Origin of the sequence: Novosphingobium naphthalenivorans NBRC 102051, from assembly GCF_001590985.1 — a bacterium.
Classification (GTDB): Bacteria; Pseudomonadota; Alphaproteobacteria; order Sphingomonadales; family Sphingomonadaceae; genus Novosphingobium; species Novosphingobium naphthalenivorans.
This window is the reverse complement of the sequence record NZ_BCTX01000026.1, coordinates 1-57,671: the sequence shown is the minus strand read 5'-3', so window position 1 is coordinate 57,671 and position 57,671 is coordinate 1. Positions and strand designations below refer to the sequence as shown.

Sequence of the window (57,671 nt, the reverse complement as noted above, 5' to 3'; positions counted from 1 at the left end):
ATCAGCTGGATCTGGTGGAAGAACATCAGCGGCAGGATCACCGCACCCACTTGCGCCGGGGCGAACAGCACTCCGGCCAGCGGCACGCCGGTCGCCAGGCTTTTTTTCGAACCGCAGAACAGCAGCACGATGCGATCCTCGCGCGAGAAGCCCATGGCCTTGCCGATCAGCGAAGACGAGACCATCACGACCGCCAGGATCGCCAGCGAAATCACCGCGATCAGCCCGAGTTCGCCCAGCGTGACGCGGCTCCACAGCCCTTCGAGCACGGCGGCGCCGAAAGCGGTATAGACCACCAGCAGGATCGAACCGCGATCGACATAGCCCAGCACTTTCTTGTTCCGGTGCACGAAACCGCCGATCCACGGGCGCAGGAAATGGCCGGCCAGGAACGGCAGCAGCAGCTGCGTGGCGATCGCGATCACCGGATCTGTGGAGAACCCGCCCCCCTGCTTGCCGGTAATCAGTAGCGCGGTCAGCAGCGGCGTCACGAAAATGCCGGCGAGGTTCGAGAACGAGGCGCTGCACACCGCCGCCGCGACATTGCCCCCGGCAATCGCGGTGAATGCGATCGAGGACTGCACGGTGGACGGCAGCAGGGTGAGGAACAGCACGCCCATCGTCAGTGTGGGATCGAGGCCGGGAATCGCCTGCACGCCCAGGCCGAGCAGCGGGAACAGCACGAAGGTGAGCGACATCGTCGTCAGGTGCAGCTTCCATGCCTTGGCACCGCCAATGATGGCCTCGCGCGAAAGTTTCGCGCCATGCAGGAAGAACAGCAGGGCAATGCCGACATCGGCAAGGCCGCCGGCTATGCCGGCCCAGACACCCCGCGCGGGCAGCACCGAGGCCAGGCCCACCGTGCTGACCAGCAGCAGCAGGTAAGGATCGATGTTGAGCCGCGCGAGCAGGCGGTTCGGACTGAAGCCGGTCATGTGAGAAGATACTTTGCCATGGAAGGCCCCTGTTAGCCTGAACCTGCGTTCAGGCAACAGTCCTGTAACGCCCGGAAACTTGATTTCGCCAGTTTCGGGCAAACCACATCAGATATCTGCACGACCTCCGCTCACCCTGAACTTGTCAAAGGGGGGTGGAGCACACGCCGTGCAAGCGCCCTTCGACAGGCTCAGGACAAGCGGGGTTTGAGTGGAACCGAACGAGTTCCAATCAGAGCCATTTGTGATCGCGATACCACTGCGCGGTGGCCTTGAGCCCCTCGCGCGTGGCGATCCGCGGCTGCCAGAGCGATGCCGGCACGCCCGCGTCCGGTGAGACGACCCAGTCGGGATGGCTGAGGTAGCCTGCCCGGTCCATGGTCATCCTGGCCTTGGTTCCCCGGAAAAAGCGATCCACTTTCGCGGCCGTTTCCAGAGACTTGCGCGAAAGGCCGAGCACTTTGGGCCGCCGTCCCATGGCCCAGCCGATCGCGCGGGCCATTTCATAGTGATCCCAGCCCTGCGGCTTGCCGTCATCCGGCTCGAACGTGCGGCCCGAAATCCCCTGTCCGCCGCGGACCAGCGCCACCAGCAGCCGCGCCAGATCCTCGACATGGATCATCGAGGCCCTCCCTTCGGCCGGCGTCGGGATCACGCCCCAGCGGGCAGCGCGGAACAGCTCGAACATTTCCCGGTCACGCGGACCGTAGATCGCCGGCGGGCGCACGATGGTCCAGTCGAGCGGGCTGGCCTTGACCAGCTTTTCCGCCCGCGCCTTGGATGCGCCATAAGTGGAAAGCTCCGGCTCGCGCGCGGAAAGCGAGGACACATGGACGAAACGCGGGATCCCCCCGGCCACGGCAGTCTCGATCAGGTTGAGCGTGCCGGTGACGTTACCCGCCTCGAACCCGGCGGCATCGGGCGCATTGACCACGCCGGCCACGTGGATCGTCGCCTCCGCCCCGCGCGTGAGATCGGACAGCGAGGCGCTGTCGCCCAGCTCGCCGCGCACCCATTGCACGTTCGCCCGCTCCGGCTGCTCGCGCCGGGTCAGCGCCCGCACGCTGTAACCGGCGTTCACCGCTTCATCGAGCACGGCCTGCCCGACAAACCCCGTCGCGCCGGTCAGCGCGATCACCGGCTGGCCCGTCCCGGTCACTTGAGCACCATCTGGTCACGGTGGACCACGGCCGAACGCGGCGCGTAGCCAAGCACTTCGGCCTGCTCGCTGGAATGCAGCCCGGTGATCGCCGCGCATTCGGCCGCGTCGTACTCGGACAGGCCATGCGCCAGCACCTGGCCCTTGCCATCGACGATCGCGACCGGATCGCCGCGCTCGAACACGCCTTCCACTTCGGTGATGCCCTTGGCCAGCAGGCTGGAGCCGCGCTGCAGGGCCGAAGCAGCCCCGGCATCAATGACGAGGCTGCCCTTCAGCCGCAGCCGCCCGCCCAACCAGGCCTTGCGCGCACTCGCCTTGCGGCCCTTGCGCTCCTTGGGCAGGAACAGCGTGCCGATACCCTCCCCGGTGACACGCGCCATCGGCCGCTCATACTGGCCATTGCCGATGACAAGGCAGATGCCTGCCAGCTCGGCGATCCCGGCCGCCTGCAGCTTCGAGATCATGCCGCCCGAGCCCATGCCCGAATTCGAATCCGCGCTGGCCATCGCCTTGACCTCGGCCGTCACCCCTTCGACCACCGGGATCATCTGCGCGCCCGGTTCCTTCGGGTGGCGGTCGTAGAGGCCATCGATGTCGGACAGCAGCAGCACCGCGCTCGCCTGCGCCGCCTGCGCCACGCGCGCGGCGAGCCGGTCGTTGTCGCCGAAACGGATTTCCTGCGTGGCGACCGAATCGTTCTCGTTGATGACCGGCACCGCGCCGGCATCGAGCAGCCGGGTGATCGTGGCGGTGACGTTGAGATAGCGCCGCCGGTCTTCCAGATCCTCCAGCGTGAGCAACATCTGCGCGGCGGTAAGGCCATGGCTGCCGAGCAGTTCCGCCCAGAGCCCGGACAGCGCGATCTGGCCCACGGCGGCGGCCGCCTGCGCGTCGGCCAGCGATCCGCGCCCGCCCTTGTCGAGCCCCAGCGTCGCCGCGCCCAGCGCGATCGCGCCCGAGGAAACGACGATGACCTGCTGCCCGCGCCCGCGCGCCTCGGCGATCTCGGCGACAAGGCCCGTCAGCCAGGCGCGCCGCACGCCCTCCTTGCCCACCAGCAGCGCCGAGCCGACCTTGATTACAAGGAGCGGGCACTGGGCTTTGTCGGCGAGATCGGAGAGAGCAGCGATAGGCATGGGCGGCCAGCCTCTAGGAGAATTCCCGCGCGGGGGGAAGCGGTTCCCTGCGCGGCCAGTCGCGGCGGGGCACCGGGTCGGCGGAGATGGCAGCTTGCCTGAGCGCCGCGCTAATGTTAGGAGATGCTTATGAACGCGAAGACCCGCACCCTCAAGCAACAAATCCGTCGCTTCCCGGCGGTGTCGGTGCGCGCGTTCGTTTCAGGGAGCCGGTAAGCCCGCCCCTTTCGAGCGCAAGCTCATCAACCCCGCCCGATCGGCGGGGTTTTTCATGCCGGTTGGGCTTTTTCATTCAGGACAACAGGCATGACTCTTTCCGACGATTCTTCCATCGAACACCTCGCCCTGCGCTTCATCGACAGAAGCCTGCCCCGGGCAGAATGGACCCACGAAGCCCACTGGGCAGCCGCGCTGTGGCTGGCCCGGCACCGCCCGGAACTGACCGCGCCGGATGCGATGCGCGACCTTATCATGGGCTTCAACGAGGCGACCGGCACGGTGAACTCCGACAGCAGCGGCTATCACCACACCATCACGCTGGCCTCGATGCGGGCGACCGCGCATCACCTCCACGCGCATCCGGCGGACGCACCGCTGCATGACGTGCTGGCGAGCCTGATGGCCTCTCCGCACGGGCATCCCGACTGGCTGCTCGACTGCTGGAGCCGGGAAACGCTGTTCAGCCCCGAAGCCCGGCGCGACTGGGTGGCGCCGGACATTGCCCCGCTGCCGTTCTAGGCCGGCGGAAGCCTCCCACCTGCACTCGCCCCGAGTGTGTCGAGGGACCGCGCATCGCGCCCCGTCGGCAGGCTCGGGGAGAGACCTGCCATTCACCAAGCCGCGAGCATCAAGCAAAACCCGGCAGACGCGATAAGGACGCCGCCCACCCTGGCCGTGCGCATACCATTGGCCTCGCCGGCTCGCAGCCCCTTTAGGCCGATTGCAATGCCGGCACCATGCAGCAGCGCCGTCGCGGTAACGAAACCCAGGACATAGGGCATTGCGGCCGCGCGTTGGGGAATTTCCGTTCCGTGGGCATAGCCATGAAACACCGCGAACAGGCCGACCAGCATCATCGCCGCCGGCACAGTCCAATGCCGGTGCATGACAAGGGCCAGGCCAAAGACGGCCACGGACAGCGCAATTGCGGGTTCCACGAAAGGCAGGGGCAGGCCCGCCACCCCCATGACCCCGCCTGCGACCATGAGAGTCAGAAAGGAAAGCGGCACCGCCCACAGCGCGCGGCCACCCAGACTGGCCGCGAAGAGGCCAACGGCAATCATGGCAAGCAGATGGTCCAGGCCGCTCAGGGGATGCAGAAACCCGCTCGCGAAATGAACATGCGGCCCACTTCCAGCGTGGGCCCATGCGGCTGAGGGCATGAGCAGGAGCCCTGCCGCCAAGCCCAGGCTTTTCATCAACATGGTGCAGACACGGGGCATGATACGCATCTCACTTTCGCTTTCGATGGAGGGACGAAGAGGATCATAGACAAGATCGGCTTCAGATCGAAGTCATGCGTGATCGCTTCCGCTGAATTCCCGCTGCCAACTCCGCCCGGACAGAGGGCAGTGGCCATCCAACGTTCCTGCGAAGGGCGGCTTCCAGGGTTTCAGTTGGATCCACTTGCATTGCGGACATTTCGAAATCCTCCCCCATTGGGGAGGTGGCAGACACGAAGTGGCTGACGGAGGGGGTGCGTTCAAACGCAACGCCAGTGTGTATGCAAGCCCCCTCCACCACCCTGCGGGCGGTTCCCCTCCCCCTATGGGGGAGGATTTCATCAAAGCCCTAACACCCACGCCATGACGAATGACCGCGCTGGCGGCGCCCAGCCCGCGCACTGGCGGCAGCCACGGCCGCCGTCAGATCAAAGCGGCGACCAGGGCTTCTCGTCGGCTTCTTCCTGTTCGCCTTCGGGGCGTTCGGTCACGGTCGCGGCGGGGAGGTATTCGATCACCGCATCGAGCAGCTTCGACATGCCCTTGCCGGTCGCGCCGGAGATCGGGAACACTTCGTCGGCCCCCGCCTTGAGCAGTTCCTTCGCATAGGCCGCCGCCAGCTCGTCGTCGACGAGATCGATCTTGTTGAGCGCGACAAGGCGCGGCTTGTCTTCCAGGCCGCCGCCATAGGCCTCCAGCTCTTCCTCGACAACCTGCATCGCCTCGACCGGATCGGTGCTGGAAATGTCGATGAGGTGGACCAGCACGCGGCAGCGCTCGATGTGGCCGAGGAAGCGGTCGCCGATGCCCGCTCCGTCGGCCGCGCCCTCGATCAGGCCGGGGATGTCGGCCAGCACGAATTCGCGGTTCTTGTGATGCACCACGCCGAGCTGCGGGCGCAGCGTGGTGAAGGCGTAGTCGCCCACCTTGGCCTTGGTGTTCGAGAGCTTGTTGATGAAAGTGGACTTGCCCGCGTTGGGCATCCCGACGAGCCCCACGTCCGCCAGCAGCTTCAGCCGCAGCCAGACCCACATTTCCTCGGCCGGGATGCCCGGCTGGTGCTGGCGCGGGGCGCGGTTGGTGCTGGTCTTGTAACTGGCATTGCCGCGCCCGCCCATGCCGCCTTCGAGCAGGGTCACGCGCTGGCCCGCTTCGGTCAGGTCGGCCAGCACGGTCTCGCCGTCCTCGTCCGAGATGATCTGGGTGCCGACGGGAACCTTGATGACAAGGTCCTTGCCCGCCGCGCCATTGCGGTTCTTGCCCATGCCGTGGCCGCCGCGCGGGGCCTTGAAGTGCTGGGTGTAGCGGAAGTCGATCAGGGTATTGAGCCCCGCCGTCGCCTCGAACACGACATCGCCGCCCTTGCCGCCGTTGCCGCCGTCGGGGCCACCGTACTCGACGTATTTCTCGCGCCGGAAGCTTACCGCGCCCGGCCCGCCCGCGCCTGAGCGGATGTAGATTTTGGCCTGATCGAGAAAATGCATAAAGTCTTATCCGGCGGAATTGCAAACCTGTCGAGTGCGGCGATGCCTGACCGCCGGGTGGGGGGCGTGGGCTGGTGCCGCAAGCGTTTGGCATTCGCCAAAGGCGCACCAATCTAAAACGCGAACGGCCGCAACAATGTGCGGCCGGTCAGCATAACTATCAATACCTGGTGGAGCCGAGGGGGATCGAACCCCTGACCTCGTCATTGCGAACGACGCGCTCTCCCAGCTGAGCTACGGCCCCGTTCCAGTATTGCCCGCGTGTCTCTCGACGCCCGGGAGGCGCCCCCTTAGCGAAGACCTCTCCGCCATGAAAGAGCAAAAATGCGCCGCGCGAAAGATTTCGCGCGGCATCGGCCGGTAACTACTGCGTGAAAGTCTGCGAACCGGCAGCCTGCTGGCTCGCCTGCTGCTCAAAATCCGGGCGCACGGTGATCAGCCCGCTGCTGCCATAGCGGGCCTGCCATGCGGCCAGATCCGCCTTGTACTTCTCGTAACTGTCGAAGAAGGCCTTGAACGGCGCTTCCATCTTGGCGAGGCCAGTGAAGGAATACGTGTTGAACTGGCTGGCATCGACCGTTGCCAGTTCCGTGGTCAGCTCCATCGCCGTCTGGCAGAAGTTGGCCTTGACCGGAGGCAGCGCGAAGAAGTTGTAGACCTGGGTCTGGTACGATTCCCGCGCCACGGTAGCCGCGCGCCCCTTGTGCTGGGTGCGGAAGCTGGCGTCGATTTCCCGGTTCGCGGCGGCGAGCGGCTTGGCATAGACGCCCAGGAAGCGCTTGTAGCCCGCAAGGATCGGCGCATATTCCGGCTCGACGCAATTGAGCGCGGCCACATTGTAGGCCGAGCGCAAGTTCCACACCGCCTGCGAGGTGGAAATCCCGCTGTTGACCGTGTGCCGGCTGCCATCGGCATCCACCGGCGGAACGGGCATATCCAGAGGCGCGCCCATCGGCGGCACCGGCATCGGCGGAATGACCACGACCGGGGGCGGCGGAGGCGGCGGCGGTGCCGGCGTGGGCGCGCAGCCCGAAAGCGCTGCAACCGTCAGAACGATCGCCGAACCCGCCAGAAGCGGGAGCCTGCGACCAAGGCCTTTGAACTTGCGGTAATCCACCCAATCACACTCCATCACGCACCCCGATATCTAGCGATTGTGCGCGTCAAAGAAAATGCCCGGTGCGACGAAACGCACCGGGCATCCCTATCAGTCGAATCCGGACTGTGGATTATCGCGCCAAACGCGCGAACACGGCCCGTTTCTGCTCAGTTGCGGTTACCCAGGAAGCTCAGCAGGAACTGGAACATGTTGATGAAGTCCAGATAGAGGCTGAGCGCACCAAGCACCACGGCCTTGCCGACGAACTCGGTGCCGCGCAGGTGGTAGTACTGGTTCTTGAGCATCTGCGTGTCGTAGGCGGTGAGGCCAGCGAAGATCAGCACGCCCAGAACCGAGATCACCAGCTGCAGCACGGTCGAGCCGACGAACAGGTTGATCAGCATCGCCACCAGAATGCCGACGAGGCCCATAATCAGGAACGTGCCGAAGCCCGACAGATCCTTCTTCGTGGTATAGCCATAGAGGCTCAGGCCCGCGAAAGCCGCGGCCGTGGCGAAGAAAGTCGTCGCGATCGAGCTCGCGGTGAAGACCAGGAAGATCGTCGAGAGCGAGAGGCCCATGACCACGCAGAAGCCCCAGTAGAGCATCTTGAGCGTCGATTCCTGGAAGCGGTTGGCACCGCCGCTGATCGCGAAGACGAAACCGAGCGGAGCCAGCATCACCAGCCAGCGCAACGGCGAGGCGATCATCTGCATGGCCATGCCCGAATTCGCGAAGAGCATCGCCACGACACCCGACAGCAGGACGCCGGAAGCCATGTAATTGTAGATCGACAGCATGTGCCGCCGCAGGCCCATGTCATAGGTGGCCCGGCCAGCCGCACGTCCGTCAAGGCTGGGCGACGCACCGAAGCCCTGACGGGGCTGGGGGTCGTTCCAATTCGCCATTTCAAACTCCCTTTCGCGGGGCGCTTTCGCACAATGCGATCCCCGGACAAGGGCAATATCGGGCCGCAACCCTAAAGATTCAAGAAAAACCGGCTCCGCCCAATTGTGACAAATTGTACAAGGCCTGTTAGATTTGTCCTGCAGGGCCCAGCCCCGAACTCAGCCCCGAGTTCAGACCTTGCGGGCCTCCGCCGCCATTTCGGCATTGCGGTCGCGCGAAGCGGCCATGGCCTCGGCGACGATCCGCGCCAGCGCCTGATCGCGGTCGAGCACGTTCATGCCCGCGCGGGTCGAACCGCCGGGGCTGGCCACCTTGTCGGCCAGCTCGCCGGGCGAGAACGCGGACGAAGCGGCCAGTTGCGCCGATCCTTCCACCATCGCCAGCGCCAGCCGCTGCGACTGCCCTTCGTCAAGCCCCAGCGCCACGGCGCCGGCAGCCAGGGAATCGATGAAACGGTACACGAACGCCGGGCCGCAGCCGGCCAGCGCGGTAACGGCATCGAACAGCGATTCGTCCGCCAGCCATTCCGGCGTGCCGAGATGCGCCATCATCGCCGTGACCGAAGCCCGCCCGACTTCATCCAGCCCGCGCGCATCGAGCGCAATCGGCGACTTGCCGATCGCCGCGGCAAGGTTGGGCATGATCCGCACGACAGCGCCCGCATGGGGGAAGCGCGCTGCGAGACTGTCGAACTCGACGCCGGCCAGGATCGAGAACAGCACGGTTTCGCGCCCGACCAGCGCGGACACCGCCGGGGCGACATCGTCCAGCCCTTGCGGCTTGACCCCCAGCATGACGGCATCGAAGCGGCCATCGGGCAAGTCGCGACGCAGGGTCACGCCCTCGGGAACCTCGCTGCGATGCGGATCGACGACGGTGAAGCGCGAGGCGGGAATACCGCCCGCCAGCCAGCCGGTAAGCATGGCGCCGGCCATATTGCCGCAGCCGACGAGGAGAATGTTCTGAAAGCGGTCCATGCGCGCCCGCTTAGGCGAGCGCGCGCGTGCTGCCAAGGGGCCCTCTGGACCGGGGACGCGTCAGGCTTCCCCGGCCGCGTCCACCAGCGCCGCGGCCAGAGCCTCGGCCGGAGTCTTGTCGCCCCAGAGGATGAACTGGAACACCGGATAGAAGCGGTCGCACTCCTCGATTGCGGCTTCCACCACCATCTGCGCCTGCCCAGGGCCGAGCAGCCCGTCCTCGCCGAGCATCAGCCCGTGGCGGTAAAGCACCACGCCGTTGTTCGACCAGACATCGAAGTGCCCCAGCCACACCTGCTCGTTGATCATCGCCAGCGCTTCATACATCGCCGCGCGCTTGCCATCGGCAATGCGGATATCGGGCAGGCACAGCAGTTGCAGCACCCGGTCTTCCGCGCGCCAGACCGCCTGGAACTGATAGGTCGCCCAGGCCCCCTTCACTTCCGCCGAGATTTCATCCTCGCTGGAATATTCGAAGGGCCAGTCGCGCGCTTCGAACAGCGACGCGAGCATCTCCACCGGAGCCGCCTCATCGTCGCGATCGATATCGTCCTGAACCGTCCTCATAAATACCGACACAAACCCTCCGCGTTACAAGCGCATGGATGCTTTGCATGGGCGGTGGAGCACAATGCGGCAGACGCGATCGGCTGCGTAAAACTGCACAAGTCTGTTTACAGCGTGTGGATAAGACTAACCACGGATTAACAGCGGTTCCGGATCTCGACGGAAAATTGCCTTCTGCCGGAGCCGCCGGAATCAGTTGACCGGCAGCACGTCGACCACTTGCCCCGCCGGGCTGGTCCACGGCAGCACGCCCTCGAACCCGGCCTTCTTGAGATCGGCGATGAATTCGTTGGCGGCCTTCTGCGTCTCGAATGGCCCGGCCAGAATCCGGTTCGTGCGACCCATCTCGCTGACATAGGCCTTGCGCCCCTTGAACAGCGCGGGCTCCTGCTTCGCATAACGCCGCCAGTCGAAGGCGATCGCCTTCTTGTCGCGCCCGACGCCGATCTGCACCCAGATGCGGCTGGGATGCGCGGGCGGTGCCGGTTTCTTCGGCTTCGGCTTTTCCTCGACCTTGGGCTCAGGCTTCGGTTCGGGCCGGGCCGGTTCGATCTTGCGGATATCCACCGCGCCGGAGGTGGGGCCCGCCTGCATCCCCGGCTTGCCCAGATCGGCAAAAGCCGCGGCCAGCGACGGGAGCGGCGCCGGTTCGGCCGGCTTTGGCGCAGGCGTCGGCGCTGCAGGTGCAGGTGCAGCGGGCGCTGCCGGCGTCCGGGTGGCAGGCAGGCCAGCCAGATCGAAGCCCGGCGCAGGCGTCTTGGCAACCGTGCTCGTGGCCGTGTTCGTGGCCGTTCGCGGGGGCTGCGCCGGAGTCGGATTGCGGGCCGGAAGTGCAGCGGGAGCCGCAGACGATACCTTGCGTTCCGGCGGCGGTGCCGCAGCCGCGACGGGCATCGGCCTGCGCTCGGCCAGTGGCGGCAGCTCCCCGGTGCTTTCGATCGCGGGCTTCGGCTCGGGCGGCGGCGTCCGGTCGGGATCGGCCGCTGCGATAGCGGTTTTCACCGGCTTGCGGCGCTCCGCTCCAGCCTCTGCCTTGGCGGACCGGGTCTTGCCTGATGTACTCTTGACCGTCTTCGCGCTCTTGCGCCCGCGGTCGAGCGGCTCGCCCTTGGGCACGAGGGCGGAATCCGCCGAGGCCACGCGCGGCGGCGCATAAGCGGCAATGCGCGGATCGTCCTGACCGATTTCGGACGCGCGGGGAAAGCGGCCGAGATTGGCGGCAGCGGCCTGCTGCGCGCGGGTCAGGCGCGGCATGTAACGCATGTAGGGCGCCACGCTCTCCGCCAGCTTCGGTGGCAGGATGGTCTCGGTAATGTCCACGGCCTGCTTGGTGTCGCCGGCAATCGCCAGGGTAAAGGCGCGCGCGCGCCAGCCCGGCTTGTCCTGCTTGCGCAGCAGCGGCATCAGCGTCGCCTCGGCGGTTTTCTGATCGCCGCCGATCGCCTGGCTGATCGCAAGGCGCATCCGCACCTCGTCACTGCCGTTCGCCTGCATGGCCATCGCGTAGTAGCGCTGCGCGGTCGCGTTGTCGCCGACGAGATCGTAGGCCAGGCCGCGATCGTCCGCGATCTCCGCCGGCGAGGCCCCGGCCTTTTCCGCCTCCGCGAAGTAGGGAAGCGCCTTCACCGGATCGCCGCTCAAGACGTAAGTCCGCGCCAGCCCCGCCTTTACGCGGGCACTGTTCGGCGTAATCTCGTCCGCGCGGCGGTAGAAACCGGCCGCCGCATCCAGATCGCCCAGACTGCGCGCGGCATCGCCGGCATCGACAAGAGCTGCGGGATCCCGCGAATTGCGGCCCAGCCGGGTCAGCGCGTCACTGAGCCGCTCCGTATTCGGATTGGGAAGCGCCTGCACCACCGGCTGCGAAACCACGGGCGCGCTCTGCGCGAGCGCCCCGGCAGACCAGATGGCAGACGCGCCAACAGCCGCGCCCGCCAGTAACCGCAAAACAACTTCCACCCGCAAGATCCGAGACACCCTTGCCAGACAACAGCCGAAGCCCGGCTGCAAGCGCTCTATGCGAACCGCCCGATGAACCCCGGACGAACACGGCGGATGCGGGGAAACGGCCCGTCTCCCCTTTCGCGCGATCCGCCGCGCGGCCGTTCAGCCGCTTACTGGTTGTTCTGCCTGCCGAGGAAGCGCGGGATGCTGATCGAACCGCTGTCGTCCTGCTCCTCCTCGGGCGCCTGCTCGCTGGCAGTCGCACGGGGACGGGAAAGACTGGTCATGCGCTCGAACAGCGTGCTTCCGCCAGCGGCCGGGCGCGGACGCTGCGACAGATCTTCGGACTGCGGGCTGGCGGGAACGGCCTGCCCGCCGTCGAGCAGCAATTCGTCCTGACGGCCCGGAGGCGGAGCGAAAGGCGGCGGCGGAGCTTCTTCCGCGGCTCCGAGGTCAAGCGGCTGGCTGCGCGATCCGCCCATCCCCGAAAGGCTGGCGTAGTTGCCAGAAGCGGTATCATCCCCGTCCTCGCCGCCTTCGATCTCTTCGCTGGCGCCGAGTTCGAGTTCAGCCGAAGGTTCGTAAGCCTCCGGCACGAAAGCGGCAGCCGGCGCCGGCTCGGGCGCGCTGTAAGGCGCGGGCTGCGGAGCCGGGGGCGGCGTTTCGGCGACAGGCTGCGGCGCGGGCGCCTGCTGCATTGCCGCCTGCACGGGCGGACGCACCGGACCGCGCGAGGCACCGAGGTTGAGCGGGCGCGAAGCCTCTTCCGCCATCTCGGCGGTCTGCTCGATACCAGTGGCGACCACGGAGACGCGGATTTTGCCCTGCAGGTCCGGATTGAAAGCCGAACCCCAGATGATGTTGGCGTCATTGTCGACCAGCTCGCGAATGTGGTTCGCGGCTTCGTCCACTTCGAGCAGCTTCATGTCGTCGCCGCCGATGATCGAGATGATCACGCCCTTGGCGCCCTGCATCGACACGCCGTCGAGCAGCGGGTTGGCAATGGCGCGTTCGGCCGCTTCCAGCGCGCGGTTCGGACCTTCGCCCTCACCCGTGCCCATCATCGCCTTGCCCATCTCGCCCATGACCGAGCGCACGTCGGCAAAGTCGAGGTTGATGAGGCCCGGCATGACCATGAGGTCGGTGATCGAGCGAACGCCCTGCTGCAACACTTCGTCCGCGAGCTGGAAAGCCTCCTTGAAGGTGGTCTCCGCCTTGGCGACAAGGAACAGGTTCTGGTTCGGAATGACGATCAGCGTATCGACGTGCTTCTGCAGCTCTTCGATACCCGAATCCGCCGAACGCATACGGCGCGTGCCTTCGAACAGGAACGGCTTGGTCACGACACCGACCGTCAGCACGCCCTTTTCACGCGCGGCCTGCGCAATGATCGGCGCGGCGCCGGTGCCGGTGCCGCCGCCCATGCCGGCCGCGATGAAGACCATGTGCACGCCGTCCAGCAGGCGGTCGATCTCTTCCAGTGTCTCTTCAGCGGCAGCGCGGCCGACTTCGGGCCGCGAACCGGCGCCGAGACCCTGGGTGATATCCGGCCCGAGCTGCACGCGGGTTTCGGCGATGGAATTGTTCAGCGCCTGCGCGTCGGTATTGGCGACGACGAAATCGACGCCTTCGATCTGCGCTTCGATCATGTTGGCGATCGCGTTGCCGCCAGCACCACCCACACCGATCACGACAATCCGGGGGCGAAGTTCGTCGATCGCCGGCGGTCCGATATTAATGCTCATCCTGCTCTCCTGGCACTCGCGCGCGGGAAGAAAATACTTTGACTAGTCTGATTGCACGCTTCGACTCTTCGAAGCAAAGCATGGTAAACCTTTGTCCACAGCGAAACCGCCAGTTCAGGGCATTTTCCGCCGCCCGGCCTACCCCGTGCACGGCTGATCCTTCCGCCCTGTGCAACAACCCGCCCAGGTCAGAAATATTCCTTGAGCGCGTGATAGACGCGCCCGGCCATTCCCAAGCCGCTCAGCTTCACGGTCCGCTGCGAGCGGCGCCCCATCGAGCGGATGTCGACGGGATCGGCCGCAGCATACAGCACCAGCCCCGCCAGTGTCGAGAAGCCCGGTTTCACGTGGGCTTCGGCAAGCCCGGAAAGATGCGGCACGCGGCCGACGCGGACCGGCTTGCCGATGGCGGCCTGGGCATAGTCGGCCAGTCCCACCAATTCCGCTCCGCCGCCGGTGAACACCACCTGCTGGCCGCGCTGACCATTGAAACGCATCGTCTTGAGCGCCTTGTTGACCTCTTCCATGATCACGCCGAGCTGGCCGGTGATGACACCGATCAGTTCCGCGCGCGGAATCCGGTTCTTGTCATCGGCGTGGCGCGCCCGCGGGCCGCTGTCGTCCTCGCCCGGAGCATAGACCGGGATCATCTCGCGATGATCGTGCGGGCTGGTGATCGCCGATCCGTTGACGCACTTGAGCCGCTCGGCCTGGAACCGGCGGATGCCGAAAGCCGAAGCGACGGCATCGGTGATGTCCGCCGAGCCCATCGGGATGGCCACCATGTCCTTGAGCATCCCCTGCCCATAGATCGCGACATTGGTCACTTCGGCGCCGAATTCGACCAGCGCGACACCCAGATCGCGTTCCTCGGGCGAGAGGCAGGCCTGCCCCGCCGCAATCGGCGAGGCGACGACCGCCTCGACTTCAAGATGGGCGCTCTGCACCGCCTCGGTAAGATTGCGGATCGGCGCGCCGTCGGCCAGCATCACGTGGATATCCACGCCCAGCCGCTCGGCATGAAGCCCCTTGGGATTGGACACGCCATGCGCCCCGTCGAGCCGGTACTGCGCGGGCTGCGCGTGGAGCACCATGCGCCCGTCGGGCCGGATCACGTCGCGCGCCGAAACGAGCAGGTGGTCGATATCCTCCTGCTCGATGCGGCGCCCGCCGATCTCGGCGTCGAACTGGTCGATGCGGCTGGCGAGCCCGGCCCCGGAACACCCGATCCAGACCTTCTGCACGGCGGCATCGGCCATCTTCTCGGCCCGGTCGATGGCATCGCGCACAGCATAAGTGGCAGCGGCAATATCGGTGACATAGCCGCGCTTGATGCCCTGGCTGGCACGGTGGCCCGACCCCAGCACGACCATGTCGCCCATCTCGTTGATCCCGGCGACGATCGCGGAAATGCGGAACGAGCCGATGTTGACCGCACCGAATACGCGGGTGATGCGCGGACCTGCCATTATTCCCCACTCCCCTTGGCGCTTCCCATAAACTGCATCATGCCCTGCCCTCTCATTCCGGGTCCGCCTGCGCCGTACGCGGCACCGCTCCGGCCTGAAGGGCCAGTTCCTTGCCCTCCTCGTCGGGGATGCGCATGTAGATGCGATCCTTCGCCCGCATGTCGAAGGCGGTGACTTTGCCGCCCAGCAGGCGGTTGGTGCCGTCAAGCCGCGCGAACGTGACCAGCGCGCTGGCCGATTCCTGATCGCCTTCGGGCAGGGCCAGCACTTGCCCGGTGTGGAACGTGAGGTTCCAGCGCCGGTTGCCGATCCATTCCGCCTCGGCCACGCGCGGCTTCAGGGCGGGCGCGGCTTCGAGCAGGTGCGAAAGCTGGACGACCTGCTGGCCTGCCCCCGGCCCCGACACGATCAGCTTGCCCTGCGCATCCTTGCGGCTGATCACTTCCAGTTCGTGCCCGGTATCGTCGATCAGCACGAAGCGATCCGCCTTGCGCAGCACCGCGTGCGGCGTGCGTTCGACGATGTCGATCACCAGCGTATCGGGAAGCTGGCGCGAGACGCGCGCGTCCTGCACCCACGACAGTCCCAGCAATTCCTGCCGCAGCTTTTCGAGATCGACCAGCGGCATGGCCCGGTCGCGCTCGGCCAACGCCTTTTCATAGACCTTCAGCTCGTTGAGGTTCTTCACCCCGCGCACTTCGACGCGCTTGACCTCGAACCCGGACTCGGCGGCGATCTGCGCCATCTGGTAGCTCGCCATCGTCGGCAGGCCCGCCATTGAGGCGACAACCCAGGCCAGCACCAGTGCGCCGCCCAGAATCGCGAACAGGAAAATGCGGTGAAGCTGCTCTTCGGAAAAGGGCAGCCAGCCCATCACCATATCCAGCGCGGAACCGGTCTGCGCCCGTGCCGAGCGGACCTTGGCCTTGTTACCCTGCGCTGCGGCGACCTTGCGGGCTGTCTTCGCCTTGCGCCGGATCGTGGTGCTCATCTGGCCCCCTTCCGCTTTTCGGCATCGGCCCCGGAATCGGCCCCGGAATCCGCCAGCGCCTCGGCGATGATCGCCTCGACGAGATCGGGATAGTCCATGCCGCAGGCCCGCGCCTGCTCCGGCACGAGGCTGAGCGGGGTCATCCCCGGCTGGGTGTTCACTTCGAGCAGGAACAGGCCTTCGACGCCCTGCGTATCGTCCCAGCGGAAGTCCGCGCGGCTGGTGCCCTTGCAGCCCAGCAACTGGTGCGCGCGCAAGGCCAGATCCTTGCAGGCCTGCGTGATCTCGTCGGGGATTTCGGCCGGGCAGACATGCTCGGTCATGCCTTCGGTGTACTTGGCATCGAAATCGTAGAAGCCGGACTTCGGGCGCAGCTCGGTGACCAGCAGCGCGCGCTCACCCGTCTTTGGCCCGCCAATAACCGCAGTCGTCAGCTCGCGGCCCCGGATATAGGGCTCGGCCAGAAGCTCGTCGAATTCCTGCCACGGCCCCACGGTATCGCGCGCGATCGGATTGCCGTAGTTGCCCTCGGCCGTCACGATCGCGACACCGACCGAAGAGCCCTCGTTCACCGGCTTGAGCACATAGGGACGCGGCAGCGGATCGCGCTCGTGGATATCGGCCGACTTGACCACGCGCCCGCCCGGCATCGGAATGCCATGCGGCACCAGCGCCTGCTTGGTCAGTTCCTTGTCGATGGCGATCACCGAAGTGGCGAGCCCGGAGTGCGTATAAGTCAGGCCCATCAGGTCCATCATGCCCTGCACCGTGCCATCCTCGCCCGGCGCGCCGTGAAGGGCATTGAACACGACATCGGGCTTCACTTCGGCGAGCCGGATCGCGACGTCGCGGTCCATGTCGATGCGCGTGACTGTGTGGCCCTTGCTCTCCAGAGCCTTGGCGACGCCTTCCCCGCTCATCAGCGAGACCGGCCGTTCGTTCGACCAGCCGCCCATCAGGACTGCAACATGGAGCTTGGGGAGAGACATCGTATTCGGTTCCACTCGATCAACTATTCACTTCAATTTCGTCATCCCCGCGAAGGCGGGGATCCATCTCCGGGCCGTGCGCATTCGACAGCGCACGAGATGGGTTCCCGCCTTCGCGGGAATGACGAAAGGGGGTGTTCTTGGCAGGGTTGGGCTTCATGGCTGCCCCACCCGCTGAATTTCCCACTCAAGCTCGACGCCCGAGTTGTCCTTCACCCGCCGGCGCACTTCCTCGCCGAGCGCCTCGATGTCCGCGCTGGTGGCCTCGCCGGTGTTGATGAGGAAATTGGTGTGCTTTTCAGAAACCTGCGCGCCGCCCAGTTGCAACCCGCGGCAGCCGGCCTTGTCGACCAGTTCCCAGGCCTTATGGCCGCCAGAAATTTCAGGGGCGGGATTCTTGAACGTCGACCCGCCCGTCTTGCTGCGCAGCGGCTGTGAGGCTTCGCGGCTGGCGGAGATGCGGTCCATCTCGGCCTGAATGGCTTCCGGTTCGCCGGGGCGCCCCTTGAAGCGCGCAGCGACGACAATGGCGCCTTCGGGCAGCTGCGAATGGCGATAGGTATAGCCGAGGTCGACGTTCTGCAGCGTGACCAGCTCGCCCGAGCGCAGCACCACGTCGCAATCGACGAGGATGTCCTTGACCTCGCCGCCATAGGCGCCGCCGTTCATGCGCACGAAGCCGCCGACCGTGCCGGGGATCGAGCGCAGGAACTCCACGCCCGCAATGCCATTGTCGCGCGCGGTCGAGGACACCAGAATGCCCGAGGCCCCGCCGCCGCATTCGAGCGTGAGGTCAGCCGTCTTAGCGACTTTGGCAAAGGCCTTGCCCAGCCGCACCACCACGCCCGGCACCCCGCCGTCGCGCACGATCATGTTGGAGCCGAGCCCCAGCGCCATCACGGGAACCCATGAGGGAAGGTCGCGCATAAATTTGCACAAGCCTTCAACGGATTCGGGTTCAAACAGGATTTCCGCAGGACCGCCAGTCTTGAACCATGTCCAAGGAGCAAGTTGCGCATTCATAGTTACTTTGCCGCGAGGCTCGGCAATGGTGAAAATACCCTCGGCAATGGAATACTCGAAAGCGCCGGGGCTCGTTTCCTGCTGCTTGGCGCTCACCCCGCCCTCCGCGCCTGAATCGCATCGGCTAGGCCAGCCGCCCACTTGGTGATGTCGCCCGCGCCCAGGCACACGACCATGTCGCCGGGCTGCACCGTCTGCGCCAGCGCATCGGCCAGTGCATCCGGCCCGGCGATGACTTGCGCCGAGCGGTGTCCGCGCGCCTTGATGCCGGCGACCATGTGCTCGCTGTCGATCCCTTCGATCGGCTGTTCGCCCGCGGCATAGACCGGCGCGGCGAAGACCATGTCGGCATCGTTGAAGGCGCCCGCGAAGTCATCCATGTGATCGTGCAGGCGGGTGTAGCGGTGCGGCTGGACCACGGCGATGACGCGGCCCTTCACGCCTTCGCGCGCGGCGGCCAGCACGGCGCGGATTTCGACCGGGTGGTGGCCGTAATCGTCGATGATGGTGACGCTGCCACCTTCCATGGGCACTTCGCCGACCTTGGTGAAGCGGCGCTTGACCCCGCCGAACTTGGCAAAGCCGGTCTGGATCACTTCATCGCCGCAGCCCATCTCGACCGCGACGCCGACGGCGGCGAGCGCGTTCTGGACGTTGTGGCGGCCCGGCATCGGCAATTCGATGCCCTCGATCCGGCGGAACGAGCCGTCGCGCTGGCGCAGCGCCACGTCGAAACGGTTGCCGCCGGGATAAGGCGTGACGTTCTCTCCGCGAATGTCGGCCTGCGCGGAGAAGCCATAGGTCACCACACGGCGGTCGCGGACCTTGGGGATGATCGCCTGCACTTCCGGGTGATCGATGCACAGCATGGCCGCACCGTAGAACGGCACGTTCTCGATGAACTCGACGAAGGCTTCCTTCACCCGCTCGAACGAACCGTAGTGATCGAGGTGCTCGGGATCGATATTGGTGACGACCGCGATCGTGCCGTCGAGGCGCAGGAACGAGCCGTCGCTCTCGTCGGCTTCCACCACCATCCAGTCGCTCTCGCCGAGGCGCGCGTTCGAGCCATAGGCATTGATGATGCCGCCGTTGATGACGGTCGGATCGATCCCGCCCGCATCGAGCAGCGCGGCGACCATCGAGGTGGTGGTCGTCTTGCCGTGCGTGCCGGCCACCGCGACGGTGTTCTTGAGGCGCATCAGCTCGGCCAGCATCTCGGCGCGGCGCACCACCGGGATGCGGTGCTCCAGCGCATAGACGACTTCGGGATTGTCACGCTTCACGGCAGTGGAGGTGACGACGACGGCCGCGCCCTCGACGTTTTCAGCCGCATGGCCGATCATAACCTTGATCCCGCGCCCGCGCAGGCCCTCGACGACATAGCCCTCGGCAATGTCGGAGCCCTGCACCGAGTAGCCAAGGTTGTGCATCACCTCGGCAATGCCGGACATGCCGATGCCGCCGATGCCGACGAAGTGGATCGTCCCAATATCGGTGCCGACGCCCTTCATTGTACCGGCTCCATCGCCAGCGCTTCACCGCCGGTGGCAGGGACAGTCTTTTCCATGCGGATCACATCCATAATCGGGCTCGCACCGAAACTCTCGACCAGATCGGCCAGATCGCTCGCAGCATTGGGATAGCCGCAATTCCATGCGGCGTGGGCCGCGTTCGCAAGCGTTTCGGGGTGCTGGGCCATGGCCTGAATCTGCTTGGCAAGCGTGGTCGCGGTGAAGTTTTCCTGCCGGATCGCACGCGCGCCGCCCGCTGCGGCGATCTCGCGGGTGTTCGCGGCCTGGTGATCGTCCGTGGCGATCGGCAGCGGAATGAGGATTGCGGGACGGCCAACCGCCGTCAATTCGGCAATGGTCGATGCGCCCGCGCGGCCGATGAACAAGTGCGCCCCAGCAAGCCGCTCGGCCATGTTCTCGAAGTAGGTCGCCAGTTCCGCCGGAATGCCATGGCCCGCATAACGCGCGCGCACTGCCTCGATATCCTCGGGACGGCACTGCTGGAGCACTTGCAGGCGCGAGCGCAGCGCCGGAGGAAGCATAGCCAGCCCGTCGGGCACCACTTCGGACAGCACCCGCGCGCCCTGACTGCCCCCGGTCACGAGAATGCGCAGCAGGCTGTCCTCGGTGAACTCCGGAAAAGGCTGATCGCGCAGCGCCAGCACTTCCTCGCGCACCGGATTGCCGACCAGCGAGATCTTGGCGTCATACTTCGGATCGAGCCGGTCGATCTGCTCGAATGCCGTTGCGATCGCATCGACCTTCCCCGCGAAATAGCGGTTCACCCGGCCGAGCACCGCGTTCTGCTCGTGCAGCACAGTGGGGATCTTCGCGGAGGTGGCAGCAAGCAATGTCGGCAATGCCGGATAGCCGCCAAAGCCGACGACCGCGGTGGGCTTGAACGTCTCGAACAGGCGCAGCGCCATCGACCGGCCCTGCAGCACGCCCTTTGCACCTTTCAGCCAGCCAAGCGGATTCTTGCCCGCGATGCGGCCCGGCGGCAGCACGTGCGAGGTCAGGTAATCCGGCTTGCCCGGGATCGCCGCGCCGCGCTCGTCGGTGATGAGCGCGACATGGTGCCCGCGCTGGTGCAGCTCGGCCGCCAGCGCGAAAGCAGGGATAAGGTGTCCGCCGGTGCCGCCCGCGGCGAGCACATAATGGCGGGAAACCGAACTCATTGCGTATCTCCAATAGCGCGCAGCGAAAACCGCTCGCGCTGGATGAACGGATTGCGGCGGGTAATCGCCAGCAGCAGCCCTATGCACAGGCCCATCGCAACCGTGGATGAACCGCCATAGCTGATCAGCGGCAGGGTCATGCCCTTGGACGGGAAGAGCTGCAGGTTGACGAGGATGTTGATGAAGGCCTGCCCGCCGAACTGCGCGGCAAAGCCCGAGGCGGCGAGCACTGTGAAGAGGTCTTCCTCCTCCACCAGCCGCAGGATGATCCGGACCAGGATCGTCAGATAGAGCACGACGATGATCATGCAGGCAATCAGCCCGAATTCCTCGCCGATGACCGAGAAGATATAGTCCGTGTGCGCCTCGGGCAGCGCCATCTTGCGCGTGCCCATCCAGAAGCCGAGGCCGGTCCACCCGCCGTTGAGCAGCGTGCGCTGGGCCAGGTCGACCTGATCGAAGGCCGTGCCGCCGAACAGGAAGTTGTCGATGCGGTTGCGGCCGTTGTCATAAGTGAAATACATCAGGACAAGGCCAACGAGGCCAACGCCGAAGAACATGGCCAGACGTTTGACGTCGATCCCCGAGAGCAGGATCAGCACCAGGAACGTGCCCGAGAACAGCATGGTGGACCCGAAGTCCGGCTGCAGCATGAGCAGCGCGCCGAGGAAGGCCATCAGCACGAAGCAGATCGCGATCACCGGAATCTGCGGATCGCGGGCCCGCCACGAGAGAATCCACGCCAAGAGGACCGGATAACCGCACTTGAGGAATTCGGACGGCTGCAGCGAAATGCCGAAGCGCAGCCAGCGCTTGGCGCCATTGACTTCCGAACCGATCACCGGGACCAGCACCAGCGCGGCCAGCATCCCGGCCCCGATCAGGATACCGAAACGCCGCGCACTGTCCTTGGACAGGCTCGAAGCCCAGAACATCGCCCCCAGCCCCAGCACCTGCCAGCGCATGTGGAGATAGAAGAAGTAGAGCTCCGGCAGCTTTTCGTGTGCGGTGGAAAGCCTGCGCGCGCTCGCCGGGGAACCTGCCGCCACCGCGACGGCGCCGATCGCCATCAGCACCAGCACGAGGATCAGCGTGCCGCGATCGATCTCCTGCCACCACACCGCCAGCCGGCCGCGCCGGTTGCGGTTGTAGCGCCCCCCGACAGAGGCCGGGACGGGTGCCAGCGTTGCCATCAGTCTGCTCCCCCAGACGTATCGGCCGGCGCATCTACGGGCGCGGCCAGCGCCTCGACGATCTGGCGGAAGGCATTGCCGCGCGCCTCGAAATCGCGGAACTGGTCAAAGCTGGCGCAGGCCGGAGAGAGCATGACGATATCCCCCGGCTTGGCCTCGGCCATGGCCTCGCGGATCGCCTCGGCCATCATTTCCGAGCGGTGGACGCGGGTGTAGGGCGCGAGCAGATCGGCAAACAGCGGCCCGGCATCGCCAATCGTATAGGCCGCCGCGATATTGCCGAAATAGGGCGCGCACTCGTCAAGATCGTCGCCCTTGGGCAGGCCGCCGAGAATCCAGTGGATCCGCGGCTCGGGCCCATTGCCGCGATCGACCGGCGGGAACGCGGCAATCGCAGGCGCGGCCGAGGCCGGGTTGGTCGCCTTGGAATCGTTGATGTAGATGACGCCGTTCGCTTCCGCGACCCGCTCCATGCGGTGCGGCAGGCCCCGGAAGTTGCGCAGGGCCTTCTTCCACTGCGCCTTGCCGATCCCCAGCGCCTCGACGATGGCAATGGCAATGGCTGCATTCTGCAGATTGTGCGGCCCCTGCAGCGAAGGCCAGTCCTTCTGCAGCTTGGCAAGGTCGTCCCCCTCGGCCATGCGGACAAAGCCGGGCTCGCGGCGCGCGGCCTCGATACGGGCGATGGCGCGGGTTTCCTTATCCGTCGTGCCGAACACCGCACGGTGCGCCTTGCTCTGCATCTCGAACAGCCGCGCCTTGGAAGCCGCGTAGCCTTCGAAGCCTTCGTAGCGGTCAAGGTGATCGGGCGTAATGTTGAGCAGCGCGGCAACCTCGCAATCGAGGCTGAAAGTCAGATCGATCTGGTAGCTCGAAAGTTCGAGCACATAGACGCCGCCTTCGGGCAGCGGATCGGCGCTGAGCACCGGCACGCCGATATTGCCGCCCATGCGGGCCGGCACACCGGCTACCGAGAGGATATGATGGACCAGCGAAGTCGTGGTCGACTTGCCGTTGGTTCCGGTAATCCCGACGACCCGGTGCGCGGGCAGGCTCGAACGGGCCAGCGCGAACAGCTCGATATCGCCGATCACCGGAACCCCTGCCCGCTGCGCGGCTTCGGCAATCGGATGGCGGTTCAGCGGAATGCCGGGGGAAACGACGATACCGTCATACCCGGCAAGATCGGCCGTGACGGGATCGGCGAGTTCCACCTTGCCGCAATCGACCCATTCGCACAGCCCCTGGCGCGGTTCGTCGCGGCTGTCCCACGCCATCACCTGCGCCCCGCTGGCCACCAGTGTGGAGACCACGGCCTGACCCGACCGGGCCAGACCAAGGACCGCGTAACGCTTTCCGGCAAAGGCGGGAGAAACGATCACGCGCGCGGCCTCCTATCGCAGCTTGAGAGTGGAAAGGCCGATCACCGCAAGGACGATCGAGATAATCCAGAACCGGATGACGACCGTGGATTCCTTCCAGCCCTTCTGTTCGAAATGGTGGTGGATCGGCGCCATGCGGAACACGCGGCGGCCGGTGCGCTTGAACCAGAACACCTGGACGATCACGGACACCGCCTCCAGCACGAACAGGCCGCCGACAACGGCCAGCACGATCTCGTGATGCGCCGACACGGCGATCGCGCCCAGCGCGCCGCCAAGGGCCAGCGAGCCGGTATCGCCCATGAACACCGCCGCGGGCGGCGCGTTGAACCACAGGAAAGCCAGCCCGGCGCCCATGATCCCGGCGCAGAAGATCGCCAGTTCACCGGCGCCCGGCACATGCGGAATGCCGAGATAGGCGGCATAGTCGTGGCGGCCGGCGAGGTAGCAGATGATCGCAAAGGTGCCCGCAGCGATGATCACCGGCATTGTCGCCAGTCCGTCGAGCCCGTCGGTCAGGTTCACGGCATTACCCGCGCCGACGATCACGAAGGCGGCAAAGACGTAGTAGAGCGGCCCCAGCGGGATATAGCGGCCCGACAGGAACGGCACATAGAGATTGGTGTTGAGCTGGCTCACGATGAGCCACGCGGCAATGCCCGCCACGACGAATTCGAGCACCAGACGGATCTTGCTCGACAGGCCCTTGTGACTGCTCTTGGAGACCTTGTCGTAGTCATCCATGAAACCGATCGCGCCGAAGCCGATGGTCACGGCGACGCAAGCCCAGACGAAGGGGTTGCTCATGTCCATGAACAGCAGCATCGACAGGACCAGCGCGGTGAGGATCATCAGCCCGCCCATCGTCGGCGTGCCGCGCTTGGCAAGGTGCGACTGCGGGCCATCCTCGCGAATCGGCTGTCCCTTGCCCTGGCGGACACGCAACATGCTGATGAATTTCGGACCGATCAGCAGGCCGATGAACAAGGCCGTCATCAGCGCCGCGCCGGAGCGGAACGACTGATAGCGAAGGAGGTTCAACAGCCCCTCGAAATGAAACCACTCGGCGATCAGATACAGCATCTTGCGGGGGCGACCCCCTACCCTTCCTGCTTGCTTAGCTCCGTCACAAGAGAAGCCAGCCCCACCGAATTCGAGCCTTTGACCAGGATGGCATCGTCCCGTTCAAGGCCGAATGCGCGCAGCGCATCGACAGCTTCCCCCACATTCGCGCAATGCGCGAAGGGCACCGGTTTGCCAAGCTCCGCGTTGTCCGGTTTCCCCAGTTCCTCGGCCAGGGCGAGCATCTCGTCGCCTACCAGCACCGCATAGTCGATATGCGCCTCGCGGACCGGCGCGGCGAGGGCCGCGTGATAGCCGGGGCCGTGGTTGCCCAGTTCCTTCATCGCGCCCAGCACCGCGATGCGGCGGCGGGCCGGGGTGCGGCCGAGCTGCGCCAGCGTGGCGCGCATCGAGGCGGGATTGGCGTTGTAGCTCTCGTCGATCAGCAGCGCCTTGCGCAGGCCCTGTTCGTCCGGTTCGCCGCCGGGGACATCGATCTCAAGCCGCGCACCGCGTCCGGGCAGTCCGCCCATTTCGGCCAGCGCGACCCCGGCCGCGCCCAGATCGCCCTTTACGGCGCGCACGGCGGCCATGACCGCCAGCGAATTGATGACATGGTGCTCACCGGGCGTCGCGATCGTGTAGCACACGCGGCGGTCGCCCATGTCCACCGTCACCAGCGAGCCGCCGCCGATCGCCGAGACGGTATCGAGCAGGCGCACGTCCGCATCGGCCGATTTTCCGAACGAGACGACATGCGCCCCGCAGCGCAGCGCCGCCTTGCGCAGACGCTCGAAGTGCGGGCTGTCCGCAGGGATCACGGCGGTGCCGCCGGTTTCCAGCCCCTGGAAGATTTCCGCCTTGGCGTCGGCGATGGCCTCTTCCGAACCCAGCATCTCGATATGCGCGGGCGCGATCGTGGTGATTACCGCGACATGCGGACGCACCTGCCGGGTAAGGTCGGCAATCTCGCCAGCGTGGTTCATGCCCATCTCATAGACGGCGAAACGCGCGCGGCTGGGCGTGCGGGCGAGGCTGAGCGGCACGCCGACGTGGTTGTTGTAGCTCTTCACCGAACGGTGGGCATCGCCCCGGCTGGCGCGGTCGAGCGCGGTGAAGATCATCTCCTTCACCCCGGTCTTGCCGACCGACCCGGTGACGCCGATCACCGGGCCGCGGGTGCGAGCACGGGCGGCGGCGCCCAGCCGCACCAGCGCCTCCATGGTGTCGGTGACAAGCACGTGCGGGCCATCCACCGGACGGTCCACCACCACGGCGGCCGCGCCCTTGGCAAAGGCCATGTCGACGAAGCGGTGGCCGTCCATGCTCTCGCCCTTGAGGGCAAAGAACAGATCACCCGGCTGCACGTCGCGGCTGTCGATCTCGACGCCCGAGACGGTGAAATCCGCGTTGGCCGTCCCCTTGACGGCGCGGGCGATGGAAACCGCGTCCCACAGAACCTGCGAATTTTCCTCGGCCGCGTCCACGGGCCAGTCGAGAATGCGGGCAACAGCGCTCATCGTCACTTACCTCCCAGCGTGCCAGCCATTTCCCTGGCCACCGTAACATCGTCGAATGGCAGCACGCGCATGGTCTCGCCGCTGCCGATGATCTGCCCCTGTTCGTGCCCCTTGCCGGCGATGAGGACGACATCCCCAGCCCCGGCCTCGGCGACGGCGGCCGCGATCGCTTCGCGCCGGTCGCCGATTTCCCTTGCCCCTTCGCCCATTCCGGCGAGCACCATGGCGCGGATCGCCGCCGGATCCTCGCCGCGCGGATTGTCGTCGGTGACGATCGCCACGTCCGCCCCCGCGCTGGCGATCCGGCCCATTTCCGGCCGCTTGCCCTGATCGCGGTCCCCGCCCGCGCCGAACACCGCGATGAGCCGCCCGGTCACATGCGGACGCAGCGCGGCAATGGCCGCTTCCAGCGCGTCGGGCGTATGCGCATAGTCGACATAGATGGGCGCGCCAGCCGGCGAAATCGCCGCGCGTTCGATCCGCCCGCGCACGGTGACGAGCCGCTTGAGCGCATCGAACGTCGTATGCGCATCGCCGCCGGTCGCCAGCACCAGCCCCGCGGAAACCAGCGCATTGGCAGCCTGATACGCGCCGATCAGCGGGAGATCGATCACCCGCACCTTGCCCTGGTATTCAACTTCCAGCTTCTGGCCGAGCGCGGTGGGCGTGCGGCCGAGCAAGCGGATGTGCTCACCCTTGGTGCCCACGGTCAGCAGCTTGAGGCCCCGCGCCTGTGCGTGAGCAATGGCCTTGTCAGACCAGGCATCGTCGGCCCAGATCACCGCCGTGCCGCCGTCCATGACCACATCGTCGAACAGGCGCATCTTCGCGGCGAAGTAATCTTCCATCGTCGCGTGGTAATCGAGATGATCGCGGCTGAGGTTGGTGAAGGCCCCGGCACTCACGCGCGGCCCTTCAATGCGGAACTGCGAAAGGCCGTGGCTGGACGCTTCGTAAGCGACATGGGTCACGCCCTCGCGAGCAAGTCCGGTCAGATTGGCCAGGAAGGTGACGATATCGGGCGTGGTCAGCCCGGTCGAGACGCTCTCGTCGCTGGTGGTCACGCCCAGCGTGCCGATCGAGGCCGCGCGCTGCCCGGCCATGCGCCAGAGCTGGCGGGTCAGCTCGACCGTCGAGGTCTTGCCATTGGTCCCGGTGACAGCGACCAGCGTCTCGGGCACCGGCGTGAAGAACGGCGCGGCCAGACGGGCGAACAGGCGGCGCGGCTCGGCATCCGCGAAGTGCACGGCGCCTTCGACTTTCGCCTCCGGAGCGGCGACCACGGCCACCGCGCCCGCCTCGATCGCGGCGGGAATGAAATCCTCGCCATTGAACTTCGCACCGCGAAAGGCGCCGAACACAGTGCCCGGCGCCACTTTGCGATGATCGATCGCAAAGCCGGTGACATTGGCGTCACCGCCATCAAGAGCAAGGCCTGCAGCCGCACAAAGGGCCGAAAGTTTCATTCGCCGCTATCTCCCTGCGGCACCAGATGCCTGAGGTCAGAAATGTCGATATCGCGCGTTTCGTCCGGCATGATGCCGAGCAAGGGGCCGATCCGCGGCACCAGCCGTCCCACGGCGGGGGCCGCGTTCCAAGCCGCCGTGCGCTGGAACGATGTCGCCGGCGTACCTTGCGGCTCATCCATCATCGCCACAACAACGTAGCGCGGCTTATCCATAGGAAATGCAGCGGCGAAAGTCGTGATGAGGGCATGTTTGCGGTAGCCGCCCACGCCCGGCTTTTCGGCAGAGCCGGTCTTGCCGCCGATGCGGAAGCCGGGCGCGTCCGCCTTGCGGCCGGTGCCGTATTCCACGATCATCCGCAGCAACTGGCGCAGCCGCGCGCTTGTCGCCGCCGAGAACACGCGGCGTCCGGCCGGCACTTCGGACGGATCGAGCTTGTCCAGCGTCGCCGGACGCCAGATCCCGCCATTGACCAGGGCCGCATAGGCCGTCGCGAGATGGAGCGGGGTCACGGCGAGGCCGTGGCCGAACGACACCGTCATCGTGCGCAGGCGCGGCCACTTGCCCGAAGGCCAGATCGGGAAACCGCGCGCTGGCAGCTCGATCTGGGGCCGCTCGTTCATGCCGAGCGATTCCATGGTCTTCTTCAGCCGGTCGCCGCCCAGTTCGTCGCCGATCTGCGCGGCCACGATGTTCGAGGAATGGATCAGCATCTCGGGCACGTTCAGCGTCGGCCCCAGGTCCTCGTCGTCGTGGATGGTGAAGCGGCCGACATGCAGCGGCGCTGCCGGCCAGCGGCGGCTGAGATCGGTGATCGTCCCGGCATCGAGCGCGGCAGCAACCGTGATCGGCTTGAACGTGGAGCCCAGCTCATAGACCTGGTTGGTCACGCGGTTGAAGCCGTGCGGGACTTCGCCTTCCTTCGCCTGCTGCGGCGTGACCATCATGTCGCTCGGCTTGACATGGTTGGGATCGAACGCGGGCAGCGAAGCCAGCGCCAGAACCTCGCCGGTATCGGCATCGAGCACCACGCCGCCCGCACCCTTGGCATGGCTGAGCGCCATGGCCTTGCTCAGCTCGTCCTCCAGCGCGCTCTGCACCCGGAAATCGAGCGACAGCACCGCCGGATGGGTACGCCCTTCCATGCTGGTGAGCTGCTTTTCGTAGACCTGCTCCATGCCGATATGGCCCTTGCCATCGCTATCGACATAGCCGAGCACGTGCGCCGCCATGGAGCCCTGCGGATAGAACCGGGTCTCTTCCAGCGGATATTCCAGCGCCGGTTCGCCCAGCGCGTGGACGCGGTTGGCCTCTTCGGGAAGGATCGACTTGCGGATGTAGCCCGGCTTGCCCGACGAAAGCTGCGCGATCACTTCGCGGCGGTTCAGATCGGGAAAGATGCGCAGCAGGCCATCGGCCACTTCCTCGGGCGTATGGATCAGCGGCGGTCCCTCGGTCATCGCCTTGGGATTGAACCACAGCGAATAGACGCGGAAATCGCGGGCCAGCGCCACGCCGTTGCGATCGACGATCTCGCCGCGCGCCGGAATCAGCGCATCGCCCAGTTCACCGCGGTGCGTGGTCGCCCCTGTTGCCCCCAGATACGTGATGCGGCCCAGCGCGCAGACCCCGACCAGCACGAACACGCCCAGCACCCAGAGCGAGCGCAGCTTGGCGACCAGCAGCGAGCGCTGCCGCACGTTCACCATCTTGCGCCGGCCGGCAACAGCGGCTGTCGGGATAGCGCCTCTCGCCACCGGGATCGCCCCTATCGGATAGGCGAGCGCATTCACTGCTGACCGGCTTCCGCAACTTCGATGCGGGCCAGCCGCTTGCCGAGAGCCGCAGCATCGCGTGCCAGTTCATCACGCTCGGGATCGCGCCCCTTGGCCGTGGCGGACGCGGGTTCGGACAAGGCTGCGGCCGTCGCCCCGGCTACCGGCGAAACCATGGCTAGGAGGGACGAGCCGGTATCCTGCGACACCGGCTTTTCGGCATTGGCATAGCGGATCGGCTTGGGCGCCCCCGGCCCGGCCGCCATGCCCAGCGCCGCAAGCTGCCGCTCGCCTTCGATGTACTGCCCGGCGCCCGGCGCCTTGTAGCCGAATTCGAGGTCGTTGAGCTGCTTGAGCGCCTGCTGGTTCGAGCGGGTCTGGAACTCGGTCTGGAGGAAATCGATGTCCTGCTGCACCCAGACCATCTTCTTCTCGGTGTCGTAGACCTGGCTCTTCACCGCGTTGACCCGCAGCGTCAGCGCAATCGTCATGGCGCCGCAGACCAGCAGCACCGAGGCCCACCCGATCGAACGGATACGGTCGCTGGTAAGGTTCATGCGGCACTCCTCTGGGCATTGCGGGCGGGGGCATCGGTGCGCACGGCGCTGCGCAGGGTGGCGGACCGCGAGCGCGGGTTTACGGCCAGTTCGGCTTCGCCGGGGCGCACGGCCTTGGCGACGCCGGTGAAAGTCGGCGCATCGGCGGCCGCGACCTGCGGCAAGTGGCGCGAGGTTGCCTTGCCGGCCGAGCTGGCATCGCGCAGGAAGTGCTTCACCTTGCGGTCTTCCAGGCTGTGGAACGTGACCACCGCCAGCCGCCCGCCGGGACGCAGCAGCGTTTCCGCGCCCGTGAGGCCGGCATCGAGCTCGTCGAGTTCGCCGTTCACATGGATGCGGATCGCCTGGAAACTGCGGGTCGCCGGGTCCTTGGGCGCGCCGGGACGATAGCCAAGTGCCTTGCGCACGACCCGGGCCAGTTCGCCGGTGGTTGCGATCGGCCGGGCCGCGACGATGGCACGGGCGACGCGGCGCGACTGGCGCTCTTCGCCGTAGAGGTAGAGCACGTCGGCAATTTCCGCCTCGTCCGCCCCGTTCACGAAGTCGGCCGCGGAGGGGCCGTCCTGGCTCATGCGCATGTCGAGCGGACCGTCGGACGCGAAGGCGAAGCCGCGCTCCGCCTGATCGAGCTGCATCGAGGAAACGCCGATGTCCATGACGACACCGTCGACCGCCTCGATCCCGGCTTCGGCCATGCCCTCGGCCATTTCCGAGAACCGGCGCGGGTGAAGCACCAGCCGGGGCGGATCCATGGCCAGCTCGGGCCATTTCACGGGATTGGCGCGGATCGCCGCGATCGCATCGGGGTCGCGATCGAAGGCGTGCACGGTCGCACCGGCATCGAGCAGGCGGCGGGTGTAGCCGCCCGCACCCAGCGTCGCATCGACGACGAGATCGCCGCCCTGGGGGTTCAGGGCGGCGATCACCTCCTCAAGGAGCACGGGAATGTGGGGAATGCGATCCGTCATGGATTGGGGAGCGCTCATTTCTTCTTCGCCTTGGCCAGTTCCGCCTCGGCGGCCGAGCGGCAGATCTCGATCGCGCCTTCCAGCTCGGGATCATCGCCCATCTTGTAGAGCTCTTCGGGGTTCCAGATGGTGATGAACTGGCCGACGCCCTGGAAGTAGAGCTGGTCGCCGATGTTCGCGAGGCGGGCGAGCCCTTCGGGCAGGACGAAGCGGCCGGAGCCGTCGAACGGCACTTGCTGGAAGGTGTAGAGCGCCATGGCCTTCTTGACGCGGTTGAACGGGCGCCCGGCAGCATCCGCTCGGGCCTGCTCGCGATCGAGTTCGTCTTCGAATTCCGCGACGCGGGACAGGCCGAAGCCGACGAGGCATTTCCATTCGGGGAACTTGGCCAGGCACAGCACGTCCTTGCCGCTCGATTCACGCACGGTAGTGCGGAGAGCGCTGGGCAGCACGAAGCGGTTCTTGTCGCGTAGAAGCGAAAAGCCCTGCCCGCTGTAGAAGATTGGCTGCCCCGCCATGGTGCCCCGTTTCGCCCAAAAAGCCTTCGTCTCGAAAACGACGAAGCCCCTCCCCGGCCGCACACCCACGCGGCAGGGTTCCGCATCCAGACGAGACACGGCGAGACTCAGCCATTCCGATTGACTGTTTCCATATAACGGGAAATGTGGGGATCAAAGGGAAAACTGGGGATCAGTGGGAATTTATCCACCAATTCGCGCAGCACTTACCCGATGCGCCAGAACCAGAAGGCTCAGACCTTGAAGAACCTTCTCATAAAATCATTATTTTTCAATATATAAAGAAGCCAATCCTCCCCATCCCGGCAAATCCCCACCTAGGAAGGAAAATCCCCACAACCATCCCCATCACGCCCAGTCACCGGAAAGCCGCAACACGCGCCTTTCCCGCTCGAAGCCACACGAAAACCGGCATTTTTGGCAGGAATCGCGCCTTCTCCCGCTATATCCCCGCCAAGGGGTGACATCGCCGCGGCAGAGCGATCTGGCGGAAGCAGACCCCAATTTCCCGGATTTTCCCCGAAACCGCATTCCCCCGCTTTCCCATCCCCGGTTTTCCCAACGGGAAACTGCGGGAGCCGCGATCAGGGCTGCGGATTGGCTCCGGCGCTGTCCATGGGATTGGGGTGCGGCGCCGGTGTGGCCGTCGGGCTGGGCTCAACCGCCGGGACGACGCCGATATCCGCAAGCGGATCGGTCGCCGCCTTCTTCGGCTTGGCGTCGACCGCGACCACGTCGTGGATCGGATCCTCGATGTCGGTCAGCCTGGCGCGGTCCATGATGATGTTGGCAAGGCCGACCAGCAGCAGCATCGCGCAGAGCCCGAACAGACCGACCTGCAACCGGTGCACCGCCTGCGCACGCAGTTCACGCGCACTGGGCGCCGTATAGCGCTGCGGGGCGGTGATCGGCTCGATCATACCGGAAGCGATCTGGGGCGGAAGCTGTCCTGCCATCGGCAGGATTCTATATCAGCTTGCAAGCCAAGGGAAGACCGGAAGCCCTTTGACCTTGAGCCACTCGGGATTGTAGAGCGAGGAGAGATAGCGAAAGCCCGTATCGCACAGGATCGTCGCCACCCGCGCCTTGGGCCCGAGCTGCCTGCCCAGCGCCACTGCGCCCGCGACATTGATGCCCGAGGACAGGCCGAGGCACAGCCCCTCTTCCGCCAGCAGGCGCCGCACCCATTCGAGGCCTTCCTCGTCCGACATGCGGAACTGGGTATCGATCGGCGCGCCTTCGAGATTGGCCGTGATACGCCCCTGCCCGATCCCTTCCGCGACCGAAGAGCCTTCCGCCTTCAACTCGCCATGCGCGTAGTAGTTGTAGAGCGCCGCACCGTGCGGATCAGTGAGCGCGATCGTGATCTTATCGTCGAACGCCTTGAGGCCCAGCCCGGTGCCGGCAATCGTACCGCCCGTGCCCGCCGCGCAAGTAAAGCCGTCGATCCGGCCTTCCATCTGCTGCCACAGCTCCGGCGCGGTGCTTTCGATGTGAGCCTTGCGGTTGGCGATATTGTCGAACTGGTTGGCCCAGATCGCGCCTTCGGTCTCTTCGGCGAGACGGCGCGAGGTGTGGACGAAGTGGCCGGGGTTGGAGAAGGGCGCGGCCGGAACCAGCACCAGTTCGGCCCCGAGCGCGCGCAGCGTGTCCATCTTCTCGCGCGATTGCGTCTCGGGCATGACGATCACCGTCTTGTAACCCAGCGCATTGGCGACCAGCGCCAGACCGATCCCGGTATTGCCCGCCGTGCCCTCGACAATCGTGCCACCGGGCTGGAGCAGCCCCTTGGCCTCGGCATCGCGCACGATCCACAGCGCCGCGCGGTCCTTCACCGAGGCGCCGGGATTGGCGAATTCGCACTTGCCCCAGATCTCGCAACCTGCCGCCTCGCTCGGCCCCTTGAGCAGGACGAGGGGAGTGTTGCCGATCAGATCGAGCGTCGAACGCTTTGCTTGCGGTGCAGTCATACCGCCCGAATTAGGAAAGGCAGGAGCAAGGCGCAAACGAATTGCACCTTACCCCTGCCAAGCCAAACTTGCAGGCAGATCATGAGCGCCCCCCACCCCGCGCCCCCCACCCGGCCTCCCATCAAGTATACTTTCGTGGGAGGCCGGGTGGGGGCGCGGGCTGGTGCCGGAACCGGGAAGCCACCCGTCAGGTGGGTTCCCGGAGTCTCTTCTCAGTCTTCCTTGGCGATCGTGACCTTGCAGCCTTCCAGGACCGCCGTCACCGGCACCTGGCAAGACAGGCGCGAGAATTCGTTGCGGTGGTCCGAGCTGTCGAGCAGGTCGTTCTCGTCCTCGCTCATCTCCGGCAGCTTGTCCATGTAAGCCGGATCGATGTGGACGTGGCAGGTCGCACAGGAGCAGCAGCCGCCGCACAGCGCCAGCAGTTCGTCAAAGCCCGCGTCACGGATGACTTCCATCAGAGTGCGGCCTTCAGCCGCCTCTACGCTCGATTCCTCACCCGACTGATTGACGACGATAATCTGCGGCATACTAACGGATCCCCTTTGATACACCATGTATCGAAAATGCAATGGTAGGCGCGTTTGCCGGAGGCTGCTAAAGGCTGCAACCCGCTTTTGCAAGGTAGCTGACGACATGGGTTTGACCGCTGACGCACTCGTTTCTGGCCTCGACGCGATCGCCGCGCGCGAACCCGCGATGGCCCGCGCGCTCGAACTGGCCGGATACCCCGAACCGCGCATCCGCCCTACCGGCTATGCCACGCTGCTGCGCACGATCGTCGGCCAGCAGGTGAGCGTGGCCGCGGCCGCTTCGGTCTGGGCGAAACTCGAAGCCTTGCTGGGCGAAGGCCTGCCCCCCGATGCCGTGCTGGGCGCCGATTTCGACGCGCTGCGCAGCTGCGGCCTCTCGCGCCAGAAACAGGGCTATGCGCGCTCCCTGTGCGAACTCGTTGTTGCCGGCGCACTCGACCTTGAAGCCCTGCCCGAGGATGACGAGGACGCCATTGCCCAGCTCGTGCAGATCAAGGGCATCGGCCGCTGGTCCGCGGAAATCTATCTGCTCTTTGCCGAAGGCCGCCCGGATATCTGGCCCGCCGGGGACCTCGCCGTGCAGGCCGGCCTGCACAAGATCCTCGGCCTCGACGCGCGCCCGGGCGAAAAGGAAACCCGCGCGCTTGCCGAGCAATGGCGCCCGCACCGGGGTTCGGCCGCGATCTTCACCTGGCATTGCTACAACAACGCGGCGCTGTAGGGGCGGCCCGGTTATTTCAAGGTCATCAGGTAGCGGATGACTTCCTTACGCTTCGCCGGGTCGGGAATACCGGCGAACGGCATTTTCGTGCCCGGCACGGTTTTCTGCGGAGACGTGAGCCACTTGTCGAGCGTGGCCTGATCCCATGTCAGCCCGGAGGCCTTGAGCGCTTCGCTATAGGCATAGCCCGGAACACTGCCCGCCTTGCGCCCCGCCACGCCCGCAAGGCTCGGGCCGACGATGGTCCTGCCCGGTTCGGTCGAATGGCAGGCCGCGCAAACGGCAAAAGCGCCGGGTCTGGCTGCGGCGGCATTGGGGGAACTGGCCTCGGCCGCACGCCCCATGACGGCAATGGCAAGCAGCGATAGCGAGGCGAGGCACAACATCGCCACATGGAACTTGCGCATTACCTGACCTCGACCCTCTTGAAACAAAATGAGAGCAGGCAGCCACAGGCCTGCGGCCGCCTGCTCTCGTTCACTGCAAAATCCCCGCCGCTCAGAAGCGGTCGGCATTCATCACTTTGGTCCAGGCCGCGACGAAATCGTCGACGAACAGCTTGCCCGCATCATCGGAGGCATAGGCTTCCGACACGGCCCGCAGTTCCGAGTTCGATCCGAAGATCAGATCGACCGGCGTGGCCGTCCACCTGGCAGCGCCGCTGGCCCGGTCCTTGCCGTCATAGAGCCCGGGCGTGGCCGACTTCGACCAGACCGTGTCCATCGACAGCAGGTTGACGAAGAAGTCGTTCGAGAGCGTGCCCGGACGGCTGGTGAACACGCCGTTGGCCGAACCGCCGGCATTGGCACCCAGCACGCGCATACCGCCCACGAGCACGGTCATTTCCGGCACGGTGAGGTTCAGCATGTCCGCCTTGTCCACCAGCGCGGGAGCCGGCGCCTGATAGGAGTCCGCCGCATAGTAGTTGCGGAAACCGTCAGCCTTGGGCTCGAGATAGCCGAACGAGGTCACGTCGGTCTGCGCCTGCGTGGCATCGACACGGCCGGGCGTAAACGGCACCGTGATCGTGTAGCCGCCCTTGGCCGCCGCCTGCTCGATCGCTGCATTGCCGCCCAGCACGATCAGGTCCGCCAGCGAGACCTGCTTGCCGCCCTTGGCGCCCTTGTTGAAGGCCTTCTGGATCGCCTCCAGCTTGCCGACGACCTTGGTCAGTTCGGCCTTGTCGTTGACGGCCCAGTCCATCTGCGGCTGCAGACGGACGCGGGCGCCATTGGCACCGCCGCGCATGTCGGTGCCGCGGAAGGTCGAGGCCGAAGCCCAGGCGGTGCGCACCAGTTCGCTGCCGGTCAGGCCCGAGGCGAGGATCTTGCCCTTGAGTTGCGCTTCATCGGCGCTGTCGATCATCGCATACCTGGCTTCGGGCAGCGGGTCCTGCCAGCCGTAGCTCTCGGTGGGAATGTCCTTGCCGAGATAGCGCGCCGACGGGCCGAGATCGCGGTGGGTCAGCTTGAACCAGGCACGGGCAAAGGCCTTGGCGAAGGCGGTATTGTCCTTGCGCCACCCTTCCAGAATGGCCCGGAACTTGGGATCTTCCTTGAGCGCGATGTCGGTGGTGAACATGATCGGCGCGTGGGTCTTGCCGGGAATATGCGCGTCGGGAACGAGGTTCGCAGCCGCCGGATCGCTCGGGATCCACTGGGTCGCCCCGGCCGGGCTCTTGGTCTTGACCCAATCGAAGTTCATCAGATTGTCGACATACTGCATGGTGAACATCGTCGGGGCCGCCGACCAGGCGCCTTCAAGGCCGCTGGTGATGGTATCCTCGGCATTACCCTTGCCGCAGTTGTTCTTCCAGCCGAGCCCCTGCTGTTCGAGACCGGCCGAAGCAGGATCAGCCTCCATGCACTCTTCCGGCTTGTGTGCGCCGTGCGCCTTGCCGAAAGTGTGGCCGCCCGCGATCAGTGCGGCGGTTTCCTCGTCGTTCATCGCCATGTTGCCGAAAGCGCGGCGGATGTCGGCAGCCGCGGAGATCGGATCGCCGTTGCCGTTGGGGCCTTCCGGATTGACGTAGATGAGGCCCATCTGCACGGCGGCCAGCGGCCCCTTGAGATTGCCCTTGGTATCGCGGCGCTGATCGCCCAGCATCTTCATTTCCGGGCCCCAGTAAACAAGGTCCGGCTGCCAGGCATCGATGCGGCCGCCTGCAAAGCCGACAGTCGTGAAGCCCATGTCCTCCAGCGCGACATTGCCGGTGAGGACCATCAGATCACCCCACGAAAGCTTGCGCCCGTACTTCTGCTTGATCGGCCAGACGAGGCGCCGGGCCTTGTCGAGGCTGACATTGTCGGGCCAGGAATTGAGCGGCTCGAAGCGCTGCTCGCCGCCGTCCGAGCCGCCGCGCCCGTCACCCACGCGATAAGTGCCGGCACTGTGCCAGGCCATGCGGATGAAGAACGGGCCGTAATTGCCATAGTCGGCCGGCCACCAGGGCTGCGAGGTGTGGAGCACCTTGCGGATATCGGCCTTCACCGCATCCAGATCGAGCGAGGCAAATTCCTTCGCGTAGTCGTAATCCGCGCCATAGGGATTGGACTGGGCTTCGTGCTGGCGCAGCGCGGCCAGGTCGAGGCTCTTGGGCCACCAGTCCTTGTTGGTCATGCCCGGCGCCATCGGCGCGGCCGCGTCCTGGGCCAGTGCCGGCGGGGCCATCAGCGCGACAGCCGTTCCCAGCAGCAGCGACGTAAGCGGCCTCGGGGTTTTCCTGAACATCTTTCCTCTCCTGTTGCGAAAGGCTCCATCGAGCCGGACGCCGGGATACGCCCCGCCACGACAGGCGGAAAACAGGAGTGCCTCGTTAGAGTAATCGGAGAATTCGATCAGAAATGAAAAGTTACATAAGTTTCATAATCTGTTCGCGTGCGCAGCACTGGAGCTGAGCCGATATTGCGCGTGTCGAGACACACCAGCGCCGGGCCAACGTGTCTCGACTTCGCTCGACACGAACGGCCCCCGCGCAGATCAAACGCACGATGCTCTAGGCAGCTACAGTTCCCAGCCTCAGACGATCCCGTCGATGAACCGCGCCATCGCCACATCGCGCTCGCTCAGTCCGCCTGCGTCATGCGTGGTCAGGCGCACGCGCACCTTGTTGTAAACATTGAACCATTCGGGATGGTGATCGGCCTTGTCGGCGTAGAGCGCAACCCGGGTCATGAAGCCGAAAGCCTCGTTGAAATCGCCGAATTCCAGCTCGATTTCGAAAGCAAGGCCATCCTCGCTCAGGCCCCAGCCGGGCAGGCCCTTCAGCACTTCGTCGCGTTCGGCATCGGTCAGGCGGGGGATGGTCATGTCACTCTCCTTGGCAGTGCGCGCGGTTTCCCCTATCGCACAGCGCGATGCAACACCCGTCGACGCAAGGCGCCGCCGTTTCCGTAACCGATCTCGCGTGCCGGCGCGGCGACAGAGTGCTGTTCCGGCGCCTCTCGCTGCGCCTTGCGGCGGGTGAGGCGCTGCAGATCGCGGGCAGCAACGGCATCGGCAAGTCCAGCCTGCTGCGGATCGTCGCGGGGCTGGCGCCCGCTTTCGCCGGATCGGTGGAAGTGACCGGCACGATCGGCCTCATCGACGAGCGCCCCGCGCTCGATCCGGTGCAGCCGCTCGGCAAGGCGCTGGCCTTCTGGCAGCGGATCGACGGTGCCGCGGACAACGAACTGGCCCGTCTCGGCCTTTCCGACCTGCTCGACGTGCCGGTGCGCTATCTGTCCACCGGGCAGAAGAAGCGCGCCGCGCTGGCCCGGCTGATCGGGCAGAAAGCCCGCGTGTGGCTGCTCGACGAGCCGCTCAACGGTCTGGATGTCCATGCCGTGGAACTGACCGAGGCCCTCGTCGCCGAACATTGCGCGCAAGGCGGGATTGCCCTGGTCGCCTCGCACCAGCCGTTCGACCTGCCGGGCATGGGCAGACTGGCGCTGGCGGAGTATGCGGCATGAGCGGGCGGATCATGGCCCTGCTGCGCCGCGACCTTACGCGCCTGCTGCTGGGCGGACGCGGCGGCGGAGCAGTGCTGCCGGTGCTGTTCTTCCTCTCGGTGGCGATGCTCTATCCTTTCGCGGTCGGCCCCGATGCACCGCTGCTGGCGCGCACCGGCGGCGGCGTGATCTGGGTCGCCGCCCTGCTCGCCGCGATCCTCCCGCTCGACCGGCTGGTTGAACCCGACATCGAAATGGGACTGTTCGACCAGTGGGCGCTGCGCGGCATATCCGAGGAACTGGTGATCGCGGTGCGTGTACTGGCTCACTGGCTGAGCTTCGGCCCGCCGCTGATGCTGGCCGCCCTGCCCGCCGCCGCGCTGCTCGGCCTCGACGGCAAGACGCTGCGCATTGTCGAAATCGGACTGCTCGCGGGCACGCCGGGCCTTGCCGCGCTGGGCGTCACCGTCGCGGCGTTGACCGCAGGGCTGCGCGGCGGCGCGGCGCTGTCCGGGCTGCTGGTGATCCCGATGGCCGTGCCGATCCTGATCTTCGGTGCCGGCAGCTTGGGCATGGGCGGTGAAAGCGGGCTGGCGCTGACCGGCGCGGCCAGCCTTGTCCTGCTGGCCATCGCGCCTTTCGCGGGCGGCGCGGCCGTGCGCGCGGCGCGGGGCTGATCCGCTTCCCGCCTCTCCCGGATCAATTGCAGGAGATCAATTGCAGGCTGGCTCCGGCCCGCTATCCTTGCCCGAAGCACACGAGGAAAGGCTGACCGCATGAAGAAGGGATTCGTCGACAACATCGAGAAGCTGACCGAGGAGAACACCGACTTCCGCCGCGTTCTCTACACCGGGCAGAACCTGCAACTGGTGCTCATGTCGATCGAACCGGGCGACGAAATCGGCGCCGAAGTCCATCTCGACATCGATCAGTTCTTCCGCGTCGAAGGCGGCGAAGGCGAAATTTCGATCGACGGCATAGTGCACAGGGTCAAGGCCGACGACGGCATCGTCGTGCCGGCGGGCGCCCTGCACAATGTGGTGAGCGTGGGCACCGAGCCGCTCAAGCTCTACACCATCTACGGCCCGCCCGAACATGTCGATGGCACGGTGCACAAGACCTGCGCCGAAGCCAGCACGGCCCACGAACATTTCGACGGAAAGACCACCGAATAAGCGCCGCACCGCTTCGCCGCGCCGTCAGCCTATCGGCAAGCTGCCTGTGGAAAAGACGGGGGATAGTCCGGGTATTACCTGACGATAACCCGTCACATCCGGCGGCTGCGCGGCGGTGCGGCGAGGTAGATCTCGTCCTCTTGCGGAATGTTGGCCGGCAGGCCTGGAAAGGGAATGCTGTGCGGGCTCGATGCCGCATGGCGCATGAGCACGCGAGCGACCTCGCCGCGCGGCAGACCGCGCGAGAAGAGAAAGCCCTGGCCGATCTTGCACCCCAGTTTCTGCAACCGGACCGCCTGCGCCACCGTTTCGACACCTTCCGCGACGACCTTGGCGCCCAGCTTTCCCGCGATGGCAACCAGCCCCGCAATGATCGTGCCGCTGACTTCGTCCTCTGGAAGGCGGGCGGTAAAACTCTGATCGATCTTGATGAAATCGACGGGCAATTCCAGCAAATGGGTCAACGAAGCGAAGCCCGTGCCGAAATCGTCGAGCGCGATGCGGACACCGCGCCGCCGCAAACCGGAAATGATGTCCACCACCAGCTTGTCCCGGTCGCCGATATAGACGCTTTCCGTCACTTCCAGGACGAGATGCCTGAGAAGCGCCTCCTCGGCAAAGAGCTGATCGAGGAATCCCCCGAGCCGGCCTCCGCGCAGATCCACGGCCGTGATGTTGACGCCGACATACCCGAAATCGATGCCCAGTTCGCGCCAGGTGCGCATATCGTCGGAAACCGCCGAAAGCATGCGCTGCGTGAGGATCGAGGCAACGCGCGCATCGCTGGTGGCATCTGCAAAGGTTGCGGCGGAAATGACCTCACCGCTGGGAGAGATCATCCGGCATAATGCCTCCAACCCGACGATGCGCTGGTCGTCCAGCCGCACGATCGGCTGATACCAAGCCTCGATACGCCCTTCCCTGAGCGCGGCATCAAGGCTCTCTATCGAGGAAATCCGGGCAATCATGCGCGTACCGATGCCCTTGCAATACTTCACGAAGCCGCCGCGGCGCGTTTCCTTCGCATGATAGAGTGCAAGATCGGCATGGTGGCGCACTTCATCGGCCGAGGCTTCCTCGCCCGTGACAACCGCCCCGCCCATGGTCGCTTCGGCAACGATCGAAAACTGCTCGCACTCGATCGGAACCGCAAGCACATCGAGAACCTTGCGCGCGGCCTTTCCCATGTCCCTCAGCCGCTCGGGATCCTTGATGAGCAAGGCGAATTCATCACCGCCGATGCGGAACGCCCTGTCGGGAATGGCGAAGTGCGAAAGGCGCGCCGCCACTTCCTGCAGCAGCCGGTCTCCCACAGCATGGCCGAACGTGTCATTGACTGTCTTGAGATTGTCGAGATCGATCATGAGGACCCCCCATCCACCGGCCTCGTCGCAGGCGAGATGGGTAATGGCCCGGTTGAAACTGCCCTGGTTGGGCAGTTCCGTCAGAGCATCGGTATTGGCGCGGCGTTCGCGATCGGCCACCCGGAGATCGCGGGCAAAGGCGAGCTGGCACAGATGCAGGCAGACGCCGACGATCTCGCGTTCTTCCGGGGTCGGCCCGCGCGGTTCGCGAAAATAGAGCGCGAAGGTAGCCAGAACGGTCTTCTTCTCATCGACCAGCGGCGAAGACCAGCAAGCCCTGAGCCCCAGCGAAAGCGCAGCCTGCTGAAAAGTGGGAAAAGGGGACCAGCGCGGATCGCTGGCGATATCATGCACTTCCACCGGCTGGCCGAGATAGGCTGCGGTTCCGCAAGCCCCGACATTGGGGCCGATCGTCAGATTATCCAATCCCTGGGAATAGGCCTCAGGCAGGCTTGGCGCGGCAAGAGGGTGAAGCGTGCCGCTGCGATCCACCGTCAGGACGGAGCAGACAACGCCTTGAAATCGCCCTTCGATCTGCAAGCAGATATCGTGCATCACCTCTGCCAGAGGTAAGCCTTTCGCTATCAATTCAAGTATGGCCGCCTTGAACTTCAGCACATCCGGTCCAGTTCACACTCTCCGCGAAATATCTTTCAGTAGCTGACAATGGTTAACAGCCCACCACTGTCCATCTAGTTACAGATGTTTTTTGCAGGAATGCTTCCCCGCCCGAAACGGGGCCGGGGCGGGCAAGGCAAGAAGCCGCCCCAGCCAAGGTCAGGAGTGAACCGGACGCCCCATGACAAGCGCCGGGTCCGGAGGGACTTGACCAGAGAGCCAAGCCGCGTATCAATAGCTATTGATAATCATTCGCATTTGCAACCCTCTTTGGAGATTCGGACATGTACCAGTACGTCGACCGTCCTTTGACCACTCTCGACGAGGGCTCCCGCTTCCTCGTCTGGTCCATGCGTGCATGGGTCGCGGCCGTGGGCCACAAGCGCTGTCCCGCGCGGATGCTGGCTCCTGCCTTTGCCAAATGGCGCATGATCGGCGGGCTGCAGGCCTTCCATCGCACGATGCTGCTGTTCAACCGCGACGCGCTGGAAACATTCGCGTTCTGCTCGCTTTCCTGCCCGCATGTGTCCGAGCACGAGGCGGTCATTCTCGAACTCGTCACATCGCTGCGCGATCGCGGCCCGCTGGCCACCCGCAAGACGCTGGACCTGCTGATTGCCGAAGAAAGCGTCGGCGACATGCTCGAAACGCTCTCGCGGCTGGGCGCGGTCATGGCGATTGCGGGGATCTTTCCCGGCGAAGCGGCTCCGGCAAAGGACCTGCGCGCCTGAATCGGCCCGCCAGAACTGACCTGCAAGTCAGTCCAGCGGCGCGACGTCGACCGAGAAGAACATGGTCTGCTGCGACGAGCCCCGGAAGGTCCCGTCCAGCGGCGCGACGTCCGAATAATCGCGCCCCATGCCGATGAAGATGTGGTCGGTATCGGCCAGCACGGCATTGGTCGGATCGAAGCCGACCCAGCCGTATTCCTCGCCGCACCACAAGTTGACCCAGGCGTGCATGGCATCCGCGCCGACCAGACGCTCTCGCCCGGGCGGCGGCAGAGTGCGCAGATAACCGCTGACATAGGCCGCCGGAATGCCGTGCGCGCGCGCCGCGATAATCATGATATGACTGAAATCCTGACACACGCCGTGGCGGTTGCGGAAAGCCACGATCGGCGGCGTGTCAGTCTGCGTCGCGCCGGCATCGAAAGCGAATTCCTCGTGAATCGCCTGCATCAGCGCCCGCCCCGCCTCCATCACCGGCATTGCCTCGTCGAGGAACGAACCGGCCCACATCGCGATCTCGTGCTCGGGCACCGCGATCGGGGAAGCAAAGATATAGGACGCCGGCGCCAGGTCCGAGAGATCGGGCGTTTTCATCGCCCGTTCGCGCAGATCGGCAAGACTGGGCCCCGCAGCCTCGCTCAGGAAGAACGGAAGCTCTTCCCGCTCGACGGCAAAGCGGCTTTCGATCTGCAACTGGGTGATCGGCTCGTGCAGCGAAAAGTGCGCCTCGTTCACATAATAGCCGCCGTCCGCCTCGCTCACTTGCGCGGGCTGCGGATCGATCGTGAGCGTATAGTCGCTGACGGTCTGCCCCGGCCACCGCGCCGGACGCAGGCGCACGTTGAACTGCGCGAGCCTGACGGGTGCCGCATATTCCAGCCTCGTCATATGAGTGACAGCGTAGCGCATCACAGCAACCGCGTTCTCTTTTCCGCTTCCTCGCGATCGAACTTGAGGAAGTAGCGCTCCGAAATCTCGTCGGACAGGTTCTGGAGCTGGGCTTCGATGGCCTCCAGCCGGTCCGCCGTCATATCCGGCGCAAGCGCCGCTTCGAGTTCCCCCAGCAGCGCGCGGGCGGCGCGCAGGGGCGGCTCGGGGATATTGTCATCGCGAAGGCTGGGCAAGGCCGCAAGGTGGCCGACGATCTGCGCCACCTGATACTTGAGCGCGCGCGGATTGTCCGGATCGAGCAGAACGAGATCGCGCACTGGATTGATCATCGGCCCGGTCAGGTAACGGCTGCGATAGATGATCTGGCTGTCGCACAGATCGAGCAGCATTCCGAGCGCTTCCTCCCCGCACGCGTCCGAGGCCAGCCTGGCCGCCATCCGGCACGTCACCTGGGCCCGCTCGATCCGCTGCCCGATCTGCAGGAAGCGCCAGGCCGCCGAGCGGACCATGTTTTCCGAGACCAGCCCTGCCAGGGCGCTGAAATGCTCAGTGAGCCAGCGTGCACTCGCCAGCATACTCTGCGGCCGGTTGGCGTCGAACGAGGGCATCGGCCGGCTGACGATACGCCAGAAATCACGGGCAAAGCGCTCGCGCAGCGACAGCCCCACCTGCATCCGCCGCCGCACCAGCGCGGCGACCCCGCCGGGCAGATGCGTCTCGGTAAGCGCCCGCGCGCATACCGTCGCGGCGGACTTTGCCGCTGTCCGGGCATCGATCGCGCCGAATACGCCGAGCAGGTCGACAAGGCCGGTCATGCCCTCCCCGACGCCGTCGATGCCGTTCTCGCCTTCCATCGAACTGCCCAGCAGCGCGCGCACGATCCGCACGACCGTTTCCGCCCGCTCGTTGTAACGGCCGAACCAGTAGAGATTGTCTGCCGCCTGACTGGCGAGAATGCCGCCGCCGCGCGAGATCGGCGGTTCCTCGGCAGGCCGGGCCGGCGCGGCATGTCCGGCCGGTTTTTCATCCACGACCCAGACATCGGCGGACAACTCGCCCGCCCCCATCAGCGAGGTCGGCAGGGCATTGCTGGAGGACAGGCGCGCGAAACCGCCCGGCATCACGGTCCATTGGCCGTCGGCAGTGCGGGCCACGAACGCGCGCACGGTAAAGGGGCGCGGCGCGATGGCCCCGTCGATGATCGCCGGAGTAGTCGAAAGGTGGACGATCTCCTGCCCGCAATAGTCCATCGGCCGCCGCCGCATGGCTTCCTGCAGTTCCTTGCGTTCGTCCGGGCCGAGACCGGCCCCTGCCACCGGCTGGCGCGTCGCCAGCCCTTCAACCGGAAGGCCGAAGGCCGGCAGCAGCGCCAGTTCGTCGAAGCGGCCGGACACCGTCGCGCTTTCAGCGGCCTGCCCGCACCACCAGGTGGCAATGTTGGGCAGAACCGGCTCCTCGCCCAGCAGCACCTTGCACAGGCGCGGCATGAACGCGGCGAAGGCCGGGGTCTCCAGCACTTCCACGCCCGGCCAGTTGACCATCCCGACACCGCCGGCCGCCCAGGCTTCGAAGAGATTGGCGACGCCCAGTTGCGACTTGGCATCGAACGAGAGCGGATCGAGCGAGGTCGTGTTGATCCAGCGCCAGACCGCATCGACCCGCTTCGGCCCGGCAATCGTGCCGACATAGAGGCGGTCGTCGATCACCGAAAGATCGCGCCCCTCCACCAGCGGAAGGCCGAGATAACGCGCAAGGTGCGCCTGTTCGGCGTACGTCTGGTTGAAACGGCCGGGCGTCAGCAGCGCCACGCGCGGCCGGTCACGGCCGCAGGCGGCGGCCATGCCGTCGCGCATCTGCGCGAAGAACTCGTTCACCCGCCGGGCATGGATGTCGACCAGGACATTGCCGGCGGTGCGCCGCATCGCAAGGCGGTTTTCCAGCGCATAGCCGACGCCGCTGGCCAAGCGGACGCGATCCTGCAGCACCCGCCACTGCCCGCGCGGCCCGCGGGCAAGATCGGCCGCATAGACATGGATGAAATGGCCGCGCTTGGGGCTGTTGCCCACCATCTTGCGGGCAAAGAACGGGCTTCCTGCAACCACGGCGGCGGGCAAGTGCCCCTCCTTCACCACCCGCTGCGGCCCGTAGACGTCCCTGGCCAATTGCTCGAACAGAGTCGCGCGCTGGATCAGGCCGCGTTCGACTTCGGCCCATTCCCCGGAGCCGACGATCAGCGGCATGGCCGTCAGCGGCCAGCCGCGCTCATCCTCGTCGCCGGTAATGCGGAACGCCAGCCCCAGATCCGCCGCATGGCGAGTGGCCGCGTCCTGCAGGGCATTCAGATCGCCGTCCGAACTTTCCGCCAGTGCGGCCGCCACCGATTTCCAGCACGCGGCAGCGGCCCCGGAGGCGTCCCCGTAGAGATCGCCGCCGGCGACTTCTACGGGATAGCCTTCGAGCCACCCCTCCGGGCGTTCCACGGTGCTGACAGACCGCTTTTTCGCCATGTCCTCACACTAGGCCGATCGGGCGCCGCAAGTCGAGCGTGCAGGGAAATTCGCCGGAGACTTCCAGCGGCGGCACCGGCAGCGGGCCGGGCGAATGCCCGTTGTCGAAGAAGCGCGCCTTGCGCCGGGCTTCGGCCTCGTAGTCGTTGACCGGCACCGTATCATAGCTGCGCCCGCCCGGATGCGCGACCTGATAGACGCAGCCCCCCAGCGAGCGGCCGTTCCACAAGTCGTAGATGTCGAACGTCAGCGGTGCGTGCGGCGGCAGCATCGGATGGAGGCACTCGGCCGGCCACCATGCCTTGTAGCGCACCCCGCCCACGCCCTCTCCAGGCGCGACCATGGTCAGCGGCACCCGGCGGCCATTGCAGGTGATGACGTGGCGTCCCTTGACGAGGCCGGTGGCCTTGACCTGCAGGCGCTCGGTCGAGCTGTCGACATAGCGCACGGTCCCGCCGATCGCGCCGGTTTCGCCCAGCACGTTCCAGGGTTCGAGCGCATGGCTGATCTCAAGGCTGACCCCGCCGCCTTCCACTTCGCCGTGAATCGGGAAGCGGAACATGCGCTGCGCCTCGAACCAGTTGGGATCGAAATCGTATCCGGCCCGGCGCAAGTCGCCCAGCACATCGAGGAAATCGGTCCAGACATGATGGCCCAGCATGAACTTGTCATGCAGCTGCGTGCCCCAGCGCACCAGCGGCCCGTCCTGCGGCTCCTTCCAGAACCACGCGGTGAGCGCGCGCAGGAGAAGCTGCTGGGCCAGGCTCATCTTGCCGTCCGGCGGCATTTCGAAGCCGCGGAACTCGACAAGGCCGAGGCGGCCGGTCGGGCCATCGGGGCTGAACAGCTTATCGATGCAGATTTCGGTGCGATGGGTATTGCCCGTGACGTCGACGAGCAGGTTGCGGAACAACCGGTCCACCACCCACGGTGCAGGCTGTTGCATGTGGGGCCCGGGAACCTGCGAGAGCGCGATCTCCAGTTCGTAGAGCGCGTCGTGCCGGGCCTCGTCGATGCGCGGGGCCTGGCTGGTCGGGCCGATGAACAGACCGGAGAACAGGTAGCTGAGCGAGGGATGCCGCTGCCAATAGATGACGAAGCTCTTGAGCAGATCGGGGCGGCGGATGAACGGGCTGTCGAGCAGGCTCGGCCCGCCGAGCACGATGTGGTTGCCCCCGCCGGTGCCGATCGAGCGCCCGTCGACCATGAACTTGTCAGCCGTCAGCCCGATCTCACGCGCGCAATCGTAGAGCGTTTCGGTGATATCCACCGTCTCGCGCCACGAAGCCGAAGGATGGATGTTCACTTCGATCACGCCGGGATCGGGCGTGACCTTGAGCACGGTCAGGCGCGGATCGGGCGGCGGCGGATAGCCTTCGATGCGCACCGGCAGCTTCAATTCCTCGGCCACCACTTCGATCGAGGCGACCAGTTCGAGGTAGTCCTCCAGCCATTCGGTCGGCGGGATGAACACCGCGAGGTAATCGCCGCGCGGCTCGACCGTCATCGCCGTGCGCACCGCGCCTTCGATGATGTCCTGCTCGACCACCGGCTGCGCGAACGTGTGCGGTTCGGGCACATGCTCGAAGCGCTGGCCCGCCAGTCCCTCGCGGGCCTGACTGCCACGCTCGATCACCTGCTTGCGGAAATCGGCCAGCGGCTCGCGCGCCTCGGCGGTGTCGCGCGGGTGGATATAGGGGAAATTCGACGGCGCCACATGCGGCAGCGAACCCAGCGGCAGGCGATACCCCAGCGCGGAATCGCCCGGAACCGCCGTCAGCACGCCCTTGCGCACGCGCCAGAACTCGCTGCGCCAGCGCGGCATCTGCTGGACCTGGTTGTTCCAGCGCTGTACCGGCAGCACGAAGCCGATCGCCTTGTCGAGCCCGCGCCGGTAGGTGCGCTTGAAACGGCGCGCCAGTTCCTCATCCTCGATGCTGGGATCGAGCGGCGAGGAATTCACCGGCAGTTCGTCCTCGCGCAGCATCCACGCGCCGGTATCCTCGAACACCGGCTGCACATAGTCCGGACTGACACCCAGTCCCTCGGCGGCGGCCTGCAGCAGCGCCGCGGCCTTCTGCACGTCGATGACAGGCACCGGATCGGGATCACCGCCCTTCTCCAGCGGCTTTTCGCCTGCAACCAGGCTGTCGTCATGCCAGATCGGCACGCCGTCCTTGCGCCAGTAGATCGAATAGCCCCAGCGCGGCAGCGTTTCGCCCGGATACCACTTGCCCTGCCCGTGGTGGAGCAGCGAGCCCGGCGCGAACTTCTTGCGCAGCAGCCGGATCAGCCTGTCGGCATAGGCCGCCTTGGTCGGCCCCACCGCCTCGCCGTTCCATTCGGGCGCCTCCAGATCGGTGGCGGCAATGAACGTCGGCTCGCCCCCCATCGTCAGGTTGACGGCATTGGCGGCAAGGTCCGCATCGACCTTGTCGCCCAGCGCCAGCAGGTTGTCCCAGCGCTCCTCGGTAAACGGCTTGGTGATGCGCACGGCCTCGGCAATGCGCGAGACGTCCATCTCGAAATGGAAATCGACTTCGGCCGGTTCCGCCATGCCTTCGATCGGCGTGGCCGAGCGGTAATGCGGGGTGGCACAGAGCGGGATATGCCCCTCGCCCGCGAACATGCCCGACGTGGCATCGAGCGCAATCCAGCCCGCGCCGGGCACATAGGCCTCGGCCCAGGCGTGCAGGTCGGTCACATCCTCCAGAACGCCCTGCGGCCCTTCCTTGGGGATGACATCGGCGACCAGCTGGATCGAATAGCCCGAGACGAACCGCGCGGCGAAACCGAGGCGGCGCAGCAGTTGCACCAGCAGCCAGGCCGAATCGCGGCACGAGCCGATTCCGGCCGTCAGCGTCTCTTCCGGGGTCATCACCCCGGCCTCCATGCGGATCACGTAATTGATCCGCTCCTGCAGCTGGCGGTTGATCTCGACGAGGAAATCGACCGTGCGCCCTTCGTATCCGGCATGGTGGGCGACCAGTTCCTCGAACAGCGGGCCTTGGTCCTCGATCTCGAAATAGGCGGCAAGGTCCGCCTTCATCGCCTCCGAATAGGCGAAGGGATATTCCTCCGCATCCGGCTCCACGAAGAAGTCGAACGGGTTGATCACCGCCATTTCGGCCAGAAGGTCCACCTCGATCGAGAAATGATCGATAGGATCGGGGAACACCACCCGCGCCAGCCAGTTGCCGTGCGGATCCTGCTGCCAGTTCAGGAAATGCTCGGGCGGGCTGATCTTCAGCGAATAGTTGGGGACTGCCGTCCGGCTATGCGGCGCCGGGCGAAGCCGGATCACCTGAGGGCCGAGATGGATGCGCCGCGAGTAGCGGTAGCGGGTGAGATGGTGCAGGGCTGCCTTGATCATCAGGTGCGAGTGTGCGCCAAACAATGCTGCGCTGCAACGATGTTCATTTCCCGTTTTGATCAAATTTGTTAGATTCAGACAAGTTTGCCTCCACTGCCCCGCAATTGTCATGCTTGCATGCAAGGGGCATCCCTGTGAAAACGAAAAGCATGCTGGATATTCGCGAAGAATCGGACGCCACGGAAACCTGCGAAACATCGCAGCTCGCCACTCTGCCCGAGCGTTTTTTCAATCGCGAACTGAGCTGGCTGGCCTTCAACGAGCGCGTTCTCGCCGAAGCGACCAATCCCAATTACCCTCTGCTCGAACGCCTGCGCTTCCTCTCGATCTCGGGCAGCAATATCGACGAATTCCTGATGGTGCGCGTGGCCGGGCTGGCCGGGCAGGTGCGCAGCCAGGTCGAGGAAGTCTCGATCGACGGCATGACGCCCTCGCAAGCCCTTGCCGCCACGCATGAAAAGGTTCTGGAGCTCGACCGGATCCAGCAGAAGGTGTGGTCCGGCCTCAAGGCAGAGCTTGCCGATGCCGGGATCACGGTGATCGGCGAGGAAAAGCTCGATCACGCGCGCGAACGCTGGCTGCGCGAATATTTCGAAGAGCACATCATGGCGGTGATCACGCCGCAGGCGATCGACCCCGCGCACCCCTTCCCCTTCGTCGCCAACCAGGGCATCGGCGTGCTGTTCTCGCTGACCCGCACGGCGGATGACGCGCCGGTGATGGAAATGGTGCTGATCCCCTCCTCGCTGCCGCGCTTCGTGCGCATTCCCGGCGAGCAGGCGGCATGGATCTCGATCGAGGACCTGATCTGCCACAATGCCGGCCAGATCTTCCCCGGCTTCAAGCTCAACGGCCACGGCGTCTTCCGCATCCTGCGCGACAGCGACATCGAGATCGAGGAAGATGCCGAGGATCTGGTGCGCTACTACCGCACCGCGATCCAGCGCCGCCGCCGAGGCCTCGTGATCGTGCTGCAATTACAGGGCAAGTTCGATCCGGCGGCGGAAGAGCTGCTGCGCGCCCAACTGGGGCTGGACAAGGCGCTGATCATGAAGACCGAGGGTCTGATCGGCTTTTCCGGCCTGTCCGCGCTGTGCGACGAGGACCGGCCCGAGCTGAAGTTCGAGCCCTATTCGCCCCGCTACCCCGAACGCATTCTGGAGCATGACGGCGACATCTTCGCGGCGATCCGCGAAAAGGACATCGTCATCCAGCACCCCTACGAAAGCTTCGAGGTGGTGATCGATTTCCTGCGCCAGGCCGCGCGCGATCCGGACGTGATCGCGATCAAGCAGACGCTTTACCGCGCGGGCAAGCAATCGGCGATCATCTCCGCCCTCATCGCCGCGGCCGAGCAAGGCAAGTCCGTAACCGCCGTCGTCGAACTGAAAGCCCGTTTCGACGAGGAGCAGAACCTACTCTGGGCCAGCCAGCTCGAACGCGCGGGCGTGCAGGTGATCTACGGCTTCGTCGACTGGAAGACCCACGCCAAGGTCTCGATGGTGGTCCGCCGCGAGGGGGACAGCCACCGCACCTACTGCCACTTCGGCACCGGCAACTATCACCCGATCACCGCGCGCGTATATACCGACTTGTCCTACTTCACTGCCGATCCGGCAGCGGGGCGCGATGCAGTGCGGCTGTTCAACTTCATCACCGGCTATGTCGAGCCCAAGCGCACCGAAGTTCTGGCCATCTCGCCGATCGGGCTGCGCGCCAAGCTGGACGAATGCATCGACGCCGAAATCGCCAGCGCACAGGCTGGCAAGCCGGCGGCGATCTGGGCCAAGATGAACTCGCTGACCGATCCCGAGCTGATCGACAAGCTCTATGCGGCAAGCCAGGCCGGGGTCGACATCATCCTTGTGGTACGCGGGATCTGCTGCCTGCGCCCCGGGATCACCGGATTGTCCGAGAACATCTCGGTCAAGTCGGTCATCGGCCGCTTTCTCGAACACTGCCGCATCTGGGTCTTCGCCAACGGCGCCCACTTGCCCAACCGGCGCGCCAAGGTCTTCCTGACTTCGGCCGACGGCATGAGCCGCAACCTTGACCGGCGCGTCGAAGTGATGGTGCCGATGCGCAACAAGACGGTGCACGACCAGGTCCTCGACCAGGTCATGATGGCGAACCTGCTGGATACCGAACAGAGCTGGATTCTCGGCCCTGACGGCAGCTACGAGCGCGTGGGCGAGGTGGAAAATCCCTTCAACCTGCACCGCTATTTCATGACCAACCCGTCGCTGTCCGGGCGCGGGGCTGCAATTGCCAGTGGACGAAAAGTACCAAAGCTCTCGCTAAGGCGCGGCAATATCTGACATAGGGCAGCTAGGCCGCCCGAAATGCCGGGCTATACGATTCGTCTGACTGAATGATCGGCATCAGCCACTCGACCGAGAAACGCGCCATTATCGACATCGGGTCGAACACGGTGCGCCTCGTGGTCTATAATGGACCGCCCCGCGCCCCGGTGGTGATCCTCAATGAGAAAGTGAACGCGCGCCTCGGGCGGGATCTCGGCAAGACCGGGGCCATCTCCGACAAGGCGATGCGCACCGCCTTGTCCGCGCTCGCCCGGTTCGCGGGGATGCTGCGGCTACTCAAGGTCGACAATGTCGAATGCGTGGCGACCGCCGCCGCGCGCGATGCCAGCAATGGCCCCGAATTCCTGGAGGCGGTTCGCGGCTTCGGCCTGTCTCCCCGCCTGCTTTCGGGCGAAGAGGAAGCCCGCGCCAGTGCCACCGGCGTGATTTCCGCCTTTCCCCACGCGCGAGGCGTGGCGGCTGACCTGGGCGGCGGCAGCCTCGAACTGGTGGAGATCGGCGGCGCGGAGGGCGGCGAAGTCCTCGACGGCGGCATCACCCTGCCCTTCGGCACCCTGCGCCTGTCCGACATGCGCGTGGCCGGTGCCCAGAAATTCGCCGCCACCGTGCGCACCGGCCTCAAGGCCCAGGCCTGGGACAAGGGCCGCGAACAGCCGCTCTACATCGTCGGCGGGTCATGGCGCGCGGTAGCGCTGCAGGCGATGCGCGTGCTCGAATGGCCGGTGGACGATCCGCACGGTTTCGAACTGCCCGCCAGCGAGGCCCTGCGCCTTGCCCGGCTGTTCGCCAAGGGCAAGATCGACAATCCGGACCCGCGCATTTCCAACGCGCGCCTTGCCACCCTGCCCGATGCCGCCGCGCTGATGGCGCAGTTGATTGCGAACCTGCATCCCTCGCATCTCGTGTTCTCCTCCTGGGGGCTGCGCGAAGGCCTGCTGCACCGGCAGCTTCCCGAGCGCATCCGGCAGGAAAGCCCGATGCTGGCCAGCGTCGCCGGCTTTGCCATGGGCGCGCGGGTGTCGTTCGACGATGCCGTGCGCGTCGTCCGCTGGACCACGCCGGTCTGCCTCGACGAGCCGCTGGACGGCGAAGTGCGGCAGGCCGCGACTCTGCTGGCGCTCGCCACCATGCGCACCGAGCCCAACCTGCGTACCGAGGAAGCGCTGACCTGGGCGCTGCGCAAGCGCTGGATCGGGCTCGACATGCATGGCCGGGCGATGATGGCGATGACGGTCTTCGCCAATTCCGGCCTGACCGAAATTCCGCCGCAGTTCCACCGCCTCGCCAGCAAGGCCGACCTTGACCGCGCGATCGGCTGGGGCCTTGCCGTGCGCTTATGCCGCCGCCTGACCGCCTGCGCCGAACCGGGCCTTGCCGCCACCTCGCTGGCAATCCGCGACGGCAGGCTGGTGCTCTCGCTGGACGGCCTTGCCGCGCCGCTTTTCGGGCCGGGCAACGGCAAGGACTTCAAGGCGCTCGCCGACTGGCTCAAACTGGAAGCAGTGGTGGAAACACCCGAAGGCGCACTGGCCGCAAGCTGACGGCAAGCGCCGGACGGGTTCAGCCGACCAGCGTCTTGCTCTCCGCAATCTGGCTGATACCGCGCTTGCCGTCCTGACGGTCGAGCTGGACGACGATGTCGATCACCGAGGCGGCATATTCCAGCGTCTCGGCGCGGGTGAGGCCAATGCCGGTCTGCATCGACATCAGCGCGATCTGCTCCAGCGCGCCGCGCGGGGTATTGGCGTGAACGGTCGAGAACGAGCCCGGATGGCCGGTATTGATGGCGCGCAGGAAGCTGACCGTCTCGGTGCCGCGCAGCTCGCCCAGCACGATCCGGTCGGGGCGCAGGCGCAATGCGGCCTGCAGCAGGTCATTGGCGGAAACCTTCGCCTCGCCCAGTTCGCCCTTCACCGCGATCAGCCCCACGCCATTGGCGCCGGGCAAGTGCAGTTCGGCAGTATCCTCCACCAGCACGACGCGTTCATGCGAGGGGATTTCCGACAGCATGGCGTTGAGGAACGTGGTCTTGCCGGTCGAGGTGCCGCCCGAAATCAGGATCGTGCGGCGGCGGCGGATGGCATCGCGCAGGAAGGCGATCGGCTCGGCCATGGCGTCGGGCGCCGCTTCCTCGCGCGGGGGCGTGATCGGCCCCCGGTCATAGGCATCGAGCGGCAGTTCGAGCAGGCGGTGGCGGCGGATCGCCATGGCCCAGTTGGCGCGCGTTGCGGGCGGGCCGACGAGCTGGATACGCGCCCCGCCCCCCGCTTGTCCATTTTGCCCGCCATAGGCCGGGAGCGTGGCCGAGAGCAGCGGATGCTCACGGTTGATGCCCTGATGGCTGATCCGCGCGACCTGTTCAGCCAGACGCTGGAGCAGGCGGTTGTCCATCTCAGGCAGCAAGACACGCTGCATCCCCGGATGCGCGGCATCCTCAATCCATACTTCGCCGGGCCGGTTGACGAGGATTTCGGTCACTGTCTCCCGGTCGAGCCAGGGGCGCAGCGGCGCCAGATAGGCATCGAGATAGACGCTGCGCGGCGCCTGGGATTCGGGCCCTGCTTCAGACACGGGCACGGGTCCCGAAGCACGCTCCGGCTGCAAGATGAGAACGTCTGCCATGATACGTCACTGGACCTGGCTGAAATCGAGATCCTTGGCGGTGAACACGCGGATCGGCTGCCCCTGACGGACACGGATCGTCGGCCCCACGCTGGAGCTGTTCTGCACCGCTGCGGCCGCGGCCGACTGGCCGCCGCCCGCAACCACCACGCTCGCGCCGCTCGATGCCAGCGAGGACAGGCCGCCAACGACCGAGAGCAGCATGGCCGAACCGAAGCGTTCGAAGAAATGCGTGCTCACCTTGCCTGGCAGGCCGGTTTCGCCGCCGAAGGCAATCGCGGGCGAGCCGAGGTTCACCGAAACCCCGTCCGGACGGATCAGGCGGGTCCAGATCACGTAGGCGCGCTTCTGCCCGGCGCTGAGGCCGCTCTTGTACTGGCCGATAAGGCGCGAAGAGCGCGGGACCAGCACATGCCGGCCATCGAAGCTGCGCACATCGGTGGAAACGATCGCGCGGACATAGCCGGGCACGTCGGTATCGATCGCGGTTTCCAGCACCGCCGGGATCAGCGTGCCCTGCGTTACCGTGGTCGCCGGATCGAACGAGCTGGCCGCCGTCGCGGTCGTGCCGGTGCCCGCCAGACGCGCAGCGAAATCATCGTTGGCATTGCCGCTGCTCTTGGCTTCCCCGGCGGGGCCCACTGCGGCAGGTGCACCGCCACCGGTGCCCACGTCGAATACGACAGTCGGGCTGGCATAGGGGTTCGCGGCGGGCGCCCCGTTGGCAGCAGGCGGCGCGGCGAGAACCGGGGCCGGAGCGGGCGCAGGCAGCGGCGCAGGCGCGGCGGCGGGCTTCTGCTCAGGCGCCGGAACAGCAGCGGCAGGCGCCGGGGCGGCCGGCTGCGGCGCGGGGTTGGTATCGGGGTTCGGACCGGCCGTACCATTGCGGGCGGCATCCATCGACCACAGGGTCAGGCCGCCCAGAGCCGCGATAATCAGAACACCCGCGGCCAGGCCCAGCCCGTCCCCGCGCTTGCGCTGGGAGACCTGCGGCAGGACATTGCGGGTCGCCAGATCGATGACCTGTGCGCCTTCACCGTCACGCGGATCGGTAGCCCCTTCGGGCGAGATGCGTTCACGCAGGGAGGAATTGGGCGCCATCTCTTAGTTCCCCTTTGCCGTCGCGGACGGAGCAGCCGCAGGATTGGCCGTGTTCGCGGCCATCGCCGCACCGGGCGCGGCGGAAACCGGCCGGGTATTCTCAAGCACGGCACTCGCCTTGCCCGAACGCAGGATGATCTTGCCGGGCACATCGGGCAGCACGATAGTGGAATCGTGCACCGCGTAGTTCACCGGGCCTTCCTCGCCCTTCTCGTTCTCGACGAGGATCGCCGGAACCGACGATTTCTCGGGCCAGACGAGGTAGGTCGAATTGCCGTCGTCATAGATGCGCGCGGGCAGCAGCTTGTCCGAGCCGGAGCGCTTCCACGCAAAGTTCAGGCTCGCCGGGTCGGCGGGCACCGCCATCGGATCGCCCGTGGCCAGCGCCTGCTCGGCCGGATTGAGATCCGCCATGGCCGCGCCCGGAACCGGTGCCTCGCGCGGTTCGTCCTTGTAGGTGAAACGCAGCATGTAGAGCGGCTTCGCCTTGGGCGAGGCCACGAGATCGAAGAAATAGGTGTGACGGTTGGTCACGACCGTCATGTTGGTGCGCGCAGTGCCTTCCAGCGGCTTTACGAAGAGCAGGTCAGCGCGCTTGTTCGGCGTGATCTGCCAGGCCTGGGAATCGCCGACCGCGACGTTTTCGATCGACTCGCCGTCACCGAATTCGATCGCCGCCTGAATGCCGGCCTTGCCGTCGATACGCACCACTTCGTTGTCGCTGAAGGCGTGATCGACCAGACGGGAGTCCTCGGCCTGGGCCGGAACCGCCAGTGCGAGCAGAACGGGGCCGGCCAGAACGGGCGCGAGCAGCGCGGCGCGCGATGCCAGGGCGCGGGTCATTGTATCTTCTCCTTGGCCGGCATCCGGCCGGTATCGTTCGAGGCGCCGCGAAAGCGGCTGCCGATCCCGCGCGTGCGCGAGCTATTGTCACTGGAGCGCATCGGCTCGATGCCGCCGCCCGAGATATGGGTAACGACCGTGCGGCGATCGCTGGCGCGTGTGTCCGGGCCGCCCGCCTGCTGGGGCGCTTCCGCCATGGCCGAAGCTCCGGCGCTGGCAATGCCCGAGGCGCGCCCCTGCACGGCGGCCGGAGCCGGTGCTGGCGCAAACGTGGAAACCGCAGGAGCCGCCGAGGCCTGTCCGCCGCGCGTGCCGCGCTCTTCGCCGGCCAGCCCGAACACGCGCCAGCCCGCAGCCATTGTCGCGGTCACTTTGACCACCATGACCATCAGCGCAACGTGCACGGCCGCGACGAGGAAGAACGCCATGGCCGCGCGCCCGTCGATCTCGCCCATATTCGCGCTCTGCACGAGGCTGGAAATGATCGGCACCAGCAGTTCAAGCGTGATCCCGCCGCCCAGCACCACGAACAGCGGCGTCAGCGCGGTCATGGCGACGCCGCGCAGCCAGCCGGCCGTCAGCCCGCGCGTGCCGTCGAACAGTCCCAGAACGATGAAGATCGGCCCGATCGCCAGCAGCACGGCCAGCGCAATGCGCGCCGTCAGCAACACGCCCACAGTGCCGAGCAGCAGCAGGAGCGCGCCCATCCACATGATGGTTTCGGGCGTTATCATGCCGCCAGCACCGGCCGCCGCTTTCGCGGCATCGCCGCCGCCCTGCCCGCTGCCGTTGGTGGCAATATCGGAAATCGCGCCGAAGACGATGTCGATGCGGTCGCCGAAGATCGTGGTGGCAGAGCCCTTTACGCCCATCAGCAGCCCGGCAATCCAGTCCGGCCCGCCCAGCGCGAGGTTCCACACGACATTCTGGTAAGCGAGCCAGCTCGTCGCGAAGGTCAGCACCACGCCGATGCGCAGCATCCGCGGCGTCAGCGCCGAGACGCCCAGTGTCGTGCGGCCGGTCAGCAGCGAATAGGCGAAGAAGGCGATGTAGAGCGTGAGGACAATCGTCAGCACTGGCGCCATCGCGCCGCCCGCACCGAACAGGCGGCCGAACGCGCTGGCGGCCATCTCGTTGGCCACGCAGTCGACCGCGCGCAGCGCCGGGGCGACCCCGGCGGAAGCGACTTCGGTAAGCGGATCGCAGGCGCTCGCCATACCGCTTACTCGGCCGCCTCGATCCAGAGCTGGCCGTCTTCAGCATCGCCCGGCCACTGCAGGCCCGTGAGCACCGGATACCAGACCGCAGGCTCGTCGCCGTACCGCTCGCGCAGCTGGTCGAGCTTGCGCACCGTGCTTTCACGGCCCGAGAGGACCGTGAGCACTTCGGGCATCCCCGAAAGGTCAAGCCGGACCACCACCGAGGCATCGGACTGGCGGATCAGGAAGCAGCGCGAATGCGCGGGCAGCGTGCGGATCACGTCCAGCTCGTGCTGGGTCAGGCCGAAGCCCTCGCAGTAATCCTCATAGCGCGCGCGGGCATTGGGCATGAACAGCATCGTCGCGGTCTGTTCGACCAGCGCGGTGGCGATCTTGCTGTCCAGCGCGTCGCGGGCCGACTGGGTGGCGAAGCCCACCAGCGCGTTGCGCTTGCGCAGCGTCTTGAGCCAGTCGCGAATGCGCGCGGCGAAGACCTCGTCGTCGAGCGCCTTCCAGCCCTCGTCGATCAGGATCATCGTCGGCTCGCCGTCCAGACGCTCGTCGATGCGGTGGAACAAGTACATCATGACCGGCGTGCGCAAACGCGGGCTTTCCAGCAGCGCGGTCATGTCGAAGCCGAGCACGCGGGCCGAAAGATCGAGCTGGTCGTGCTGGTTGTCGAACAGCCAGCCATGCTCCCCGCCCTGAATCCAGGCATCGAGGCGCGAGGCGAGATCGCCCGGCTCGGGGCGGCGGGCGCCCGCC

At 66.1% G+C, this 57,671-nt stretch carries 49 protein-coding genes and 1 tRNA gene (1 of these 50 running past the window's edge); 8 read left to right on the top strand and 42 right to left on the bottom strand.

Annotated elements, in window-relative coordinates:
- The 3 genes from NN5_RS10545 to proB all read right to left on the bottom strand — a co-directional run.
- On the bottom strand, positions 1-935 hold the 5' portion of the coding sequence (locus NN5_RS10545) for a bile acid:sodium symporter family protein (RefSeq protein ID WP_157081087.1). The gene continues 76 nt to the left of window position 1, outside the view; only the first 935 of its 1,011 coding nucleotides appear in the window; it begins with the start codon at positions 933-935; its stop codon lies off the left edge, out of view.
- A 232-nt stretch (positions 936-1,167) separates the two neighbouring features.
- Complete coding sequence (locus NN5_RS10540; RefSeq protein ID WP_067734162.1) at positions 1,168-2,094, bottom strand: NAD-dependent epimerase/dehydratase family protein; 927 nt, start codon at positions 2,092-2,094, stop codon at positions 1,168-1,170.
- On the bottom strand, positions 2,091-3,233 hold the full coding sequence (gene proB, locus NN5_RS10535) for a glutamate 5-kinase (RefSeq protein WP_067734161.1): 1,143 nt from the start codon (positions 3,231-3,233) through the stop codon (positions 2,091-2,093). Before proB ends, NN5_RS10540 begins: the two co-directional genes overlap by 4 nt.
- A gap of 306 nt (positions 3,234-3,539) precedes the next feature.
- On the opposite strand from proB, the gene NN5_RS10530 reads away from it, so the two are divergent.
- Positions 3,540-3,971 carry a hypothetical protein gene (locus NN5_RS10530; protein ID WP_067734160.1) on the top strand — a complete coding sequence of 144 codons (432 nt, stop codon included), beginning with the start codon at positions 3,540-3,542 and terminating at the stop codon, positions 3,969-3,971.
- A 92-nt stretch (positions 3,972-4,063) separates the two neighbouring features.
- On the opposite strand, the gene NN5_RS10525 is transcribed toward NN5_RS10530, so the two are convergent.
- The 27 genes from NN5_RS10525 to NN5_RS10395 form a co-directional block, all read right to left on the bottom strand.
- A complete protein-coding gene (locus NN5_RS10525) occupies positions 4,064-4,615 on the bottom strand; it encodes a HupE/UreJ family protein (protein ID WP_084384872.1) in 552 nt (183 codons plus the stop codon).
- Positions 4,616-5,103: 488 nt separating this feature from the next.
- Positions 5,104-6,159 carry a GTPase ObgE gene (gene obgE / locus NN5_RS10520; RefSeq protein ID WP_067734159.1) on the bottom strand — a complete coding sequence of 352 codons (1,056 nt, stop codon included), beginning with the start codon at positions 6,157-6,159 and terminating at the stop codon, positions 5,104-5,106.
- Between the two features lie 168 nt (positions 6,160-6,327).
- Positions 6,328-6,403, bottom strand: a tRNA-Ala gene (locus NN5_RS10515).
- Positions 6,404-6,523: 120 nt separating this feature from the next.
- Positions 6,524-7,276, bottom strand: coding sequence for a hypothetical protein (locus NN5_RS10510; RefSeq protein WP_245656399.1), 753 nt, complete (start codon positions 7,274-7,276; stop codon positions 6,524-6,526).
- A 149-nt stretch (positions 7,277-7,425) separates the two neighbouring features.
- A complete protein-coding gene (locus tag NN5_RS10505; RefSeq protein WP_067734157.1) occupies positions 7,426-8,166 on the bottom strand; it encodes a Bax inhibitor-1/YccA family protein in 741 nt (246 codons plus the stop codon).
- Positions 8,167-8,337: 171 nt separating this feature from the next.
- The gene (locus NN5_RS10500; protein WP_067734156.1) at positions 8,338-9,144 is read right to left on the bottom strand and encodes a pyrroline-5-carboxylate reductase family protein; all 807 of its coding nucleotides are present in this window, start codon (positions 9,142-9,144) and stop codon (positions 8,338-8,340) included.
- A 60-nt stretch (positions 9,145-9,204) separates the two neighbouring features.
- Positions 9,205-9,711, bottom strand: coding sequence for a type III secretion system chaperone family protein (locus NN5_RS10495; protein ID WP_067734155.1), 507 nt, complete (start codon positions 9,709-9,711; stop codon positions 9,205-9,207).
- Positions 9,712-9,903: 192 nt separating this feature from the next.
- Entirely contained in the window at positions 9,904-11,670 is a 1,767-nt protein-coding gene (locus NN5_RS10490) for an SPOR domain-containing protein (RefSeq protein ID WP_245656398.1), read from the bottom strand.
- Positions 11,671-11,825: 155 nt separating this feature from the next.
- A complete protein-coding gene (gene ftsZ, locus NN5_RS10485; protein ID WP_067734153.1) occupies positions 11,826-13,400 on the bottom strand; it encodes a cell division protein FtsZ in 1,575 nt (524 codons plus the stop codon).
- A 188-nt stretch (positions 13,401-13,588) separates the two neighbouring features.
- Positions 13,589-14,869 (bottom strand): cell division protein FtsA, encoded by a 1,281-nt coding sequence (gene ftsA, locus NN5_RS10480; RefSeq protein ID WP_067734152.1) that lies wholly within the window; start codon positions 14,867-14,869, stop codon positions 13,589-13,591.
- Between the two features lie 52 nt (positions 14,870-14,921).
- Positions 14,922-15,860, bottom strand: coding sequence for a cell division protein FtsQ/DivIB (locus tag NN5_RS10475; RefSeq protein ID WP_067734151.1), 939 nt, complete (start codon positions 15,858-15,860; stop codon positions 14,922-14,924).
- Entirely contained in the window at positions 15,857-16,849 is a 993-nt protein-coding gene (locus NN5_RS10470; RefSeq protein ID WP_067734173.1) for a D-alanine--D-alanine ligase, read from the bottom strand. The genes NN5_RS10475 and NN5_RS10470 overlap by 4 nt, the downstream gene beginning before the upstream one ends.
- A gap of 156 nt (positions 16,850-17,005) precedes the next feature.
- Positions 17,006-17,899, bottom strand: coding sequence for a UDP-N-acetylmuramate dehydrogenase (murB, locus tag NN5_RS10465; RefSeq protein ID WP_157081091.1), 894 nt, complete (start codon positions 17,897-17,899; stop codon positions 17,006-17,008).
- A gap of 65 nt (positions 17,900-17,964) precedes the next feature.
- Complete coding sequence (gene murC / locus NN5_RS10460; RefSeq protein WP_067734150.1) at positions 17,965-19,386, bottom strand: UDP-N-acetylmuramate--L-alanine ligase; 1,422 nt, start codon at positions 19,384-19,386, stop codon at positions 17,965-17,967.
- Positions 19,383-20,564, bottom strand: a complete 1,182-nt coding sequence (murG, locus tag NN5_RS10455; protein WP_067734149.1) for an undecaprenyldiphospho-muramoylpentapeptide beta-N-acetylglucosaminyltransferase — start codon at positions 20,562-20,564, stop codon at positions 19,383-19,385. Before murG ends, murC begins: the two co-directional genes overlap by 4 nt.
- A complete protein-coding gene (locus tag NN5_RS10450) occupies positions 20,561-21,757 on the bottom strand; it encodes an FtsW/RodA/SpoVE family cell cycle protein (protein ID WP_067734148.1) in 1,197 nt (398 codons plus the stop codon). Before NN5_RS10450 ends, murG begins: the two co-directional genes overlap by 4 nt.
- Entirely contained in the window at positions 21,757-23,139 is a 1,383-nt protein-coding gene (murD, locus tag NN5_RS10445) for a UDP-N-acetylmuramoyl-L-alanine--D-glutamate ligase (protein WP_067734147.1), read from the bottom strand. The genes NN5_RS10450 and murD overlap by 1 nt, the downstream gene beginning before the upstream one ends.
- A gap of 12 nt (positions 23,140-23,151) precedes the next feature.
- Positions 23,152-24,222 carry a phospho-N-acetylmuramoyl-pentapeptide-transferase gene (mraY, locus tag NN5_RS10440; RefSeq protein ID WP_067734146.1) on the bottom strand — a complete coding sequence of 357 codons (1,071 nt, stop codon included), beginning with the start codon at positions 24,220-24,222 and terminating at the stop codon, positions 23,152-23,154.
- A gap of 17 nt (positions 24,223-24,239) precedes the next feature.
- Positions 24,240-25,721: a UDP-N-acetylmuramoyl-tripeptide--D-alanyl-D-alanine ligase gene (locus NN5_RS10435; protein WP_067734145.1), complete on the bottom strand. Its 1,482-nt coding sequence runs from the start codon at positions 25,719-25,721 to the stop codon at positions 24,240-24,242.
- A gap of 2 nt (positions 25,722-25,723) precedes the next feature.
- Positions 25,724-27,187: a UDP-N-acetylmuramoyl-L-alanyl-D-glutamate--2,6-diaminopimelate ligase gene (locus NN5_RS10430; protein WP_067734144.1), complete on the bottom strand. Its 1,464-nt coding sequence runs from the start codon at positions 27,185-27,187 to the stop codon at positions 25,724-25,726.
- Positions 27,184-28,896 carry a peptidoglycan D,D-transpeptidase FtsI family protein gene (locus NN5_RS10425; RefSeq protein WP_084384870.1) on the bottom strand — a complete coding sequence of 571 codons (1,713 nt, stop codon included), beginning with the start codon at positions 28,894-28,896 and terminating at the stop codon, positions 27,184-27,186. Before NN5_RS10425 ends, NN5_RS10430 begins: the two co-directional genes overlap by 4 nt.
- Before the next feature lie 80 nt (positions 28,897-28,976).
- Entirely contained in the window at positions 28,977-29,519 is a 543-nt protein-coding gene (locus tag NN5_RS10420) for a hypothetical protein (protein ID WP_067734143.1), read from the bottom strand.
- Positions 29,516-30,505 (bottom strand): 16S rRNA (cytosine(1402)-N(4))-methyltransferase RsmH, encoded by a 990-nt coding sequence (gene rsmH / locus NN5_RS10415; protein WP_157081086.1) that lies wholly within the window; start codon positions 30,503-30,505, stop codon positions 29,516-29,518. Before rsmH ends, NN5_RS10420 begins: the two co-directional genes overlap by 4 nt.
- Positions 30,502-31,005, bottom strand: coding sequence for a division/cell wall cluster transcriptional repressor MraZ (locus tag NN5_RS10410; RefSeq protein ID WP_067734141.1), 504 nt, complete (start codon positions 31,003-31,005; stop codon positions 30,502-30,504). The genes rsmH and NN5_RS10410 overlap by 4 nt, the downstream gene beginning before the upstream one ends.
- A gap of 584 nt (positions 31,006-31,589) precedes the next feature.
- Positions 31,590-31,961 carry a hypothetical protein gene (locus tag NN5_RS10405; protein ID WP_306305099.1) on the bottom strand — a complete coding sequence of 124 codons (372 nt, stop codon included), beginning with the start codon at positions 31,959-31,961 and terminating at the stop codon, positions 31,590-31,592.
- A 15-nt stretch (positions 31,962-31,976) separates the two neighbouring features.
- Positions 31,977-32,975: a cysteine synthase A gene (locus NN5_RS10400; protein ID WP_067734140.1), complete on the bottom strand. Its 999-nt coding sequence runs from the start codon at positions 32,973-32,975 to the stop codon at positions 31,977-31,979.
- Between the two features lie 212 nt (positions 32,976-33,187).
- Positions 33,188-33,505: a 2Fe-2S iron-sulfur cluster-binding protein gene (locus NN5_RS10395; RefSeq protein WP_067734139.1), complete on the bottom strand. Its 318-nt coding sequence runs from the start codon at positions 33,503-33,505 to the stop codon at positions 33,188-33,190.
- Between the two features lie 106 nt (positions 33,506-33,611).
- On the opposite strand from NN5_RS10395, the gene NN5_RS10390 reads away from it, so the two are divergent.
- Positions 33,612-34,229, top strand: coding sequence for a DNA-3-methyladenine glycosylase family protein (locus NN5_RS10390; protein ID WP_067734138.1), 618 nt, complete (start codon positions 33,612-33,614; stop codon positions 34,227-34,229).
- Positions 34,230-34,240: 11 nt separating this feature from the next.
- On the opposite strand, the gene NN5_RS10385 is transcribed toward NN5_RS10390, so the two are convergent.
- From NN5_RS10385 to NN5_RS10375, 3 genes are all read right to left on the bottom strand, one after another.
- Positions 34,241-34,636 carry a c-type cytochrome gene (locus NN5_RS10385; protein ID WP_084384869.1) on the bottom strand — a complete coding sequence of 132 codons (396 nt, stop codon included), beginning with the start codon at positions 34,634-34,636 and terminating at the stop codon, positions 34,241-34,243.
- Between the two features lie 91 nt (positions 34,637-34,727).
- Positions 34,728-36,959 (bottom strand): catalase/peroxidase HPI, encoded by a 2,232-nt coding sequence (gene katG / locus NN5_RS10380; RefSeq protein ID WP_067734137.1) that lies wholly within the window; start codon positions 36,957-36,959, stop codon positions 34,728-34,730.
- 288 nt (positions 36,960-37,247) lie between these two features.
- On the bottom strand, positions 37,248-37,538 hold the full coding sequence (locus NN5_RS10375; RefSeq protein WP_067734136.1) for a 4a-hydroxytetrahydrobiopterin dehydratase: 291 nt from the start codon (positions 37,536-37,538) through the stop codon (positions 37,248-37,250).
- A gap of 47 nt (positions 37,539-37,585) precedes the next feature.
- Here NN5_RS10375 and ccmA point away from each other — a divergent pair, with 47 nt between their 5' ends.
- The 3 genes from ccmA (at position 37,586) to NN5_RS10360 (ending at position 39,333) form a co-directional block, all read left to right on the top strand.
- On the top strand, positions 37,586-38,179 hold the full coding sequence (gene ccmA, locus NN5_RS10370; RefSeq protein WP_067734135.1) for a heme ABC exporter ATP-binding protein CcmA: 594 nt from the start codon (positions 37,586-37,588) through the stop codon (positions 38,177-38,179).
- Positions 38,176-38,835 (top strand): heme exporter protein CcmB, encoded by a 660-nt coding sequence (locus NN5_RS10365; protein ID WP_067734134.1) that lies wholly within the window; start codon positions 38,176-38,178, stop codon positions 38,833-38,835. The genes ccmA and NN5_RS10365 overlap by 4 nt, the downstream gene beginning before the upstream one ends.
- Before the next feature lie 99 nt (positions 38,836-38,934).
- Positions 38,935-39,333, top strand: a complete 399-nt coding sequence (locus NN5_RS10360) for a cupin domain-containing protein (RefSeq protein ID WP_067734133.1) — start codon at positions 38,935-38,937, stop codon at positions 39,331-39,333.
- Positions 39,334-39,425: 92 nt separating this feature from the next.
- Here the strand turns inward: NN5_RS10360 and NN5_RS10355 are convergent, their stop codons facing one another.
- Positions 39,426-41,252, bottom strand: coding sequence for a putative bifunctional diguanylate cyclase/phosphodiesterase (locus NN5_RS10355; RefSeq protein WP_245656397.1), 1,827 nt, complete (start codon positions 41,250-41,252; stop codon positions 39,426-39,428).
- Positions 41,253-41,599: 347 nt separating this feature from the next.
- Between NN5_RS10355 and NN5_RS10350 the strand changes: the two genes are divergently transcribed.
- A complete protein-coding gene (locus tag NN5_RS10350; RefSeq protein ID WP_067734132.1) occupies positions 41,600-42,046 on the top strand; it encodes a hypothetical protein in 447 nt (148 codons plus the stop codon).
- Positions 42,047-42,073: 27 nt separating this feature from the next.
- Here NN5_RS10350 and NN5_RS10345 read toward each other — a convergent pair whose 3' ends face one another.
- Genes NN5_RS10345 through NN5_RS10335 form a run of 3 tightly spaced genes read right to left on the bottom strand, consistent with a single transcriptional unit; the run spans position 42,074 to position 48,817 of the window.
- Positions 42,074-42,955: a transglutaminase family protein gene (locus NN5_RS10345; RefSeq protein ID WP_067734131.1), complete on the bottom strand. Its 882-nt coding sequence runs from the start codon at positions 42,953-42,955 to the stop codon at positions 42,074-42,076.
- Positions 42,955-45,444, bottom strand: coding sequence for a circularly permuted type 2 ATP-grasp protein (locus NN5_RS10340; RefSeq protein ID WP_067734130.1), 2,490 nt, complete (start codon positions 45,442-45,444; stop codon positions 42,955-42,957). Before NN5_RS10340 ends, NN5_RS10345 begins: the two co-directional genes overlap by 1 nt.
- Positions 45,445-45,448: 4 nt before the next feature.
- Positions 45,449-48,817, bottom strand: a complete 3,369-nt coding sequence (locus NN5_RS10335) for a transglutaminase family protein (RefSeq protein WP_067734168.1) — start codon at positions 48,815-48,817, stop codon at positions 45,449-45,451.
- A 149-nt stretch (positions 48,818-48,966) separates the two neighbouring features.
- Here NN5_RS10335 and NN5_RS10330 point away from each other — a divergent pair, with 149 nt between their 5' ends.
- Together NN5_RS10330 and NN5_RS10325 are read left to right on the top strand one after the other, a co-directional pair.
- Entirely contained in the window at positions 48,967-51,135 is a 2,169-nt protein-coding gene (locus NN5_RS10330; protein ID WP_067734129.1) for an RNA degradosome polyphosphate kinase, read from the top strand.
- Between the two features lie 53 nt (positions 51,136-51,188).
- A complete protein-coding gene (locus NN5_RS10325; protein WP_067734128.1) occupies positions 51,189-52,682 on the top strand; it encodes a Ppx/GppA family phosphatase in 1,494 nt (497 codons plus the stop codon).
- A gap of 19 nt (positions 52,683-52,701) precedes the next feature.
- Here NN5_RS10325 and virB11 read toward each other — a convergent pair whose 3' ends face one another.
- From virB11 to NN5_RS10300, 5 genes are all read right to left on the bottom strand, one after another.
- Positions 52,702-53,763: a P-type DNA transfer ATPase VirB11 gene (gene virB11, locus NN5_RS10320; RefSeq protein ID WP_067734127.1), complete on the bottom strand. Its 1,062-nt coding sequence runs from the start codon at positions 53,761-53,763 to the stop codon at positions 52,702-52,704.
- A 6-nt stretch (positions 53,764-53,769) separates the two neighbouring features.
- Positions 53,770-54,864 (bottom strand): TrbI/VirB10 family protein, encoded by a 1,095-nt coding sequence (locus NN5_RS10315; RefSeq protein ID WP_067734126.1) that lies wholly within the window; start codon positions 54,862-54,864, stop codon positions 53,770-53,772.
- A gap of 3 nt (positions 54,865-54,867) precedes the next feature.
- Positions 54,868-55,707: a TrbG/VirB9 family P-type conjugative transfer protein gene (locus tag NN5_RS10310; RefSeq protein WP_067734125.1), complete on the bottom strand. Its 840-nt coding sequence runs from the start codon at positions 55,705-55,707 to the stop codon at positions 54,868-54,870.
- A complete protein-coding gene (locus NN5_RS10305; protein WP_067734124.1) occupies positions 55,704-56,924 on the bottom strand; it encodes a TrbL/VirB6 family protein in 1,221 nt (406 codons plus the stop codon). Before NN5_RS10305 ends, NN5_RS10310 begins: the two co-directional genes overlap by 4 nt.
- Before the next feature lie 5 nt (positions 56,925-56,929).
- A partial coding sequence (locus tag NN5_RS10300; RefSeq protein ID WP_444543911.1) for a TraG/VirB4 family ATPase occupies positions 56,930-57,671 on the bottom strand: 742 nt, incomplete at its 5' end.

Excerpts from the sequence above, each read along its gene's own strand:
- NN5_RS10500 (WP_067734156.1), bottom strand. The coding sequence starts at position 9,144 with ATGGACCGCTTTCAGAACATTCTCCTCGTCGGCTGCGGCAATATGGCC.
- NN5_RS10475 (WP_067734151.1), bottom strand. The coding sequence starts at position 15,860 with ATGAGCACCACGATCCGGCGCAAGGCGAAGACAGCCCGCAAGGTCGCC.
- NN5_RS10435 (WP_067734145.1), bottom strand. The coding sequence starts at position 25,721 with ATGAGCGCTGTTGCCCGCATTCTCGACTGGCCCGTGGACGCGGCCGAG.
- NN5_RS10425 (WP_084384870.1), bottom strand. The coding sequence starts at position 28,896 with ATGGTGAACGTGCGGCAGCGCTCGCTGCTGGTCGCCAAGCTGCGCTCG.
- ftsA (WP_067734152.1), bottom strand. The coding sequence starts at position 14,869 with ATGGCAGGTCCGCGCATCACCCGCGTATTCGGTGCGGTCAACATCGGC.
- NN5_RS10315 (WP_067734126.1), bottom strand. The coding sequence starts at position 54,864 with ATGGCGCCCAATTCCTCCCTGCGTGAACGCATCTCGCCCGAAGGGGCT.
- NN5_RS10505 (WP_067734157.1), bottom strand. The coding sequence starts at position 8,166 with ATGGCGAATTGGAACGACCCCCAGCCCCGTCAGGGCTTCGGTGCGTCG.
- NN5_RS10450 (WP_067734148.1), bottom strand. The coding sequence starts at position 21,757 with ATGGCAACGCTGGCACCCGTCCCGGCCTCTGTCGGGGGGCGCTACAAC.
- ccmA (WP_067734135.1), top strand. The coding sequence starts at position 37,586 with ATGCAACACCCGTCGACGCAAGGCGCCGCCGTTTCCGTAACCGATCTC.
- NN5_RS10530 (WP_067734160.1), top strand. The coding sequence starts at position 3,540 with ATGACTCTTTCCGACGATTCTTCCATCGAACACCTCGCCCTGCGCTTC.
- NN5_RS10310 (WP_067734125.1), bottom strand. The coding sequence starts at position 55,707 with ATGACCCGCGCCCTGGCATCGCGCGCCGCGCTGCTCGCGCCCGTTCTG.
- NN5_RS10395 (WP_067734139.1), bottom strand. The coding sequence starts at position 33,505 with ATGCCGCAGATTATCGTCGTCAATCAGTCGGGTGAGGAATCGAGCGTA.
- NN5_RS10525 (WP_084384872.1), bottom strand. The coding sequence starts at position 4,615 with ATGCCCTCAGCCGCATGGGCCCACGCTGGAAGTGGGCCGCATGTTCAT.
- NN5_RS10345 (WP_067734131.1), bottom strand. The coding sequence starts at position 42,955 with ATGCGCTACGCTGTCACTCATATGACGAGGCTGGAATATGCGGCACCC.
- murC (WP_067734150.1), bottom strand. The coding sequence starts at position 19,386 with ATGAAGGGCGTCGGCACCGATATTGGGACGATCCACTTCGTCGGCATC.
- obgE (WP_067734159.1), bottom strand. The coding sequence starts at position 6,159 with ATGCATTTTCTCGATCAGGCCAAAATCTACATCCGCTCAGGCGCGGGC.
- NN5_RS10340 (WP_067734130.1), bottom strand. The coding sequence starts at position 45,444 with ATGGCGAAAAAGCGGTCTGTCAGCACCGTGGAACGCCCGGAGGGGTGG.
- NN5_RS10470 (WP_067734173.1), bottom strand. The coding sequence starts at position 16,849 with ATGTCTCTCCCCAAGCTCCATGTTGCAGTCCTGATGGGCGGCTGGTCG.
- NN5_RS10375 (WP_067734136.1), bottom strand. The coding sequence starts at position 37,538 with ATGACCATCCCCCGCCTGACCGATGCCGAACGCGACGAAGTGCTGAAG.
- NN5_RS10390 (WP_067734138.1), top strand. The coding sequence starts at position 33,612 with ATGGGTTTGACCGCTGACGCACTCGTTTCTGGCCTCGACGCGATCGCC.
- NN5_RS10420 (WP_067734143.1), bottom strand. The coding sequence starts at position 29,519 with ATGAACCTTACCAGCGACCGTATCCGTTCGATCGGGTGGGCCTCGGTG.
- mraY (WP_067734146.1), bottom strand. The coding sequence starts at position 24,222 with ATGCTGTATCTGATCGCCGAGTGGTTTCATTTCGAGGGGCTGTTGAAC.
- NN5_RS10405 (WP_306305099.1), bottom strand. The coding sequence starts at position 31,961 with ATGGCAGGACAGCTTCCGCCCCAGATCGCTTCCGGTATGATCGAGCCG.
- NN5_RS10400 (WP_067734140.1), bottom strand. The coding sequence starts at position 32,975 with ATGACTGCACCGCAAGCAAAGCGTTCGACGCTCGATCTGATCGGCAAC.
- proB (WP_067734161.1), bottom strand. The coding sequence starts at position 3,233 with ATGCCTATCGCTGCTCTCTCCGATCTCGCCGACAAAGCCCAGTGCCCG.
- NN5_RS10350 (WP_067734132.1), top strand. The coding sequence starts at position 41,600 with ATGTACCAGTACGTCGACCGTCCTTTGACCACTCTCGACGAGGGCTCC.
- NN5_RS10355 (WP_245656397.1), bottom strand. The coding sequence starts at position 41,252 with ATGCACGATATCTGCTTGCAGATCGAAGGGCGATTTCAAGGCGTTGTC.
- NN5_RS10360 (WP_067734133.1), top strand. The coding sequence starts at position 38,935 with ATGAAGAAGGGATTCGTCGACAACATCGAGAAGCTGACCGAGGAGAAC.
- NN5_RS10305 (WP_067734124.1), bottom strand. The coding sequence starts at position 56,924 with ATGGCGAGCGCCTGCGATCCGCTTACCGAAGTCGCTTCCGCCGGGGTC.
- ftsZ (WP_067734153.1), bottom strand. The coding sequence starts at position 13,400 with ATGAGCATTAATATCGGACCGCCGGCGATCGACGAACTTCGCCCCCGG.
- NN5_RS10385 (WP_084384869.1), bottom strand. The coding sequence starts at position 34,636 with ATGCGCAAGTTCCATGTGGCGATGTTGTGCCTCGCCTCGCTATCGCTG.
- NN5_RS10410 (WP_067734141.1), bottom strand. The coding sequence starts at position 31,005 with ATGGCGGGGCAGCCAATCTTCTACAGCGGGCAGGGCTTTTCGCTTCTA.
- katG (WP_067734137.1), bottom strand. The coding sequence starts at position 36,959 with ATGTTCAGGAAAACCCCGAGGCCGCTTACGTCGCTGCTGCTGGGAACG.
- NN5_RS10335 (WP_067734168.1), bottom strand. The coding sequence starts at position 48,817 with ATGATCAAGGCAGCCCTGCACCATCTCACCCGCTACCGCTACTCGCGG.
- virB11 (WP_067734127.1), bottom strand. The coding sequence starts at position 53,763 with ATGGCAGACGTTCTCATCTTGCAGCCGGAGCGTGCTTCGGGACCCGTG.
- murG (WP_067734149.1), bottom strand. The coding sequence starts at position 20,564 with ATGAGTTCGGTTTCCCGCCATTATGTGCTCGCCGCGGGCGGCACCGGC.
- NN5_RS10330 (WP_067734129.1), top strand. The coding sequence starts at position 48,967 with ATGCTGGATATTCGCGAAGAATCGGACGCCACGGAAACCTGCGAAACA.
- rsmH (WP_157081086.1), bottom strand. The coding sequence starts at position 30,505 with ATGAGCGCTCCCCAATCCATGACGGATCGCATTCCCCACATTCCCGTG.
- NN5_RS10365 (WP_067734134.1), top strand. The coding sequence starts at position 38,176 with ATGAGCGGGCGGATCATGGCCCTGCTGCGCCGCGACCTTACGCGCCTG.
- NN5_RS10430 (WP_067734144.1), bottom strand. The coding sequence starts at position 27,187 with ATGAAACTTTCGGCCCTTTGTGCGGCTGCAGGCCTTGCTCTTGATGGC.
- NN5_RS10495 (WP_067734155.1), bottom strand. The coding sequence starts at position 9,711 with ATGAGGACGGTTCAGGACGATATCGATCGCGACGATGAGGCGGCTCCG.
- NN5_RS10325 (WP_067734128.1), top strand. The coding sequence starts at position 51,189 with ATGATCGGCATCAGCCACTCGACCGAGAAACGCGCCATTATCGACATC.